57 protein-coding genes and 1 pseudogene (1 of these 58 running past the window's edge) are annotated in these 56,303 nt (G+C 74.7%); 11 read left to right on the top strand and 47 right to left on the bottom strand.

The window, feature by feature from the left end; all coding sequences use genetic code 11:
* From MJ876_RS19365 to rpsB, 12 genes are all read right to left on the bottom strand, one after another.
* A protein-coding gene (locus MJ876_RS19365; protein ID WP_240238919.1) for a class I SAM-dependent methyltransferase crosses the window boundary here: on the bottom strand, positions 1-310 show its 5' portion. 281 nt of this gene lie to the left of the window's left edge; 310 of the gene's 591 nt are visible here — the first part of the coding sequence; the start codon lies at positions 308-310; its stop codon lies off the left edge, out of view.
* A 23-nt stretch (positions 311-333) separates the two neighbouring features.
* Positions 334-1,512, bottom strand: coding sequence for a 23S rRNA (adenine(2503)-C(2))-methyltransferase RlmN (rlmN, locus tag MJ876_RS19360; protein WP_240238917.1), 1,179 nt, complete (start codon positions 1,510-1,512; stop codon positions 334-336).
* A 131-nt stretch (positions 1,513-1,643) separates the two neighbouring features.
* Positions 1,644-2,309 (bottom strand): hypothetical protein, encoded by a 666-nt coding sequence (locus MJ876_RS19355; RefSeq protein WP_240238915.1) that lies wholly within the window; start codon positions 2,307-2,309, stop codon positions 1,644-1,646.
* Between the two features lie 49 nt (positions 2,310-2,358).
* Positions 2,359-4,077 carry a glycerol-3-phosphate dehydrogenase/oxidase gene (locus MJ876_RS19350; protein WP_240238913.1) on the bottom strand — a complete coding sequence of 573 codons (1,719 nt, stop codon included), beginning with the start codon at positions 4,075-4,077 and terminating at the stop codon, positions 2,359-2,361.
* Between the two features lie 71 nt (positions 4,078-4,148).
* Positions 4,149-5,666, bottom strand: coding sequence for a glycerol kinase GlpK (gene glpK, locus MJ876_RS19345; RefSeq protein WP_240238910.1), 1,518 nt, complete (start codon positions 5,664-5,666; stop codon positions 4,149-4,151).
* A gap of 48 nt (positions 5,667-5,714) precedes the next feature.
* Positions 5,715-6,533 (bottom strand): MIP/aquaporin family protein, encoded by an 819-nt coding sequence (locus tag MJ876_RS19340; RefSeq protein WP_240238908.1) that lies wholly within the window; start codon positions 6,531-6,533, stop codon positions 5,715-5,717.
* A 137-nt stretch (positions 6,534-6,670) separates the two neighbouring features.
* Complete coding sequence (locus MJ876_RS19335) at positions 6,671-7,192, bottom strand: histidine phosphatase family protein (RefSeq protein ID WP_240238906.1); 522 nt, start codon at positions 7,190-7,192, stop codon at positions 6,671-6,673.
* An 8-nt stretch (positions 7,193-7,200) separates the two neighbouring features.
* Positions 7,201-8,079, bottom strand: coding sequence for a phosphatidate cytidylyltransferase (locus MJ876_RS19330; protein ID WP_240238904.1), 879 nt, complete (start codon positions 8,077-8,079; stop codon positions 7,201-7,203).
* A 25-nt stretch (positions 8,080-8,104) separates the two neighbouring features.
* Positions 8,105-8,659: a ribosome recycling factor gene (gene frr / locus MJ876_RS19325; RefSeq protein ID WP_240238946.1), complete on the bottom strand. Its 555-nt coding sequence runs from the start codon at positions 8,657-8,659 to the stop codon at positions 8,105-8,107.
* 57 nt (positions 8,660-8,716) lie between these two features.
* On the bottom strand, positions 8,717-9,433 hold the full coding sequence (gene pyrH, locus MJ876_RS19320; RefSeq protein ID WP_240238902.1) for a UMP kinase: 717 nt from the start codon (positions 9,431-9,433) through the stop codon (positions 8,717-8,719).
* A 100-nt stretch (positions 9,434-9,533) separates the two neighbouring features.
* Entirely contained in the window at positions 9,534-10,346 is an 813-nt protein-coding gene (gene tsf / locus MJ876_RS19315; protein WP_240238900.1) for a translation elongation factor Ts, read from the bottom strand.
* Between the two features lie 59 nt (positions 10,347-10,405).
* A complete protein-coding gene (gene rpsB, locus MJ876_RS19310; protein WP_240238898.1) occupies positions 10,406-11,377 on the bottom strand; it encodes a 30S ribosomal protein S2 in 972 nt (323 codons plus the stop codon).
* A 374-nt stretch (positions 11,378-11,751) separates the two neighbouring features.
* On the opposite strand from rpsB, the gene MJ876_RS19305 reads away from it, so the two are divergent.
* Positions 11,752-12,354 (top strand): murein hydrolase activator EnvC, encoded by a 603-nt coding sequence (locus tag MJ876_RS19305; protein ID WP_240238896.1) that lies wholly within the window; start codon positions 11,752-11,754, stop codon positions 12,352-12,354.
* Here MJ876_RS19305 and MJ876_RS19300 read toward each other — a convergent pair.
* The 11 genes and pseudogenes from MJ876_RS19300 to rpsP form a co-directional block, all read right to left on the bottom strand.
* Complete coding sequence (locus MJ876_RS19300; RefSeq protein WP_240238944.1) at positions 12,327-13,226, bottom strand: tyrosine recombinase XerC; 900 nt, start codon at positions 13,224-13,226, stop codon at positions 12,327-12,329. The two genes, MJ876_RS19305 and MJ876_RS19300, sit on opposite strands and share 28 nt — an antisense overlap.
* Positions 13,227-13,341: 115 nt before the next feature.
* Positions 13,342-14,499 carry a DNA-processing protein DprA gene (gene dprA, locus MJ876_RS19295; RefSeq protein WP_240238894.1) on the bottom strand — a complete coding sequence of 386 codons (1,158 nt, stop codon included), beginning with the start codon at positions 14,497-14,499 and terminating at the stop codon, positions 13,342-13,344.
* Positions 14,496-16,103 (bottom strand): YifB family Mg chelatase-like AAA ATPase, encoded by a 1,608-nt coding sequence (locus MJ876_RS19290; RefSeq protein ID WP_240238892.1) that lies wholly within the window; start codon positions 16,101-16,103, stop codon positions 14,496-14,498. The genes dprA and MJ876_RS19290 overlap by 4 nt, the downstream gene beginning before the upstream one ends.
* A 1-nt stretch (position 16,104) precedes the next feature.
* Entirely contained in the window at positions 16,105-16,482 is a 378-nt protein-coding gene (locus MJ876_RS19285) for a YraN family protein (RefSeq protein ID WP_240238890.1), read from the bottom strand.
* A 129-nt stretch (positions 16,483-16,611) separates the two neighbouring features.
* Positions 16,612-17,310 (bottom strand): ribonuclease HII, encoded by a 699-nt coding sequence (locus MJ876_RS19280; RefSeq protein ID WP_240238887.1) that lies wholly within the window; start codon positions 17,308-17,310, stop codon positions 16,612-16,614.
* A 43-nt stretch (positions 17,311-17,353) separates the two neighbouring features.
* Complete coding sequence (gene lepB, locus MJ876_RS19275; protein ID WP_240238885.1) at positions 17,354-18,184, bottom strand: signal peptidase I; 831 nt, start codon at positions 18,182-18,184, stop codon at positions 17,354-17,356.
* Between the two features lie 43 nt (positions 18,185-18,227).
* Positions 18,228-18,578, bottom strand: a complete 351-nt coding sequence (gene rplS / locus MJ876_RS19270) for a 50S ribosomal protein L19 (RefSeq protein WP_240238883.1) — start codon at positions 18,576-18,578, stop codon at positions 18,228-18,230.
* A gap of 237 nt (positions 18,579-18,815) precedes the next feature.
* Entirely contained in the window at positions 18,816-19,982 is a 1,167-nt protein-coding gene (gene trmD, locus MJ876_RS22390) for a tRNA (guanosine(37)-N1)-methyltransferase TrmD (protein ID WP_240238880.1), read from the bottom strand.
* Between the two features lie 7 nt (positions 19,983-19,989).
* Positions 19,990-20,571, bottom strand: a complete 582-nt coding sequence (rimM, locus tag MJ876_RS19260) for a ribosome maturation factor RimM (protein WP_240238878.1) — start codon at positions 20,569-20,571, stop codon at positions 19,990-19,992.
* A 34-nt stretch (positions 20,572-20,605) separates the two neighbouring features.
* Positions 20,606-20,848, bottom strand: coding sequence for an RNA-binding protein (locus tag MJ876_RS19255; protein ID WP_240238942.1), 243 nt, complete (start codon positions 20,846-20,848; stop codon positions 20,606-20,608).
* Positions 20,849-20,994: 146 nt separating this feature from the next.
* A pseudogene (rpsP, locus tag MJ876_RS19250) lies at positions 20,995-21,438 on the bottom strand (30S ribosomal protein S16); the annotation flags it as partial.
* Between the two features lie 199 nt (positions 21,439-21,637).
* On the opposite strand from rpsP, the gene MJ876_RS19245 reads away from it, so the two are divergent.
* Positions 21,638-22,252: a hypothetical protein gene (locus tag MJ876_RS19245; protein WP_240238874.1), complete on the top strand. Its 615-nt coding sequence runs from the start codon at positions 21,638-21,640 to the stop codon at positions 22,250-22,252.
* Positions 22,253-22,271: 19 nt separating this feature from the next.
* Here MJ876_RS19245 and MJ876_RS19240 read toward each other — a convergent pair whose 3' ends face one another.
* The 20 genes from MJ876_RS19240 to MJ876_RS19145 form a co-directional block, all read right to left on the bottom strand.
* Positions 22,272-23,315: an amidohydrolase family protein gene (locus MJ876_RS19240; RefSeq protein WP_240238872.1), complete on the bottom strand. Its 1,044-nt coding sequence runs from the start codon at positions 23,313-23,315 to the stop codon at positions 22,272-22,274.
* 481 nt (positions 23,316-23,796) lie between these two features.
* Positions 23,797-24,168: a hypothetical protein gene (locus tag MJ876_RS19235; protein ID WP_240238870.1), complete on the bottom strand. Its 372-nt coding sequence runs from the start codon at positions 24,166-24,168 to the stop codon at positions 23,797-23,799.
* Between the two features lie 20 nt (positions 24,169-24,188).
* On the bottom strand, positions 24,189-25,736 hold the full coding sequence (ffh, locus tag MJ876_RS19230) for a signal recognition particle protein (RefSeq protein ID WP_240238868.1): 1,548 nt from the start codon (positions 25,734-25,736) through the stop codon (positions 24,189-24,191).
* An 88-nt stretch (positions 25,737-25,824) separates the two neighbouring features.
* Positions 25,825-28,062: a [protein-PII] uridylyltransferase gene (locus MJ876_RS19225; RefSeq protein WP_240238866.1), complete on the bottom strand. Its 2,238-nt coding sequence runs from the start codon at positions 28,060-28,062 to the stop codon at positions 25,825-25,827.
* 153 nt (positions 28,063-28,215) lie between these two features.
* Positions 28,216-28,554, bottom strand: a complete 339-nt coding sequence (locus MJ876_RS19220) for a P-II family nitrogen regulator (RefSeq protein WP_240238863.1) — start codon at positions 28,552-28,554, stop codon at positions 28,216-28,218.
* Complete coding sequence (locus MJ876_RS19215; RefSeq protein WP_240238861.1) at positions 28,551-29,882, bottom strand: ammonium transporter; 1,332 nt, start codon at positions 29,880-29,882, stop codon at positions 28,551-28,553. The genes MJ876_RS19220 and MJ876_RS19215 overlap by 4 nt, the downstream gene beginning before the upstream one ends.
* A 196-nt stretch (positions 29,883-30,078) precedes the next feature.
* Positions 30,079-31,266, bottom strand: a complete 1,188-nt coding sequence (gene ftsY, locus MJ876_RS19210) for a signal recognition particle-docking protein FtsY (RefSeq protein WP_240238859.1) — start codon at positions 31,264-31,266, stop codon at positions 30,079-30,081.
* Between the two features lie 83 nt (positions 31,267-31,349).
* A complete protein-coding gene (locus MJ876_RS19205) occupies positions 31,350-31,547 on the bottom strand; it encodes a hypothetical protein (RefSeq protein ID WP_240238857.1) in 198 nt (65 codons plus the stop codon).
* A gap of 188 nt (positions 31,548-31,735) precedes the next feature.
* Positions 31,736-33,094: a TrpB-like pyridoxal phosphate-dependent enzyme gene (locus tag MJ876_RS19200; protein ID WP_240238855.1), complete on the bottom strand. Its 1,359-nt coding sequence runs from the start codon at positions 33,092-33,094 to the stop codon at positions 31,736-31,738.
* Positions 33,095-33,124: 30 nt separating this feature from the next.
* Entirely contained in the window at positions 33,125-33,751 is a 627-nt protein-coding gene (locus MJ876_RS19195; protein WP_240238854.1) for a LysE family translocator, read from the bottom strand.
* A 69-nt stretch (positions 33,752-33,820) separates the two neighbouring features.
* Positions 33,821-37,402: a chromosome segregation protein SMC gene (smc, locus tag MJ876_RS19190; protein ID WP_240238851.1), complete on the bottom strand. Its 3,582-nt coding sequence runs from the start codon at positions 37,400-37,402 to the stop codon at positions 33,821-33,823.
* A 165-nt stretch (positions 37,403-37,567) separates the two neighbouring features.
* Positions 37,568-37,762 carry a hypothetical protein gene (locus MJ876_RS19185; protein WP_240238849.1) on the bottom strand — a complete coding sequence of 65 codons (195 nt, stop codon included), beginning with the start codon at positions 37,760-37,762 and terminating at the stop codon, positions 37,568-37,570.
* Positions 37,763-37,903: 141 nt separating this feature from the next.
* A complete protein-coding gene (gene mutM / locus MJ876_RS19180) occupies positions 37,904-38,788 on the bottom strand; it encodes a bifunctional DNA-formamidopyrimidine glycosylase/DNA-(apurinic or apyrimidinic site) lyase (RefSeq protein ID WP_240238847.1) in 885 nt (294 codons plus the stop codon).
* A 14-nt stretch (positions 38,789-38,802) separates the two neighbouring features.
* Positions 38,803-39,549, bottom strand: a complete 747-nt coding sequence (rnc, locus tag MJ876_RS19175) for a ribonuclease III (RefSeq protein ID WP_374202487.1) — start codon at positions 39,547-39,549, stop codon at positions 38,803-38,805.
* A gap of 16 nt (positions 39,550-39,565) precedes the next feature.
* The gene (gene rpmF, locus MJ876_RS19170) at positions 39,566-39,751 is read right to left on the bottom strand and encodes a 50S ribosomal protein L32 (RefSeq protein ID WP_240238845.1); all 186 of its coding nucleotides are present in this window, start codon (positions 39,749-39,751) and stop codon (positions 39,566-39,568) included.
* Between the two features lie 191 nt (positions 39,752-39,942).
* A complete protein-coding gene (locus MJ876_RS19165) occupies positions 39,943-40,506 on the bottom strand; it encodes a DUF177 domain-containing protein (RefSeq protein ID WP_240238939.1) in 564 nt (187 codons plus the stop codon).
* A 153-nt stretch (positions 40,507-40,659) separates the two neighbouring features.
* Positions 40,660-41,136 (bottom strand): pantetheine-phosphate adenylyltransferase, encoded by a 477-nt coding sequence (gene coaD, locus MJ876_RS19160; protein WP_308192626.1) that lies wholly within the window; start codon positions 41,134-41,136, stop codon positions 40,660-40,662.
* Positions 41,133-41,732: a 16S rRNA (guanine(966)-N(2))-methyltransferase RsmD gene (gene rsmD, locus MJ876_RS19155; RefSeq protein ID WP_240238843.1), complete on the bottom strand. Its 600-nt coding sequence runs from the start codon at positions 41,730-41,732 to the stop codon at positions 41,133-41,135. The genes coaD and rsmD overlap by 4 nt, the downstream gene beginning before the upstream one ends.
* Complete coding sequence (locus MJ876_RS19150; protein ID WP_240238841.1) at positions 41,729-43,972, bottom strand: ATP-dependent DNA helicase RecG; 2,244 nt, start codon at positions 43,970-43,972, stop codon at positions 41,729-41,731. Before MJ876_RS19150 ends, rsmD begins: the two co-directional genes overlap by 4 nt.
* 15 nt (positions 43,973-43,987) lie before the next feature.
* Complete coding sequence (locus MJ876_RS19145; protein ID WP_240238840.1) at positions 43,988-45,688, bottom strand: DAK2 domain-containing protein; 1,701 nt, start codon at positions 45,686-45,688, stop codon at positions 43,988-43,990.
* A 126-nt stretch (positions 45,689-45,814) separates the two neighbouring features.
* Between MJ876_RS19145 and rpmB the strand changes: the two genes are divergently transcribed.
* On the top strand, positions 45,815-46,000 hold the full coding sequence (rpmB, locus tag MJ876_RS19140; protein ID WP_240238838.1) for a 50S ribosomal protein L28: 186 nt from the start codon (positions 45,815-45,817) through the stop codon (positions 45,998-46,000).
* A gap of 127 nt (positions 46,001-46,127) precedes the next feature.
* Here the strand turns inward: rpmB and MJ876_RS19135 are convergent, their stop codons facing one another.
* Positions 46,128-47,093, bottom strand: coding sequence for a LysR family transcriptional regulator (locus MJ876_RS19135; protein WP_240238837.1), 966 nt, complete (start codon positions 47,091-47,093; stop codon positions 46,128-46,130).
* Positions 47,094-47,165: 72 nt separating this feature from the next.
* Between MJ876_RS19135 and MJ876_RS19130 the strand changes: the two genes are divergently transcribed.
* A complete protein-coding gene (locus MJ876_RS19130; RefSeq protein WP_240238836.1) occupies positions 47,166-48,164 on the top strand; it encodes an EamA family transporter in 999 nt (332 codons plus the stop codon).
* Here MJ876_RS19130 and MJ876_RS19125 read toward each other — a convergent pair.
* Positions 48,087-49,079 (bottom strand): thiamine-phosphate kinase, encoded by a 993-nt coding sequence (locus MJ876_RS19125; protein ID WP_240238835.1) that lies wholly within the window; start codon positions 49,077-49,079, stop codon positions 48,087-48,089. The two genes, MJ876_RS19130 and MJ876_RS19125, sit on opposite strands and share 78 nt — an antisense overlap.
* A gap of 136 nt (positions 49,080-49,215) precedes the next feature.
* On the opposite strand from MJ876_RS19125, the gene MJ876_RS19120 reads away from it, so the two are divergent.
* Entirely contained in the window at positions 49,216-49,452 is a 237-nt protein-coding gene (locus MJ876_RS19120) for an Lrp/AsnC ligand binding domain-containing protein (protein ID WP_240238937.1), read from the top strand.
* Entirely contained in the window at positions 49,431-49,958 is a 528-nt protein-coding gene (locus MJ876_RS19115) for a DUF3515 domain-containing protein (protein ID WP_240238936.1), read from the top strand. The genes MJ876_RS19120 and MJ876_RS19115 overlap by 22 nt, the downstream gene beginning before the upstream one ends.
* A 25-nt stretch (positions 49,959-49,983) precedes the next feature.
* On the opposite strand, the gene MJ876_RS19110 is transcribed toward MJ876_RS19115, so the two are convergent.
* On the bottom strand, positions 49,984-50,814 hold the full coding sequence (locus MJ876_RS19110; protein ID WP_240238834.1) for an IclR family transcriptional regulator C-terminal domain-containing protein: 831 nt from the start codon (positions 50,812-50,814) through the stop codon (positions 49,984-49,986).
* Between the two features lie 43 nt (positions 50,815-50,857).
* Entirely contained in the window at positions 50,858-52,336 is a 1,479-nt protein-coding gene (locus MJ876_RS19105; protein WP_240238832.1) for an amidohydrolase family protein, read from the bottom strand.
* A 177-nt stretch (positions 52,337-52,513) separates the two neighbouring features.
* Here MJ876_RS19105 and MJ876_RS19100 point away from each other — a divergent pair, with 177 nt between their 5' ends.
* The 5 genes from MJ876_RS19100 to MJ876_RS19080 form a co-directional block, all read left to right on the top strand.
* Positions 52,514-53,689, top strand: coding sequence for a CaiB/BaiF CoA-transferase family protein (locus MJ876_RS19100; RefSeq protein ID WP_240238830.1), 1,176 nt, complete (start codon positions 52,514-52,516; stop codon positions 53,687-53,689).
* A complete protein-coding gene (locus MJ876_RS19095) occupies positions 53,686-54,528 on the top strand; it encodes a citryl-CoA lyase (RefSeq protein WP_240238829.1) in 843 nt (280 codons plus the stop codon). The genes MJ876_RS19100 and MJ876_RS19095 overlap by 4 nt, the downstream gene beginning before the upstream one ends.
* Complete coding sequence (locus MJ876_RS19090; RefSeq protein WP_240238828.1) at positions 54,528-55,406, top strand: hypothetical protein; 879 nt, start codon at positions 54,528-54,530, stop codon at positions 55,404-55,406. Before MJ876_RS19095 ends, MJ876_RS19090 begins: the two co-directional genes overlap by 1 nt.
* Complete coding sequence (locus tag MJ876_RS19085; protein WP_240238827.1) at positions 55,403-55,762, top strand: hypothetical protein; 360 nt, start codon at positions 55,403-55,405, stop codon at positions 55,760-55,762. Before MJ876_RS19090 ends, MJ876_RS19085 begins: the two co-directional genes overlap by 4 nt.
* A gap of 12 nt (positions 55,763-55,774) precedes the next feature.
* Positions 55,775-56,303: alcohol dehydrogenase catalytic domain-containing protein (locus tag MJ876_RS19080; protein ID WP_374202486.1), on the top strand; the 529-nt coding region annotated here is incomplete at its 3' end.

Below are 56,303 nucleotides of genomic sequence, written 5' to 3'. Positions count from 1 at the left end.
GGGACACGACCGACGCCGAGCCGTCGCCGAGCGGGAGCCGCCGGGCGTCGGCGCGGACGACGCGCCCGGGCAGCCGTCGTACGGCGTGGCGCAGCATGCCGGCGCTGGCGTCGGCGACGAGCACCTCGCGGCCGAGCGCACGGAGGGCGGCGCCGACGGTGCCGGTGCCGCCCGCGACGTCCACGAGCAGTCCCGGGCCGGGGGCGAGACGGTCGACCTCGGCGGCCACGGCGGCGGCACGGGCCTCGCCACCGCGCGTCTCGTCGTAGGTGTCGGCGGCGTCGTCGTACCGGCTCGGGAGGTCGTCCACCGGCCTCGCCGTCCCCGCCGGGGCTACTCGGCGGCGGCGAGCTGGCCGCAGGCGCCGTCGATCTCCCGGCCGCGGGTGTCGCGGACGGTGGTCGGGACGCCCTTCGCCTCGAGGCGGCGGACGAACTCGCGCTCGTCGGCGGGGTCGGACGCCGTCCACCTCGAGCCGGGCGTGGGGTTCAGCGGGATCAGGTTGACGTGGACCCAGCCGCGGTCGCCGCGCTCCAGCAGGACGTCGGCGAGCAGGTCCGCGCGCCACGCCTGGTCGTTGATGCCGCGCATCATGGCGTACTCGATCGAGACCCGCCGGCCGGTCGTCCGCGCGTAGTCGGCGGCGGCGTCGACGGTCTCCCCCACCGACCAGCGGGTGTTGACCGGGACGAGCTCGTTGCGCAGCTCGTCGTCCGGGGCGTGGAGGGACAGCGCGAGCGTGACCGGGATGCCCTCCTCGGTGAGCTGGCGGATCCGCGGGACGAGCCCGACGGTCGAGACCGTCACGTTGCGGGCGGACAGGCCGAGCCCCTCGGGGGCCGGGGAGACGAGGCGGCGGACGGCGCCGACGACGGCCTTGTAGTTGGCCAGCGGCTCCCCCATGCCCATGAAGACGACGTTCGAGAGCCGGCCGGGGCCGCCGGCGACGTCGCCGTTGCGCATCGCACGCGCCGCGGAGACCACCTGGTCGACGATCTCGGCGGTGGACATGTTCCGCTGCAGCCCGCCCTGGCCGGTGGCGCAGAAGGGGCAGGCCATGCCGCAGCCGGCCTGCGACGACACGCAGACCGTGGCGCGGTCGGGGTAGCGCATGAGCACCGACTCGACGAGCGCGTTGTCGAAGAGCCGCCAGAGCGTCTTCACGGTGGTGCCGCGGTCGGCCTCGAGGGTGCGGACCGGACTCATCAGGGTGGGCAGCAGCTCGGCGACGAGGTCGCCGCGCGTGGCCGCGGGCAGGTCGGTCATCTGCTCGGCGTCGGCGACGAGGCGCCCGAAGTAGTGGTGGCCCAGCTGCGCGGCGCGGAACCCCGGGAGGCCCGCGGCCTCCAGCGCGGCCTTGCGCTCGGGCCCGGCCAGGTCGGCCAGGTGCTGCGGGGGCTTCTTGCGGCCCCGGGGCTCGGCGAAGACCAGCGGCAGGGGCTTCGACCCGGCCTGCGGGGTGGTCGGCTCGCCCTGCGGGGCGGCGGAGGACTGGGGCACGGCGTCGGACATGGTGCCCCCATCGTCCCACCGACCCCGTCGAGTCGGCACATCTGCGCAGCCCACAGGACTCGAGTCGGCACGTCTGCGCACCAGGGGACGTCGAGTCGGCCCTCCAGGGCAGGGAGGAAGTGCCGACCCGGCTACAGCAGGAAGATCAGGACGGCGAGGACGACGGCGGCGACGCCCACCACGACGACCGCGGAGAGGCCGACGCCGAGGAGCATGTAGCGGCCGAACTTGCGGGTCTGCGGGATCGCGGTGAGGAAGAGCGGCACCAGGATCACGGCGACCAGCCAGACGAGGTCGACGCCCACCACGTCGGCGAGGGAGTCGGGGTTCGACAGCCACACGTACAGCACGGGCAGGACGAGGATGTAGGCCATCCCCGCGAAGAACCCGGCCAGCGGCACCGCGACCGGGTGGGCCTCGCCGGAGTCGTCCTCGTCGAGGTCCTCGTCGTCTGGGTCCTCGCCCTCACCCTCGGCATCGCCGTCGGTGCGGCGGCGGAGGGAGAGCCTCTCCTCGACCGGGTCGGCGCGGTAGCGCTCGGACTCGACCGCGCTCATCGTGCGCGTGCGGTCGTCCTCGCGCCGTGCGCCGAGGACGGGTTGGTCGTCCTCGGACCGGTCCTCCGCGGGCAGGCGGACGACGGGCCGCTCGACGGTCTCGCCACGGCCGAACGCGGTGTCCGGACCGGAGTCCTGACCGGTCGTCGCGGCGCCGGTGTCGTCGGTCTCCTCGGGGGCACGACGGGCCGCCCGCCAGCCCGGCGGACGGCGACGCTGCGGGGACACCGGCTCGTTCACGTCGCCCAGCATCCCACCTCCGCCGCCCGCAGGCCCGTCGGAGGCCCGGTCAGGACAGCGGCACCATGTCCGGGGCCCCCAGCCGGGCGGCGTCCGCGGTCTCGTCGTCGGGCATCTGCTGGCTCTGCCGCTCGGCGTCGACGCGGGCCCGGTAGTGCTCGATCTCGACCGCCTTCTGCTCGTCGCTCCAGTCGAGCACGCCGCCCATGAGGTCGGCGACCTCCTCGACGGCACCGACGCCGCGGTCGAAGGTCTCGATCGACAGCCGGGTGCGGCGGGTCAGGGCGTCGTCGACGTGGCGTGCGCCCTCGTGCGACGCGGCGTACACGATCTCGACGCGCAGGTGGTCCGGGGCGCCGGTCAGCGGCTCGGCGAGCGACGGGTCCTCGGCGACCATGTCGATCAGCTCGTGGACCAGGCTGCCGTACCGGTGCAGGAGCCCCTCGATGCGGGCCTCGTGGATCCCGGACCGCTCGGCGAGCAGCTGCCGCGAGTTCCACAGCGCGTGCCAGCCCTCGGCACCCAGCAGCGGGACGTCCTCGGTCACCGACTCCGGCACGCGACGGCCCGCGTGCGTCTCGAGCCCGTGGACCGCCTCGTCGACGGCGTCCTTCGCCATCACCCGGTACGTGGTGTACTTGCCGCCCGCGACGACCACCAGGCCGGGCGCGGGGTGCGAGACGGCGTGCTCGCGCGACAGCTTCGAGGTGGCGTCCGACTCCCCCGCCAGCAGCGGGCGCAGCCCGGCGTACACGCCCTCGACGTCCTCGCGGGTCAGCGGCCGCTCCAGCACCGCGTTCACGTGCTCGAGCAGGTAGTCGATGTCGGCCTCGCTGGCCGCCGGGTGCGCCTTGTCCAGCTCCCAGTCGGTGTCGGTGGTGCCGATGATCCAGTGCCGGCCCCAGGGGATCACGAACAGCACAGACTTCTCGGTCCGCAGGATCATGCCGACCTCGGAGCGGATCCGGTCCTTCGGGACGACGAGGTGCACGCCCTTCGAGGCGCGCACGTGGAACGGTCGCGCCTGCCCCGCCAGGCCCTGGGTGTCGTCGGTCCACACGCCGGTGGCGTTGAGCACCTGGCGGGCCCGGACGGTGACGCGGCGGTCGCTCTCCAGGTCGTGGACGACGGCGCCGGTGACCCGCTCGCCCTCCCGGAGCAGCTCGACGACGCGGGCGCGGTTCGCGACGTGCGCACCGTACGCCGCCGCCGTGCGGGCGATGAACATCGTGTGGCGGGCGTCGTCGACCTGGGCGTCGTAGTAGCGCAGCGCCCCGACCAGGGCATCCTTGCGCAGCGCCGGAGCCAGCTTGCGCGCCCCGCGGCGCGTGAGGTGCTTGTGCAGCGGGACGTCACCGGTGCCGGCGATGCGGCTCATCGCGTCGTACAGCGCGACGCCGGAGCCGACGTAGAACCGCTCCCAGCCCCGGTGCGTCAGCGGGTAGAGGAACGGGACGGGCTGCACGAGGTGCGGCGCGATCTTGTCGAGCATCAGCCCGCGCTCCTTGAGCGCCTCCGCCACGAGGGCGAAGTCGAGCATCTCGAGGTAGCGCAGGCCGCCGTGCATCAGCTTGCTGCTGCGGCTCGAGGTGCCGGACGCGAAGTCGCGCGCCTCGACGAGACCGACGGAGAGGCCGCGGGTCGCGGCGTCCAGCGCCGCGCCCGTGCCCACCACCCCTCCGCCGATCACCAGGATGTCGAGCTCGTCGGCCGCCATCGCGGCCAGGGAGTCCTCTCGTCGCTGCGGGGACAGGGGAACCGACCTCATCGTTCACGCCTCCTGGTGGTTGGTGCTGCGGAACAGCCGGTACCCGCGCCGTCGTGGCGGACGCTGTGACGTCAGTCCACGTCGACCCAGTCGAGGGTGCGCTGCACGGCCTTCTTCCACCCTGCGTAACCCTCCTCGCGCTGCGCGTCATCCCACTGCGGCGACCAGCGCTTCCCCTCGTTCCAGTTGGCGCGCAGCTCGTCGGTGTCGGACCAGAACCCGACGGCCAGGCCCGCGGCGTACGCCGCGCCGAGGCACGTGGTCTCGGCGAGCACCGGGCGGGACACCTCGACGCCGAGGACGTCGGCCTGGATCTGCATGCACAGCTCGTTGGCGGTGACGCCGCCGTCGACCTTGAGGACCTCCAGCTTCACGCCCGAGTCGGAGTGCATGGCGTCGGCGACGTCCTTCGACTGGTAGCAGATGGCCTCGAGGGTCGCCCGGGCCAGGTGCGCGTTGGTGTTGTAGCGCGACAGGCCGACGATCGCGCCGCGGGCGTCGGAGCGCCAGTAGGGCGCGAACAGGCCGGAGAACGCCGGGACGAAGTACACCCCGCCGTTGTCGTCGACCTGCTTGGCCAGGGACTCGGACTGCGCGGCGCCGGAGATGATGCCGAGCTGGTCGCGCAGCCACTGCACCGCCGACCCGGTGACCGCGATCGAGCCCTCGAGGGCGTAGACCGTGGGCTCGTCGCCGAACTTGTAGCAGACGGTGGTCAGCAGGCCGGCCTCCGAGCGGACGAGCTCGGTGCCGGTGTTGAGGAGCATGAAGTTGCCGGTGCCGTAGGTGTTCTTCGCCTCGCCGGGCTCGAAGCAGACCTGGCCCACGGTGGCGGCCTGCTGGTCGCCGAGGATGCCGGTGATCGGCACCTCGCCGCGGACCGGGCCGTTGGTGAGGGTGGTGCCGTAGCCCTCGGGGTCGGACGACGACCGGATCTCGGGCAGCATCGCGCGGGGGATGTCGAACAGCGCCAGCAGCTCGTCGTCCCACTCGCAGGTCTCGAGGTCCATCAGCATGGTCCGGCTGGCGTTGGTCACGTCGGTGACGTGGACGCCGCCGTTCGTGCCGCCGGTCATGTTCCACACGACCCACGAGTCGGTGGTGCCGAAGATGGCCTCGCCCCTCTCGGCGGCCTCGCGCACCCCGTCGACGTTCTCGAGGATCCACTGGATCTTGCCGCCGGCGAAGTACGTCGCGGGCGGGAGGCCGGCCTTGCGGCGGATGGTGTCGCCGTGCCCGTCGCGCTCCAGCTTGGAGGCGATGCGATCGGTGCGGGTGTCCTGCCAGACGATCGCGTTGTACCAGGCGCGGCCCGTCTTGGGGTTCCACACGACGGTGGTCTCGCGCTGGTTGGTGATGCCGATGGCGGCGAGGTCGGCGGCGGTCACGTTCGCCTTGTTCATCGCCTGCTGGATCACGGACGACGTCCGCTCCCAGATCTCGATGGGGTCGTGCTCCACCCAGCCCGCCCTCGGCAGGATCTGCTCGTGCTCGAGCTGGTGGCGCGCCACCTCCTCCCCCGCGTGGTTGAAGATCATGAACCGGGTGCTGGTCGTGCCCTGGTCGACGGCTCCGACGTAGTCAGCCATGGGGTGCCTCTCTCGTTCTCGGGTCTCGAGTGGTGCGGGTCCGGGGGATCAGACGTTCGGGCGGGCCTCGCCGACGGCGGGCTCCTCGACCTCGGGGTCGGTCAGGTGGATCTCGATGAGGAACTTGAACAGCGCACCGCCCACGAGGCCGCCGATGAGCGGCGCCACGATCGGCAGCCAGAAGTAGACGGGTCCCTCGGCCGGCACGAAGGCGTCGCCGTAGCCGGTCAGGAACGCCGCGATGCGGGGGCCGAGGTCGCGCGCCGGGTTGATCGCGTACCCCGCGTTCGCGCCGAACGCCATGCCGATGCCGACCACGAGCAGGCCGACGAACCAGGGCCCGATGTTGGCCAGCGGCGGGTTGTTCCACGCCGTGGTGAGGGCGAAGATCACGAACACGAGGATCGCCGTGCCGACGACCTGGTCGACGAAGGCGGTCGTGATGGAGACGGTGTTGCCGTCGGGCATCAGCCCGGGCGCGGTGAAGAACACGCCCTGGGTGGCCGCGGTCGTGTCGGGGTCGACGGCGCCGATGAAGTCGGCGTACACGGCGCGGACGATCAGCGCGGCGACAAAGGCGCCCGCGAGCTGCGCCAGGCAGTACGGACCGACCTTGGCCCAGCTGAAGCCCTTGAACGCGGCGAGCGCCACGGTCACCGCGGGGTTCAGGTGGGCCCCGGACAGCCGGGCGGCGGTGTAGACGCCGAGCGTCACGCCGATGCCCCACGCCCAGTTGATCGACTGGTAGTCGCCGCTCGCACCCTCCGCGAGGACGACCTGGGCGACCACCCCGCAGCCGAACAGGATGAGGACCATCGTCCCCGCGAACTCGGCGCTCAGCTCGCCGATCAGTCCACCCTTGCCCATGCGTGCTCCCTGGGTCCCGCGACACCTCGTTGTGTCGCGGCCCACACTCTGGCGCTCCCCCGCAGGGGGGTCAACCGGAGGCGGTGTGACGGGAGTGTCGCGAGGTGTCGCGTCCCGGGTGACGGGACGGGGTCGCCTCAGGCGTCGAGGGCGACGACGTCCGGCATGCGCCAGGCGCGCCAGCGGGGCAGCAGCGAGCCGTCGACGGGCAGGCTGCTCAGGTGCGCGACGAGCAGCGTCCAGGCCGTCGCGTGCCCCACCAGCACCAGGGGCGCGGTCGGGTGCTCGCCCCGCAACCGCTCGTACGCCGCGCCGATGCGCTCGGCGCACGCCCGCAGCGGCTCCCACCCGGGGACGGCGGCGGCGTCGGGGGCCTCGAAGGCGCGGGCGACCGTGCCGTCGAAGTCGTCGAGCCACCCGGCGTCGCGGTCGTGCTCGCGGAGGTCGTCGACGACGGCCACGGGGCCGCTCATCAGGGCCCGGGAGGTCTCGAGGGCCTTCATCTCCGGCGAGGTGCACCACACGGCGGCGGCGGGCACCCGCCCCGAGGTGCGCAGCGCCCGGACCTCGTCGACGCGCGAGTGGTCGAGGCGCCACCGGCGGGCGGGGACGGCGGGGTCGACGGCGGGGTGTCCGTGCCGGACGAGGTGCAGGGTCACGGAGCGGCTCAGAAGACCAGGTAGTGGAGCAGGAGCCAGGTCGGGGCCGCGGTGGCGAGCAGGGAGTCCAGGCGGTCCATGAGGCCCCCGTGGCCGGGGATGACCTGGCTCATGTCCTTGACCCCGAGGTCGCGCTTGATGACCGACTCGAGCAGGTCGCCCAGCGTCGCCATGACGCCGGCGATGGCGCCGAGCAGCATCCCGACCCACCAGTCGCCGTCCAGCAGGAAGGTGACCAGCAGCCAGCCCGCGAAGGTCGAGAACGCGACCGAGCCGGCGAGGCCCTCCCAGGACTTCTTCGGCGAGATGACCGGTGCCATCGGGTGCTTGCCGAACAGCACCCCCGCGACGTACCCGCCGGTGTCGGAGGCGACCGTCACCAGGATGAACACGATGATGGCCTGCACGCCGTGGTCGTCGAGCCCGGCGCCGTCCAGGCCGCCCTCCGCGAGCAGCAGCGCGACGAAGGAGCCCAGGAACGGGACGTAGACGAGGGTGAAGACCGCCGTCGAGGCGTTCGCGACGTAGCCCTCGATCCCCCGGCGCAGCAGCCAGAGCATGACCACCAGCGCGGTGACCGCGGTGACGGTGACGAGCACGTCCGCGCCGTACACGTAGGCGACGACGACCATGACGACCCCGCCGAGCATGAGCGGCTGCTCCGGCAGGTCGGCGCCCGTCTCGAGCAGTGCCCGCCGGAGCTCCCAGATCGCCACCACCACGGCGATCGCGACGATCACCATGAAGGCGGGCTTCCAGAACAGCAGCGACGCCGCGATGGCCCCGAGGAGCACGGCCGCGGAGGTCACGGCCGCGGGGAGGTTGCGGCCGGCACGGCCGTGGTCCTTGACGGGCGCCTGGGTGCCGGGGGTGCTCTGGTCGCTCATGGGGCGTGCGGCGGGCTGGAGGTCCTCAGACCTCGAGCAGCTCGGCCTCCTTGTTCTTCAGCATCTCGTCGATCTCGTCGGTGTGCTTCTTGGTGGTGCCGTCGAGACGCTTCTCGGCGCCGGTGACGTCGTCCTTGCCGACCTCGCCGTCCTTCTCGAGCTTCTCCAGGCCCTGCTTGGCGGTCCGGCGGATGTTGCGGACCGAGACGCGGCCCTCCTCCGCCTTCGCACGGGCGACCTTGATGTACTCCTTGCGGCGCTCTTCGGTCAGCTCCGGGAAGACGCAGCGCAGCACCTTGCCGTCGTTGGCCGGGTTGACGCCGAGGTCGGAGTCGCGGATGGCCTTCTCGACGTTCGCCATGGCGCCCATGTCGTAGGGCTGCACCAGGATGACGCGGGCCTCGGGGGCCGTGAAGGACGCGAGCTGCTGCAGCGGCGTCGGGGAGCCGTAGTAGTCGACCATGATCTTGCTGAACATGTTCGGGTGCGCGCGGCCGGCGCGGATGGCCGCGAACTCCTCGCGGGTCGACTCGACCGACTTCGTCATCTTGCCGTCGGCCTCGCGGAGGACGTCGTTGATCACCGGTGCTCCTTTGGGGGTTCTGTCGGGGTGGTGGACGCGGTCGGGTCGAGCGGGTCAGGACCCGGCGGTCACCAGCGTCCCGATCCTCTCACCCCGGACGACGCGGAGGATGTTTCCCTCGGGCTCCATGCCGAACACGACCATCGGCAGCCCGTTCTCGCCGCAGAGGGCGAAGGCGGTCTGGTCCATGATCCGCAGGCCGCGGGACATGGCCTCGTCGTACGTGACGTCGTCGAGCTTCACGGCGCTCGGGTCGAGGCGCGGGTCGGCGGTGTAGACGCCGTCGACGCCGCTCTTGGCGACCAGGACGACGTCGCACCGGCTCTCCAGCGCGCGCTGGACGGCGACGGTGTCGGTGGAGAAGAACGGCATGCCCATGCCCGCGCCGAAGATCACGACGCGGCCCTTCTCCATGTGGCGGATGGCGCGGCGGGGCACGTACGGCTCCGCGACCTGGCCCATCGTGATGGCGGTCTGCACGCGGGTCTCGACGCCCATCTTCTCGAGGAAGTCCTGCAGCGCCAGGCAGTTCATGACGATGCCGAGCATCCCCATGTAGTCGGCGCGGACGCGGTCCATCCCCCGCTGCTGCAGCTCGGCGCCGCGGAAGAAGTTGCCGCCGCCCGTGACGACGGCGACCTGGGTCCCCGCACGTTGCACGGCGGCGATCTCGCCGGCGATCTTCTGCACGACGTCGGGGTCGACGCCGACGCGACCGCCCCCGAACACCTCGCCGGACAGCTTGAGCAGGACACGCTGGTAGCCGCTCACGCGGGACTCCTGTCGTCGGGTCACACCGGACACAGCACGGCCGCCGGTCCCCGTGGGGAGCCGGCGGCCGCAGCCTTGCACATGCCGAGGGGGGCCTGTCTCAGGCGCCGACCTCGAAGCGCGCGAAGCGGGTCACGCTGGACCCGGCCTCGTCGAGCACCGTCTTGACGGACTTCTTGTTCTCCGTCACCGACGGCTGGTCGAGCAGCACGACGTCCTTGTAGAAGCCGTTGACCCGGCCCTCGGTGATCTTGGCGATCGCCTGCTCGGGCTTGCCCTCCTCGCGGGCGGTCGCCTCGGCGATGCTCCGCTCACGCTCGACGACGTCGCTGGGGACCTCGTCGCGGGTGAGGTACTGCGGACGCATGGCGGCGATCTGCATCGCGGCGCCGCGGGCGGCCTCGTCGGAGCCGTCGTACTCGACCAGGACGCCGACGGCCGGCGGCAGGTCGGCGGCGCGGCGGTGCAGGTAGGTCACGACGGGACCGTCGAAGCGGGCCACGCGGCCCAGCTCGATCTTCTCGCCGATCTTGACCGCGAGGCCCTCGACGATCTCGCCGACGGTCTGGCCGTCGAGCTCGACCTTCGCGAGCGACTCGGTGTCGGTGGCGCCGGCGGAGTCCGCGGCCTCGGCGAAGCGCTGGGCGGCGGAGACGAGCTCCTCGCCCTTCGCGACGAAGTCGGTCTCGCACTTGAGCTCGACCAGCGCGTTGCCCGCGCTGGCCACGAGGCCGGCGCCGGCCTCGCGCTCGGCGCCGCGCTTGGCGGCCTTGGCGGCGCCCTTGACGCGGAGCACCTCGATGGCCTTGTCGAAGTCGCCCTCAGCCTCGGTGAGCGCCTTCTTGCAGTCCATCATCCCGGCGCCGGTGGCGTCACGGAGCTTCTTGACGTCGGCAGCGGTGAAGTCAGCCATGGTCCTTCTTCCTCGGTCTCGCGAGGACCCCGGGATCGCCGGGGCCCGCTCGGTGGGTGTCAGTCGGCCTTCGCGGGCTCGGTGGCCTCGGCGGGGGCCTCGGTGGCCGCGTCGGTGGCCTCGGCGGCGGGCTCGGCCGGGACGCCGGCGGGCTCGGGCGCCGCGACCTCGGCGGACTCGGCGGAGGCACCGGTGCCCTCGGCGGCCGGGGTGTCGCCGGCCTCGCCCGAGGTGGCGGCGGTGGCGGCCTGCTCGGCGTCGCCACCCAGGAGCTCGCGCTCCCACTCGGCCAGGGGCTCCTCGGCGGTGGTGCCGGCGGACTCGCCGCCCTCACGGGCGCCGGAGCGGGCGATGAGGCCCTCGGCGACGGCGTCGGCGACCACGCGGGTCAGCAGGCCGACCGCGCGGATGGCGTCGTCGTTGCCGGGGATCGGGAAGTCGACCTCGTCGGGGTCGCAGTTGGTGTCGAGGATGCCGATGATCGGGATCCGCAGCTTGCGGGCCTCCTCGACGGCGAGGTGCTCCTTCTTGGTGTCGACGACCCACACGGCGGCCGGGGTGCGGCCCATCTCGCGGATCCCGCCGAGGGTGCGCTCGAGCTTGTCGCGCTCGCGCTTGAGCTGGAGCAGCTCCTTCTTGGTGCGGCCGGAGCCGGCGACGTCGTCGAAGTCCAGCTCGTCCAGCTCCTTGAGCCGGTTGATCCGCTGGTGGACGGTCTGGAAGTTGGTCAGCATGCCGCCGAGCCAGCGCTGGTTCACGTAGGGCATGCCCACGCGGGTGGCCTGCTCGGCGATGGCCTCCTGGGCCTGCTTCTTGGTGCCGACGAACATGATGCTGCCGCCCTTGGCCACCGTGTCCTTGATGAAGGCGAAGGACCGGTCGATGTAGGCCAGCGACTGCTGCAGGTCGATGATGTAGATGCCGTTGCGGTCCGTGAGGATGAACCGCTTCATCTTCGGGTTCCAGCGACGGGTCTGGTGACCGAAGTGGACGCCGCTCTCGAGGAGCTGGCGCATGGTGACGACTGCCATGGTGGTGCCTTCCCGGGCGGGGTGCCGGCCGCGCTCGTGCGCGGGAGGCTCCCCTCTCGTTCTCGGTTGTCGCCGCCGACGGTCGTCGGCGGCCCTGACGCTCGCGCGCGACCCCACCCGCCTCCCGGCACAGGGGCCGGGTCGCGGGACCGGAGGTCGTCGCCCACGGGAGACCGGGGCCCGGAGGCCCCGTCGCGGTCTGCGAGCGTGCGAAGTCAGCCCACGGGGGGCTGCTGGGGCCAGCGTAGTCCAGCGCCCCGGAGCGGCCTAATCACACGCCCCGACTACGTCCCCAGGCGCCGGGCGGCACCGCCCCTCCACAGCCTACGGCGGACCCGGTCCACGGACCGGGCCCGCAGGCGTGGACTGGGTGGGTGCGCCGACGACACCCGACCCTCCTGCCGACCGTCCTGCTGACCCTGGTGACCCCGCTGCTCCTCGGGGTGGGAGTGGGCGCCTCCCCGCCGGCCGCGGCCCGCGAGGTGCCGGTCGGCACCTGGCCGCTGCCGCCCGTGCCCGAGGTGGTGGCGTACTTCGACCCGCCCGACGGGCCGTACGGGCGGGGTCACCGCGGGGTGGACCTCGCCGGCTGGGTGGGTGCACCGGTCAGGGCGGCGCTGCCGGGCACCGTGACGTACGCCGGGCCGCTCGCCGGCCGCGGGGTGGTCGTCGTGGACCACGGGCCGACGCGGACGACGTACCAGCCGGTGGCCGCCTCGGCCGCCGTCGGCGACGTCGTGGGCCTGGGCGCGGTCCTCGGCCACCTCGCGGCCGGCGGCAGCCACTGCGCACCCCGCGCCTGCCTGCACTGGGGCTGGATCGAGGACGAGACCTACCTCGACCCGCTGCTGCTCGTGGGGGCCGGCCCCGTGCGGCTGCTCCCGCTTGACGGGCTCCCCGGCCCCACCCCGTGGCAGCCCTGGCACGCACCCACGACGTGGTGGGCGGCTCAGGCGCGCGGGTGGGCCTGGCGGTAGGCGCGACGCAGCCGGTCGGTGGTGACGTGCGTGTAGCGCTGGGTCGTCGCCAGCGAGGCGTGACCCAGCAGCTCCTGCACGCTGCGCAGGTCGGCGCCGCCCTCGAGCAGGTGCGTGGCCGCGGAGTGCCGCAGGCCGTGCGGCCCGATGTCCGGCGCGCCCGGCACGTCGGCGATGCGGCGGTGCACGAGGGAGCGGACGGCGCGCTGGTCGAGCCGCCCCCCGCGGGCGCCGAGGAGGAGGGCCGGGCCGGAGGCCGGGGTGGCGAGGGCGGGCCTGCCGGAGGCGAGCCAGGACGCGAGGGCCCGCGCGGCGGGCTGCCCGAAGGGCACCGTCCGCTCCTTGCGGCCCTTGCCGAGGACCCGGACGAGGCGGCGGTCGTCGTCCACGTCGTCGACGTCGAGCCCGCAGAGCTCGCCCACCCGGACCCCGGTCGCGTAGAGCAGCTCGAGGACGACGACGTCGCGCAGCGCCGCGGGCGAGCCGTCCCCCGCCAGCTCCACCGCGGCGCGGATCAGGTCCGCGGCCTCGTGGGCGCTGAGCACGGCGGGCAGCGTCTGGTGCGCCCGCGGTGACGCGAGCGCCGCCCCGGGGTCGGTCTCCGCCCGGCCCGTCCGCGCCAGCCAGGCGGTGAACACCCGGGCGGCGGTGGCCCGGCGGGCCAGGGTGGTCCTCGCCTTGCCGGTGGTCTGCTGCAGGGCCAGCCAGCTGCGGAGCGTCCGGAGGTCGAGCTCGCCGGGGGTGTCGCGGCCCAGGCGTCGTGCGTGCTCGAGCAGCCCGGCCACGTCCGCCAGGTAGGCACGGGCGGTGTGCTCGCTGACGTCGCGCTCGGCGACGAGATGACGCTCGTAGTCCGCGAGCACGGCGGACATCGCCTCCGACAGGGTCCCGTCGGGGGTCCCGTCGGCGGGCCCGTCGTCCGCGACCGTCTCGCTCACCCGTCGAGGCTACGGCCGCCGGACGCCCGGCCGGCGGTGCCGCGCCCGCTCAGTCCATCGCCAGCGGGCCCAGGCGCCACCCCGACGCGTCGCGCTCGACGTGGCCGATCTCCTCCAGGCGCCGCAGCGTGCCCTGCACCTCGACGACGCCGAGCCCCGCGGCGCGGGCGACGGAGTCCGCCCGGGCCCCCTGCCCGACCGGGACGCCGTCGAGGACCTGCCGCTGGCGCGTCGTCAGGCGGTCCCGCGGCCGGTCGGGGGCGCGGGGCACCTCGACGAGGTGCTCCCCCGCGGCGCCGAGGACCTCGAGCACGTCCGTCCCGCCGGTGACGAGCGTGGCGCCGCCGTCGCGGAGCAGCTGGTGCACGCCCGCGGAGGCGGCGCTCGTCACCGGGCCCGGGACCCCGAGCACGGGGCGCAGCAGCCGGCCCGCCCAGTTGGCGGTGTTGAGCGCCCCGCTGCGGATCGCGGCCTCGACGACGACGGTGCCGGCCGTGAGGGCCGCGATCAGCCGGTTGCGGGCCAGGAAGCGGATGCGCTGCGGGGCGCAGCCCGGCGGCGCCTCGGAGACGATCGCCCCCTCGGCCGCGAGGTGGGCGAGCAGGCGGTCGTGCCCCTGGGGGTAGACGCGGTCGGCCCCGCAGGCCAGGACGGCGACGGTGCGGCCGTCGGCGGCGAGGGCCCCGGTGTGGGCGCGGTAGTCGATCCCGTACGCCGCGCCCGAGACCACGACCCGGCCCGCCTCGGCCACGGTCGCGGCGAGGTCCGCGGCGACCGCGTTGCCGTACGACGTCGAGGTCCGGGCACCCACCACGGCCACGGCGCCCGACACCTCGTCGAGCCGGAGCGGTCCGCGGACCCACAGCCCGAGCGGCGGCCCACCGCGCTCCTGCACGGCCGCGACCCCGGCGAGGTCGTCGAGCCCGGAGGGCCACTCGGGGTCGCCCGGGATGACGAACCGCAGGCCGAGACGCTCGGCCCTCTCCAGCTCGACGGCGCCGTCCGTCGCCGTCAGCCGGGCGCCGTAGTCGGTGCGGACGCCGGCCAGGTCGCGCTCGTTGCTCAGCGCAGTGTGCATCGCGACCCCGCCGATCTCGGCGACCAGGCCCGTGCAGCGGGTGTCCCCGGGCTCGAACACCCGGCTCAGCTCGGCGCGGGCGAGGCGCTCGGCCTCCAGGTCGTCGCCGGCCCCGGCAGGCGCGCTCACCGGGCGCCCGCGGGGAGCTCGGGACCCGTGGTGAGCAGCGGCTCCCCCGTCCGCAGCCGCAGGGCGACGTCGAGCTCCCCCAGCCCCGGGACGACGTCGGCGCCGGAGCGGACGGCGGTGAGGTCGGCGACCGTCCAGGCGAGCCGGTGGACGCGCGCGCCGCCCCGGTTGGAGAGCCGGCCGCTGAACACCGCCTCACGCAGGGCGGCGGTCGCCTCGTCGGTGAGCGGGTAGTCGTGCGCGAGCCGGGTGCCGGGCGCCTGGCCGTTGAGACGCCAGGGCTCCCCGGCGTACCGGCGCGCCTGGCGGTCGCGGGCGGCGGCGACGCGGGCCCGGACCTCGGCGGAGGTCTCCGGCACGGCGAACGGGTCGAGCTCCCCGCGCCGCAGGGGCTCGACGTGGCGCGTGACGTCGATGCGGTCCGCGACGGGGCCGGTCACGCGCGAGCGGTAGGCCCGGCGCCGGACCTCGGTGCAGTCGCAGCGGTCCAGGGCGGGGCTGTGGTGGTACTTGCCGCAGGGGCACGGGTTCGAGGCCAGCACCACCATCCCGCCGGCCGGGAGCCGCACGGACTCCTCGGCGCGGGCGACGGTCACGTCCCCGCTCTCGAGGGGCTCGCGCAGCGCCTCGATGACGTCCGCCCGGAAGAGCGGGAACTCGTCGAGGAACAGGACGCCGGCGTGCGCGCGGCTGATCTCCCCGGGTCGCACCTGCCCGCTGCCGCCCCCGATCAGGCTGGCCTTGCTCGCGTCGTGGTGGGGCGCGGAGAACGGCGCCGCGGTGAGGCGGCCGTCGCCCGGCTCCAGGGCGCCCGCCAGGGAGTGGATCGCGGTCAGCTCCAGCGACTCCTCCGCCGTCAGCGGCGGCAGGATGGTGGGGATCCGCTCCGCGATGCTCGTCTTGCCCGCGCCCTTGGGCCCGGACAGCAGCAGGTGGTGGGCGCCGGCGGCGGCGACCTCGACGGCGTACCTCACGTCGGCGAGGCCGTGCAGGTCCGCCAGGTCCACCTCGTCGAGGCGCCGCTCCGCGCGCCACGACAGCAGCCGCGTGCCCGACATGGGCGCGACCGGAGGGGCCTCGGGCGGTTCCTCCCCGGTCAGGCAGGCCACGACCTGCCCCAGGGACCGCACCCCGATGACGGTCGTCCCGGGCACCATGGCGGCCTCGCCGGCCTGCGGCTCGGGCACGAAGACGCGGCGGAGCCCGCGCTCGGACGCGGCGAGCACCATCGGCAGGACGCCGGGCACGGAGCGCAGGCCGCCCTCCAGGGTCAGCTCGCCGACGAAGACGGTCCCGTCCAGGCACTCCGGCGGCACCGTGCCCGAGGCCGCCAGGATCGCCGTGGCGATCGCCAGGTCGAAGTGCGTGCCGCGCTTCGGCAGGTCCGCCGGGGACAGCAGGACCGTGATCCGCTTCGTCGCCGGCCACGACAACCGTGAGTTCAGCACCGCCATCCGGCACCGGTCCCGGGCCTCGGACAACGACGCGTCCGGTCGGCCCACCATGGTCAGCCCGACCTGGCCGGGCGAGACGTCCGCCTGGACGTCGATCAGGTGGCCCACCGCCCCGTGGAGCGAGACGGTGCGGGCCGTCGCAACGGGCACGTCAGCCGATCCCGCGCACGTGCTCGACGATCGCCGCGCCCTTGAGGGGCCGCAGCACGGCCACCAGGTCCACGCGGGTCTCGGGCGGGGTGCACCCCCGCTGCGTCGCCCACCGCGCGCCGAGCCGCTGCAGCCGGTCCAGCTTCTCCGCGTCCACCGCCTCGTGGGGGGTGCCGCCCTCCTCGCCGGTGCGGGTCTTCACCTCGCACACCACGAGGGCGTCGCCGTCCTTGCAGACCAGGTCGATCTCCCCGACCGGGTCGCCCGGCGAGCGCCAGTTCCGGTCGAGCAGCACCATGCCCTGCTCCACCAGGTGGCGCGCCGCCACGTCCTCGCCGTAGGCCCCCAGGGCCTGCTTGCTCGCTGCTGTCGTCGTCATGTCGACCTCCTCGCACGCCAGCCTGCGGCGCCTCGGGCCCGCGTGGGGGACGACGGCGGTCGGCCTGTGGAGGGAGGGGGTCGGCCGGCGCCGGTGGACGACAGGTGGCCTGGAGCGACCCGGGCCGGACTAGGCCGAGGCCGGCTCCTCGAGGTCGAGGACCGTCTCGTCGACCTCGAGCCCGGCGGCCCGTCGGACGTTCACGAAGCGCATGCGGTGCTCGCTGCACGGGCCGTGCTCGGTCAGCGCCGCGGAGTGGGTCGGGGTGATGTAGCCCTTGTGCACCGCGAAGCCGTACGCCGGGTGGTCGTCGTGCATCCGCGTCATCAGGCGGTCCCGGGTCACCTTCGCGATGACGGAGGCCGCGGCGACGCAGGCGGCGACGCGGTCGCCCTTCCAGACGGCGAGGGCCGGGGCGGGCAGGCCGTCGACGGGGAACCCGTCCGTCAGCACGTACGACGGCCGGACCGCGAGGCGGGCGACGGCTCGACGCAGCGCGGCGATGTTGGCCACGTGCATGCCGAGGCGGTCGCACTCGGCGGGCGGGACGACGACGACCGACCAGGCCAGTGCCCGGCGGACGACCTGCGCGTAGCACCGCTCCCGCGCGGCCTCGGTGAGCAGCTTCGAGTCGGCGAGGCCGGGGACGATCCCCGCCTTGGTCGGCGGCAGCACCGCCGCCGCGGCGACCAGGGGCCCGGCGCAGGCGCCGCGTCCGGCCTCGTCGGCGCCGGCCACGTGCTCGAGGCCGACCCGCCGCAGCGCACGCTCGTAGCCGTAGAGCCCGGCGTCCCGCCGGACCGTGGCTCCGACGACCCGGGCGGTCACGGGGCGCTCACCGGGTCGTCCACCGGAGGGCACACGCGGCGGCTCACTGCCCGGGCGGGACGTTCTCGAACGCGTCGGGGCGCTCGACCCAGCGGAAGTTGTCGAAGGGGTAGACCACGGTGAAGACCTTGCCGACGACCAGGTCCGTCCCGACGAACTCGCGCCCCGGGGTGCAGTCGGTCGCGTTCTGGGCGCACATGTGGACGGTGGAGTCCGCCGAGCGGTTCCGGTTGTCGCCCATGACGAAGATGTCGCCCTCGGGCACCGGGCCGGCGGTCCACCGGCAGCTGCCGGTCATCGGTCCGGCGCAACGCTCGCCGCTGGAGGTCCGCGTCGACCCGGGCTTCGTGTACGCCTTCTCGTCGATCGGCTCGCCGTTCACGATGAGCCGGCCGGTGCCCTCCTCGCAGCACTCGATGACGTCGCCCTCGACGCCGATCACCCGCTTCACCAGGTGGCCGCCGGTCGGGTAGAGCCCGATGCGGGTCAGCGCGGACGTCCAGAAGCCCTCGTCCGTGGCCGCGGGCTCGTCGAGCCAGCCGCCCGGGTCCTCGAAGACGACGACGTCCCCGCGCTGCGGCGCGGCGGAGCCCCAGTAGGAGACCTTCTGGACCAGGATCCGGTCGTTCTTGACCAGGCCCGGCTCCATCGACTCCGACGGGATGTAGAACGCCTGGAGGAAGAAGGTCTTGATGACCAGCGCCAGGACCAGCGCGAGGGCCAGCAGCAGACCCGTCTCCTGCCACAGGCGCAGGCCGCGTCGGCGGCGCCGCGACACCTCGGGAGCGTCGTCGAGGTCGCGGCCCGGCTCGTCGGCCGGGTCCCTCTCGACGGGCTCCTCGACGGGGTCCGCGCCACGGTCGTGGGTGGTCACCTGGTGAGACTAGCCAGCGACCCTGAGGTGCTCGCGGGCCCGCTCAGACCTCGCGCCGCTCCTTGATGCGGGCGGCCTTCCCGCGCAGGTTGCGCAGGTAGTAGAGCTTCGCGCGACGCACGTCGCCGCGGGTCACGACCTCGACCTGCTCAAAGATCGGGGAGTGCAGCGGGAAGGTGCGCTCCACGCCGACGCCGAAGGAGACCTTGCGGACCGTGAAGGTGCGGCCGATGCCGGACCCGTGGATGCGGATGACGATGCCCTGGAAGACCTGGACGCGGCTGCGGTTGCCCTCGACGACCTTCACGTGGACCTTGACGGTGTCACCCGCGCGGAAGTCGGGGACGTCGTCGCGACGCAGGGCGGAGTCGAGCGCGGTGATGGCGTTGGTCATGGGTGCTCCTCGCAGTGGCCACAGGTCGACCGCGGAATCGATGCTGGTACTGGTGGTGGTCCGGCCCTCGGTCGGCGGCGCCGCTCCCCCTGTGGCAGGAGCCCGACGCGGATCCCCGGCGCGCGAGCGCGGCGGGCGGTCCGTGTTTCGACCGGCGGGACCAGTCCAGAAGTGTGCCACAGGGGTCCGGGCGGGGGGAAAACGACCGGCGGCGCGGCACGGGGCCGGGGCCGGGGGTCAGCGACGCGGCTTGACCAGGACGGCGGGCCCGCTGGGGAAGTCGTCGAGCACCTCGACCAGGCGGTAGCCGGCCCGGCGGTAGCGACGCAGGTTGGCCTCGGAGCCCTTGCCGGTGACCAGCCGGTACGCCGTGGTGTCGGGGGGCGCCACCGCCTCGGCGTGCTCGAGCAGCACGCGGCCCAGTCCACGCCCGCGCAGGTCGGGGGCCACCATCAGCCGGCCGATCGACCAGGCGCCGTCGTCGTCCGGACGGCCGCGGACGGAGCCGACCAGCCGGCCGGCGAGCCGGACGACGTACGTCGTCCAGTCGCGCAGGCCCTGCTCGACGTCCGCCAGCTCCTCGTGGAGCGCCGGGATCGCCAGGTCGTCGTTGGCGACGGCCTCGGTGACCCAGCAGGCGCGCTGGAGGGTGAGCAGCTCGGGGGCGTCGGCCGCGACCGCCGGCACGACCTCCCACTCCTGGCCGCCGTGGGTGAGCACGGCCGAGGCGTGCAGCAGGTCGGGTCGGCGCTCCGCCGTACGTCGCGTGGCGGCGGCGCGGCGCCAGGCCGCGATCCTGCCGTGGTCCCCGGAGAGCAGCACGGGCGGCACGTCGAGCCCCCGCCAGGAGGGCGGCCTGGTGTAGACGGGGGCCTCGAGCAGGCCGGCCTCGTGCGACTCGTCGGTCAGCGAGTCGGGGTTGCCGACGACCCCGGGCAGCAGGCGGACGACGGCCTCGAGGACCGCCAGGGCGGCGACCTCGCCGCCGTTCAGGACGTAGTCGCCCAGCGAGACCTCGCGGACCTCGGTGCGGGTGCGCGCATGGTCCACGACCCGCTGGTCGATGCCCTCGTAGCGGCCGCAGGCGACGACCAGCCGCTCGCGGGTCGCGAGGTCGCGGGCGGTGGCCTGGGTGAAGGGCTCCCCCGCCGGCGTCGGCACCACCAGGGTGGCGCCGTCCAGGTCGAGGGCGTCGAGCGCCTCCCCCCAGGGCTCGGGGCGCATCACCATCCCCGGGCCGCCGCCGGCCGGGGTGTCGTCGACCGTGCGGTGGCGGTCGTGGGTCCAGTCGCGGAGGTCGTGGACGCGCAGGTCGAGGATCCCGGCGCGCTGCGCCCTGCCCGGCAGGGACAGGCCGAGGGCGTCCAGGTAGGCCGGGAAGACCGTGACGACGTCGACGCGCACCCTCGGCCTAGCCCTCGACCGCGGACTCGTCCGGGAAGGGGGTCACCAGCCCGGGCCGGTCGGCGACGACGACCCGCCCGGCGGCGAGGTCGACCTCGGGGACCAGCGCGCTCACGAAGGGGACCAGACCCCTCCGGCCGGACGGCGTCCGCACCTCGAGCAGGTCCTGGGCGCCGCCGTGGACCACGCGCACCAGCTCGCCGAGGACGGTGCCGTCGAGGTCGTGGACGGCGAGCCCGACCAGCTGGTGGTCGTAGAACTCCTCGGGGTCCTCGGGTGTCTCCCCGGGGGCGAGGGTGGTGTGGAGCAGGGTGCCGCGCAGGGCCTCCGCGGAGTCGCGGTCCTCGGCCCCGGCGAAGCGGAGCAGGAGGCGGCCCGAGTGCCACCGGGCATCGACGACCTCGAGGTCGGCCACCCGGGCGGCCGGGGCGGGGGTGTCGCGACCGGGCTCGCCGCGCAGGTGCGCACCGACCACGAAGCGGAGCTCCGGGGAGTCGGTGCGCACCTCGACGCTGACGTCGCCGCGCAGACCGTGCGGGCGTCCCACACGGCCGACGACGACCTCGACGGGCTCGACGGGCTCGCTCACCGCGAGCCGCCGTCGTACGGCGTCTGCACCCCGGTCAGCGGCGACGGTCGACGTCGACGAAGTCGACGCGCGCGCCACCGCGACCGGCGAGGGCGGAGACGACGGTGCGGAACGCGGTGGCCGTGCGGCCACCGCGTCCGATCACCTTGCCGAGGTCGTCGGGGTGCACCCGGACCTCGAGAACCGACCCGCGGCGCAGCTGCTTGTCGTCCACCCGCACCTGGTCGGGGTTGTCCACGACGCCGCGGACGAGGTGCTCGAGCGCCTCGGCCAGCATCGCGGGACTCGCCGGGGCGGTCACGACGAGGCGCCGTCCTTGTCCTCGGGCTCCTGCTGACGCTCGGCGTCGACGGCCTTGGTCTCCTCGACGGCGGCGTCGGTCTCGGCCACGGCCGGGGTCTCGTCGGCCGGGGTCTTCTCGGCGGCGCTCGGCGCGTCGGAGGACTCGTCCTTCGACTGCTTCTCGGTCTTCGGCGCCTTGTCGGCCTTGTCGGCCTTCGGGGTGGTCGCCTCGACGGTCTCCGAGCCGGCCTCCTTCAGCGCCTCGTTGAAGATGTCGAGCTTGCTGCGCTTCTCGGGGGCGTGCTTGAGACGGCCCTCGGTGCCCTTCATGCCCTTGAACTTCTGCCAGTCACCGGTGACGCGGAGCAGCGACTCCACCGTCTCGGTCGGCTGGGCGCCCACGCCGAGCCAGTACTGCGCCCTCTCGGACTCGACGGTGATCACCGACGGCTCGTCCTTGGGCTGGTAGGTGCCGATCTCCTCGATCACCCGTCCGTCGCGCTTCTTGCGCGAGTCGACGACGACGATGCGGTACTGCGGGACCCGGACCTTGCCCAGGCGCTTCAAGCGGATCTTGACGGCCACGTCTGTGGTGTCTCCTCGGAACTCGTGTGCGGGGTGAGGGCCTCGACCGCGGGTGGGGTCCGGGTCGGTGTCCTCGGCGGGAGCGGCGGCGTCGGCTGAGAGGGACCGAGGCGCGCGCACTCGACCCACGAGTCTGCCACGTCGGCACCCCGGGGTCCGAATCCGGTGTGGTCGGCGGCGTCCGGGGAAGACTGGGGCCATGAGCCAGCAGCCTCCTCCCCCGCCCGGACCGTACGGCGGCCCACCGCCCGGTGCTCCCGGCGGCCCGCCCCCGCGGCGTCGGCGGCGCCGGCCGCACGTGGCCTGGTTCGCCGTGCCGGTCACCCTCGGCGTGGTGGCCGTCGCGCTCGTCGTGACCGCCTTCGTCACCACCCTGGGCCCCCTCGCCGAGTCCGACGGCGTCGTCAGCGCCGACGGCTCCGCGCAGACCGTCGAGCTCTCCGACGACGGCACCCGGCTGCTGATGGCGCCCGAGGGCGAGCCGCCCCCCACCTGCGAGGCGACGGGCGCCGACGGGTCGCCGGTCGAGGTGCGCTCGCCGAACGCCAGCTACACCTTCGGCGACGGCACCGGGTCGTGGTCCGGGTTCGGGGTGGTCGACCCGGGCGGCGACACCCTGGAGCTGACCTGCGAGGCGTCGGCGTCCGACTCCACCGAGGTCCGCGTGGGTCCCTCCCCCAGCGGCGGCGCCTTCGCCGGCTTCGCCGTCCTGCTCGTCGCCGGGGTGGGGCTCGGCTTCGCCGCCTTCGCCTCCCTGGTGCTCCTGGTGATCCTGTTCGCCACCGGCGCGCCCCGGTCCGGGCCCGGCAGCTGACACCGCGTGGCGGGGTCGCTCAGACCACCCGGACGCCGCGCAGCACGACCGCCGACGGACGGCGCAGCACCGAGAGGTCCTCGAGCGGGTCCGACGGGTAGACGACGAGGTCCGCCGGCGCGCCCTCCTCGAGGCCGGGGTGGCCGAGCCACTCCCGGGCCCGCCAGCTGGCGGCGCCGAGCGCGTCGTACGGGCTCATCCCGATGCGGGTGAGCGCCTGGACCTCCCCGGCGAGGTTGCCGTGCCGGGAGATCCCGCCGCCGTCCGAGCCGGCGTAGATCGGGACCCCGGCCTCGTACGCCGCGCCCAGGGTCGCAGGCATGCGCTCGTAGAGGTCGCGCATCGTGGCCGCGTAGTCCGGGAACCGCTTCTCCCCCGCCGAGGCGTGCCCGGGGAACTCGTCGAGCTGCATCACCGTCGGCACCAGCGCGGTGCCGTGGGCGACCATCGCGTCGACGAGGTCCTCCGTCAGCCCGGTGCCGTGCTCGAGGCAGTCGATGCCCGCCTCGATGAGGCCGGGGAGGACGTCGTGGCCGAAGCAGTGCGCGGTCACCTTCGCCCCCTCGGCCTGGGCCGCCTCGATCGCGGCCGCGAACGCCTCGGCGGGGAAGGACGGCGTCAGGTCGCCGGCGTCCCGGTCGATCCAGTCGCCGACCAGCTTCACCCACCCGTCCCCGCGGCGCGCCTCCTGCGCGGCGTACGCCGCGAGCTCGTCCGGTTCCACCTCGTGGGCGTAGCCGCGGATGTACCGCTTGGTCGCCGACAGGTGGCGCCCGCAGCGGATGAGCCGCGGCAGGTCGTTGCGCTCCTGGACCCAGGACGTGTCGGCCGCGCTGCCGCAGTCGCGGACGAGCAGCGCCCCGCCGTCCCGGTCGTCGAGGGCCTGCTGCTCGGTCTCCGCGGACCCGACGGGCCCGTGGTCGTCGAGGCCGAGGTGGCAGTGGGCGTCCACGAGCCCCGGCACGACCCAACCCTCCGCCCACGTCTCGGCGCCGGCCTGCGGCTCGTAGGTGACCCGCCCGTCGACGACGTACACGTCGCGCGCCTCGCCGTCGGGCAGCACCGGACCCCGGACCCTCGCAGCAACACCCACACCGCGAACCTAGAGCCCGAGTCGGCCCGAACGCACGCCCCACGAGCGCCGAGTCGGCCCGAACGCACGCCCCACAAGCACCGAGTCGGCCCGAACGCACGCCCCACGAGCGCCGACTCGGCCCGAACGCACGCCCCACAGGCGCCGAGTCGGCCCGTCCCCGTGCTCTCGGGTGCCGAGTCGTCCCGGACGCGCCCCTCGCCGACGCTGCGCCCGGCCCCGCGGGCCCAGCGACCCCGGGTCCTGCCCTCGACGGGCGGACATGCGGCGGCTCTCGCTCTCTGCGCGGCGGTGTCGGGCGAGCGCTCGGGCCGACTCGACGCGCCAGAAACGTGCGTTCGGGCCGACTCGGCGTCCTGCCGGCGCGCGTTCGGGCCGACTCGGCGTCCTGCAGGCCTGCGTTCGGGCCGACTCGGCGTCCTGCAGGCGTGCGTTCGGGCCGACTGGGCGGTCAGAGCAGGTCGAGCAGCCAGGACGGGCCGACGTACTCGGCGCCCGCGGCGAGCACACGCCCCTGGAGGACGACGTCGGCGGTGACGACCGTGACCCTCGCGCCGGCCTCCACGGCCGCAGCGGCCTGGGCGACGATCTCGCGGTCCCCGTCCCTCGGGGCGTGGACGGTGCGGACGTGCGCGTCGCGACCCGCCCTCACGCCAGCCTTCGCCGCCCCCTCGAGCACGAGGACGACGCGCTCCTGCGGGACCGCCGCGACGAGCAGCGCCTCGTGGAGCCGCCGGGCCGCGCCGGGCCGGTCCTTCCACCACCCGTCGGGACGGGCGCCGACGACGTTGGCGCCGTCGACGACGAGCACCGTGGCCGGCACCCCCGACCCCGTCGAGCCGCTCAGCGCAGGTACTTCGACAGGTCGGAGGGCAGGTTCAGGTCCTTCGCGGCCTTCTCGTAGTCCACGGGCTGTCCGTCGGGGCTGCCGAACGGCGAGCCCTTCGCCGCGGGCGCGGGCTTGGGCTGCGCGGCCTTCGCCGGGTTGCCGGAGCGGCGCGCCTTGCCCTTGCGGGCCGCGGGCTTCTGCTTGCCCTTCCTGCCGCCGCCCATGCCCGGCATCCCGGGCATGCCGGGGATCCCGCCGCCCTTCGCCATCTGCTGCATCATCTTGCGGGCCTCGAAGAACCGGTCGACGAGCTGGTTGACGTCGCTGACCTGCTGGCCGCAGCCCTTCGCGATGCGGGCGCGCCGCGAGCCGTCGATGATCTTCGGGTTGGCCCGCTCGGCGGGCGTCATCGACTGGATGATCGCCTGGATGCGGTCGATGGACCGCTCGTCGAAGTCCGCCAGCTGCTCCCGCATCTGGCCCATCCCCGGCAGCATGCCGAGGATCGACGACAGCGAGCCCAGCTTGCGCACCTGCTGCATCTGCTCGAGGAAGTCGTCGAGCGTGAACTCGCCCTGGCCGCCGAGCAGCTTGCCGGCCGCCTTCTCCGCCTGCTCGGCGTCGAAGGCCTTCTCGGCCTGCTCGATCAGGGTCATGACGTCACCCATGTCGAGGATGCGCGAGGCCATGCGGTCGGGGTGGAAGACGTCGAAGTCGGTCATCTTCTCGCCGGAGGAGGCGAACATGACCGGCTTGCCGGTGACCGAGCGGATCGACAGCGCCGCACCACCGCGGGCGTCGCCGTCGAGCTTCGTGAGCACGACGCCGTCGAAGCCGACGCCGTCGAGGAACGCCTGCGCCGTGGAGACGGCGTCCTGGCCGATCATCGCGTCGACGACGAACAGCACCTCGTCCGGCTGGACGGCGTCGCGGATGTCCGCGGCCTGCTGCATCATCTCGGCGTCGACGCCGAGACGGCCGGCGGTGTCGACGATGACGACGTCGTGCAGGGAGCGCCTCGCGTGCTCGATCGACGCCTTCGCCACCGAGACCGGGTCGCCGACCCCGTTGCCGGGCTCGGGCGCGAACACGGGGACGCCGACCCGCTGGCCGTTGACCTGCAGCTGCTGGACCGCGTTGGGGCGCTGGAGGTCGCAGGCGACGAGGACCGGGGTCTTGTCCTGGTCCTTGAGGTACTTCGCCAGCTTGGCCGCCAGCGTCGTCTTGCCGGCACCCTGGAGGCCGGCGAGCATGATCACCGTCGGGCCCGACTTCGCGTAGCGCAGCCGCCGCGTCTCCCCACCGAGGATCGACACGAGCTCCTCGTTGACGATCTTGATGACCTGCTGCGCCGGGTTCAGCGCGCCGCTGACCTCCTCGCCGCGGGCGCGCTCCTTCACCGCGGCGGTGAACTCCTTGACCACCGGCAGCGCGACGTCCGCCTCCAGCAGCGCGATGCGGATCTCGCGCGCGGTGGCGTCGATGTCGGCCTCGGAGAGGCGTCCCTTGCCCCGCAGGTTCTTGAAGGTGTCGGCGAGGCGGTCGGAGAGGGTGGCGAACACGTGTGTGAGGTCCCTGGGTCGTAGACGGCGGGGCCCGCGGTGGCTACGGCGACGGTCCGTCGGAGCGCGCCACGGGCGGTGGCCCAGCCTATCCGGCGCCGGCGAGCGCGGAACGTACGGCGTGCGCGGCGTCCGCGGCCCGGTCGTCCGCCAGCGCCCCGGCCCACGCCTCCTGGAGGTAGAAGACGTCCACCGCCTGCGGGCCCAGGGTGTCCACGTGCGCCGAGCGGACGGCGATGTCGAGCCGCGCGAGCGTGGCGCAGACGTGGTGGACGACGGAGAGCCGGTCGCTGGCCCGGACCTCCAGCACGGTGGACGTCCGCGACGCCTCGTGGTGGACCTCGACGGTGGGCGGGAGCACGTCGGCGGAGGAGTCGAGGCGCAGCCGGCGCTCGACGTCCAGCCGGCCCTCGACGAGCGCGGCGAACCGGTCGCGCAGCACCGCGGGGTCAACCTCCTCGGTGACGTCCCAGGCCGAGACGCCCCACGAGTCCTGCGACCACGCCCGGGCGGCCCGCACCCGCACCCGCTGCAGCGCGAGGACGGCGGCCACGTCGGCGAGCAGCCCGACCCGGTCGCCGGAGACCGCCGTGACCCGGGCGCCGTCGGCGACGGGCTCGACGGTGAACGCCGCGCGGGACGGGTCCGCGCGCACGGCCTCCGGCACGGCCACCTGGGGGTCCGCGACGCGGGGCGCCGAGGTGCCCGCCTCCCGCGCGACCAGCACGGCGAGGACGCCGTCCGCGAGCCGGCGCACCAGGCTCGCGCGCCACGACGACCACGCCTGCGGTGACGCGGCCCGGGCGTCGGCCTCGGTGAGGGCGACCAGCAGGGAGAGGACCTCGGGGCTGCGCACACGGTCGGCCACGTGGGCGAGCGTGACCGGGTCGTCGGGGTCGCGGCTGGTGGCGGTCTCCGCGAGCAGCAGGTGGTGGCGCACCAGGGTGCCGACCACGTCGCACTCGTCGTCGTCGAACCCGAGGCGCCGCGCGATCCGGCGGGCGATCGGCTCCCCCTCGACGCTGTGGTCGCCGAAGCCGCCCTTGCCGATGTCGTGCAGCAGCGCGGCGACCGCGAGGACGTCGGGCCGTCCGACGCTGCGGATGAGGCCGGCCGCCTCCACGCAGGTCTCGACGGAGTGGCGGTCGACGGTGAAGCGGTGCACGGCGGAGGCGTGCGGGAACAGGCGGATGCGCTCCCACTCGGGGAGGATCGACGCCAGCGCCCCGGTCTCCTCCAGGGTCTCCCAGACGGGCAGCAGGCCGGGGCCGGCGGCGAGCATCCGCACCAGCAGGCGCCGGGCCTCGGCGGGCCAGACCTCCCCCAGCGGCGCACCCTCACGGGCCAGCCGGGCCGCGGTCGCGGGAGCGAGGGGGACGTCGCGCTCCGCGGCCTCGGCGCAGGCGCGCAGCAGGAGTGCGGGGTCGTCCTCGGGCCGGGCGCCGCGGTCCAGGACGACCTCGCCCGCGGCCAGGGCCACGCCCGGGGCCAGGGTCTCGAGGCGGGGGCGCCGCGGGCCGCGCCCGGGGCCGGTGAGGACGTCGTCCACGCGGCGCCAGGCGAGGCGCGAGAAGTGGGTGAGGCGGCGGCCGAGCTCCCGGACGTGCCGCTGGGCCGCCACGGCGTCGGGCAGGCCCAGACGCTCGGCCAGCGGCGCCCAGTGCTCGGGGGCGATCCTGTCCACCGCCCGGCCGGTCACGGCGTGCAGCTCGTCGCGGACGTCGAGCAGGCCCCGTCGTGCCGACTCGGAGTCCGCCTGCGAGGCGTCGACCAGCCAGCTCGCGACGAGCGCGCGGAGCACGGTGGCGTCCCGGATCCCGCCGTGCGACTCCTTGAGGTCGGGCACCGACGCGTGCGCGAGCTCACCGGCCCTGACGTGGCGGCCGTGGGTGAGCGTCTTCAGCTCGGGCAGGCGACGGCGGGCGTCGCGGCGCCAGTGCGCGAGCTGCTCGGTGCGCAGCCGCAGGCTGAGGTGGTGGTCGCCGGCCAGGTGGCGCACGTCGAGCTGGCCCAGCATCACCTTGAGGTCGTCGGCGGCCGCCGTGGTCATCTCGGACAGCGACCGCACCGAGTGGTCGACCCTGTTCCCGGAGTCCCACAGCGGGTACCACAGCCGCTCCAGCACGGGGGCGAGGTCGTCCGGCGCGAGGTGGTCGTCGTGCACCAGCACGACGTCCAGGTCGGAGCAGGGAGCGAGCTCACCGCGGCCGTAGCCCCCCACGGCCACCAGCGCTGCCCCGGACGACGGGCCCTCCGCCTCGGCGTACGCCGCGGCGCACAACGCGTCGGCGGCCTCGGTGCGGGCGGCCCTGTCGGCGGCGCTCATGGGGTGATGGTGCCTTCCTGGCGGGAGGGAGGGTCGGGGGTGTCGCGCCCGACGCACGACGGCCCCGCCTCGCGGAGGGCGAGGCGGGGCCGTGTGCCGGGGTCCGGGCCGGGTGCAGGCCGGTCCGGGCGCCTGTGGCCGGGCCGGTCGCGACTAGATGGCGGCGGTGTCGCGGTCCCCGGTGCGGACCCGGACGACGGTGTCCACCGAGGAGACCCAGACCTTGCCGTCGCCGATGCGACCGGTCTGCGCGGTGCGGACGATGATGCCGACGATGTCGTCGGCGTCGCCGTCCTCGACCACGATCTCGATGCGCAGCTTGGGCACGAGCGCGATGTCGTACTCCGCGCCGCGGTAGACCTCGGTGTGGCCCTTCTGGCGGCCGTAGCCGCTGACCTCGCTGACGGTCATGCCCGTCACGCCGAAGGTCTCGAGAGCCTCCCGGACCTCCTCCCACTTGTGCGGCTTGATGACCGCGGTCACGAGCTTCACGACTGGTTCTCCTTCGTGGTGGTGGGGAAGGCCTTCGCCGGGGCGTTGCCCGCCAGGCCCGACGAGACTCCCCCGCCGATGCCGGTGTGCAGGTCGTACGCCGACTCGCCGTGCTCGGCGAGGTCGATGCCGTTGACCTCGTCCTCGGGGTCGAGCCGCAGGCCGACGGTGAACTTGACCGCGAGGCCGATGACCAGGGTCAGGACGCCGACGTAGACGACGGCCACGAGGACGCCGAGCACCTGGTCGACCAGGGAGTCGACGCCGCCGCCGTAGAGCAGGCCGTCGACGCCGCCCGCGCCCTCGGCGGTGGAGAAGACGCCGATCAGGACGGTGCCGATGACGCCGCCGACCAGGTGGACGCCGACCACGTCGAGCGAGTCGTCGTACCCGAGGCGGAACTTCCAGCCCACGGCCCAGGCGCAGAGGGCACCGGCGATGGCGCCGATCGCGACGGCGCCGGAGAGGTTGACCGCGCCGGCGGCCGGGGTGATGGCGACGAGGCCGGCGACGATGCCGGACGCGGCGCCCAGCGAGGTGGCCTTGCCGTGCATCATCCGCTCGACCAGGAGCCAGCCGAGGATGGCGGCCATCGTGGCGAGGGTGGTGTTGCCGAAGGTGCGACCGGTCTCGGAGAGGAACTGCTCGACCATGACGCTCTCGTCGGCGAGCGACTCCTCGCTGAAGACGATCGAGCCGACGTTGAAGCCGTACCAGCCCATCCACAGCAGACCCGCGCCGAGCATGGTGAGGGTCAGGTTGTGCGGGCGCATCTTGTCCTTCGGCCAGTTCAGGCGCTTGCCGAGGAGCAGGACGAGCACGAGCGCCGCGACGCCGGCGTTGATGTGGACGGCGGTGCCGCCGGCGTAGTCCTGGGCGCCGATGCGGCCGCAGATCAGGGAGTCGTCGGTGCAGCTGAAGACCATGTGCGCCATCGGGAAGTAGACGAGCACGGCCCAGACGGGCACGAAGGCCACCCAGGCGGCGAACTTCATCCGGCCCTCGAGGGCGCCGGAGATGAGCGCGACGGTGATGACCGCGAAGGTCATCTGGAAGAACACGCCGATGTAGGAGTCGGTGGTGACGCCGTCGAGCCAGGGCAGCTCGAAGGGGTTGGCGAAGAACGTGCCGTCGCCGCCGAAGCCCATGGACCAGCCGATGGCGACGTACAGGATGCCGACGATGGCCGCTGCCGTGAACGACATCATCATCATGTTGAGCACGGACTTGGAACGTGACATCCCGCCGTAGAACAGGGCGAGTGCGGGCACGGTCATCATCAGCACGAATGCTGTGGCGACCAGCATGAAGGCGTAGTAGCCGTCCACGGGACCTCCGGGTGTGGGCTGAGCGGTGACAGGGGACGTCGGCCGCGCGACGTCTCTGTCGCGAGCCGGGTGTCCGACGTGCCTCCGACCCTCTGATCCGCAGGTTTCACCGGGGTCCGGTCGGTGTTTCAGTCAGGAAACACCTTCCCGGCTTGCGTTACGGCGACGTTACGTGGGCCTGTGCGACGCCCGGGCGTCAGCCCAGCAGGGCCTCGGTGAAGGCCTCGGCGTCGAAGGGGGCGAGGTCGTCCGGGCCCTCCCCGAGGCCGACGAGCTTGACCGGGACGCCGAGCTCGCGCTGCACGGCGACGACGATGCCGCCCTTCGCGGAGCCGTCCAGCTTCGTCAGGACGATGCCGGACACGTCGACGATGTCGGCGAACACGCGCGCCTGGACCATGCCGTTCTGGCCGGTGGTGGCGTCGAGCACGAGCAGCACCTCGGTGACGGGCGCCTGCTTCTCGATGACCCGCTTGACCTTGCCCAGCTCGTCCATGAGCCCGGCCTTGTTCTGCAGCCGCCCCGCGGTGTCGACGAGCACCGTGTCGACCCCGTCGGCCTTGCCCCGCTTGACCGCGTCGAAGGCGACGCTGGCGGGGTCGGTGCCCTCGGGCCCGCGCACCACCTCGACGCCGACCCGCTCGCCCCAGGTGGTGAGCTGCTCGGCCGCGGCGGCGCGGAAGGTGTCGGCGGCGCCCAGGACGACGGACATGTCCTCGGCCCGCAGGAGCCGGGCGACCTTGCCGACGGTGGTGGTCTTGCCCGTGCCGTTGACGCCGACGACCAGGACGACGCCGGGGTCGTCGCCCTCCCCGGTGACCGCCAGGCGGCGGTCCATCGACGGGTCGACGAGGCTGAGCAGCTCCTCCTTCAGGACGGCGCGGACGTCGGCGGAGCCACCCTCGACCCGCAGTCGCGTGCGGAGCCTCTCGACCAGCTGCTGGGTCGGAGCGACGCCGATGTCGGCGCCGAGGAGGGTGTCCTCGATGTCCTCCCAGGTGTCCTCGTCGAGCCGGTCGCGCGACAGGAGCGCGAGCAGGCCCTTGCCGAGGCCGCCCTGGGAGCGGGAGAGGCGCTGACGCAGACGGACGAGCCGGGACGCCGCCCCCTCGGGCCTCTCGACCTCCGGCGCGGGCGGCGCGGTGGGCGCCTCGACGTCGGGCTCGACGTCCGGCTCGACGACGTCGGTCGCGGGCTCGGTCGCGGTGGTCTCGTCGTCCGTCCGCTCGCGCGGCGGCGTGAGGACGTCGGTGCCGCCGCCGGGCGGCAGGTCCTCCTCGCCGCCCCGTCGACGACGGCTGCCGGAGAGGAGTGCGACCCCCGTGACGCCGGCGACCAGCAGGAGGCCGACGACCAGCAGCACCCAGTCAGCGATGTAGCCCATGGCCGACCATGAAACCAGACCCGTCCGGGGTGCTCGCGGGCGCGGCGCTCACCGCGCGGCACCGCCCGCCGATCGGTGCCGGGTCAGCGGCGGGAGTGCTCGCGCAGGCTGCGCTGCTCGTCCTCCGACAGCGGGCGCAGGCGCCCCGACCAGCGACGCACCGCGTCACCGAACCAGGGCGCGCCCGGGACCTCGGAACCCCGGTACGGGTACGCGACGAACACCACGACGGCGGTGGCGACGGCGAGGATGAGGAACATCGCGAAGACGATGAACAGCACGAGACAGGCCCTTCGAACCGAGTGTCTGAGGCCCCCCTGGCCCCCTGACTCACACCAGTGAAACACACCCCCGGTGAGGGCTGGCAATCGCGGCCGAGGGGGCCTCCCGGTCGTGCCGGGAGGCCTCCTCGGAGCCGCTCCGGGGCCGCTCCGGGGGCCCTCGGCGGGGCCCGTCCGGGCGCCGTCCGTCAGAGCACGGGGACCCCCGCCATGGCCTCCCGGATGGTGTCGTCGGTGAGCTCGAGGTCGGTCATCCGCCCGGCCAGGAAGTTCTCGTAGGCGCCCATGTCGAGGTGTCCGTGACCGCACAGGGCGGTGAGGATCGTCCGGGAGACGCCCTCCTCCTTGCACCGGTTGGCCTCCCGGATCGCGGCGGCGATCGCGTGGGTGGGCTCCGGCGCCGGGACGATGCCCTGCGTGCGGGCGAAGGCGAGGGCGGCGGTGAAGCACTCGACCTGCCCGATGGCCTCGGCCTCGGCCAGCCCGAGCTCGTAGACGTGGGACACCAGCGGCGCCATGCCGTGGTAGCGCAGCCCGCCGGCGTGGATGGGGTCGGGGACGAAGCCGTGGCCGAGGGTGTGCATCTTCATCAGCGGCGTCATGCCGACGGCGTCGCCGAAGTCGTAGCGGTACTCCCCCCGCGTCAGCGTCGGGCAGGACGCCGGCTCGACGCAGCGGATCGTCGGGTCCATCCGCCCCCCGAGCTTCTCCCGCAGGAACGGGAAGATCAGCCCGCCGAAGTTCGACCCGCCCCCGGTGCAGCCCACCAGCACGTCGGGGGTGTCCCCCGCCATCTCGAGCTGGCGCAGCGCCTCCTCGCCGATGACGGTCTGGTGGAGCAGCACGTGGTTGAGGACGGTGCCCAGCGCGTAGCGGGTGTCGTCGCGCCCGACGGCGGCCTCGACCGCCTCGGAGATGGCGATCCCCAGCGAGCCCGGGGAGTCCGGCGAGGAGGCGAGGATGCCCCGGCCGGCCTCGGTGAGGTCCGAGGGGCTCGGGTGCAGCGTGGCGCCGTAGATCTCCATCATCGTGCGCCGCGCGGGCTTCTGGTCGTAGCTGCTGCGGACCTGCCACACCTCGCAGTCCATGCCGTACTGCGCGGTCGCGAAGGCCAGGGACGTGCCCCACTGCCCCGCGCCGGTCTCGGTGGTGAGCCGCTGCACGCCCTCAGCGTGGTTGTACCAGGCCTGCGGGACGGCGGTGTTCGGCTTGTGGGAGCCGGCTGGGCTGACGCCCTCGTACTTGAAGTAGATCCTCGCCGGGGTGTCGAGCAGCTTCTCGAGCCGTCGCGCGCGCACCAGCGGCGAGGGCCGCCAGATGCGGTAGACGTCCAGGACGCCGCCCGGGATGTCGATCCACCGCTCGGTGGAGACCTCCTGCTCGATCAGGGCCATCGGGAACAGCGGGGCCAGGTCGTCGGGCCCGACGGGCTCGTGGGTGCCCGGGTGCAGCGGCGGCGGCGGGGGCTCGGGCAGGTCGGGGACGACGTTGTACCACTGCGTCGGGATCTGGGTCTCGTCGAGCAGGAACGTGGTGCGCTCGGCCATCGGCACTCCTTCGGGGGTCGGCTGTGGGGCTCAGCGGGTCTCGAGGGCCAGGCGGCCGGCGAGGACGGCGAACGAGGCGGCGAAGGCGGCGCGCAGGCGCTCGACCAGGCGCGGGCGGGCGAGCACCCGGGCCCGCAGGCCGGCCGCCAGGGCGCCGTACGCCGCGAACACGACGAGGGTCAGCGCGGCGAAGACCCCGCCGAGCAGCAGAATCCGACCGGCGGCCCCGGGGGTGCCGGCGGGCACGAACTGCGGCAGGAAGGCGAAGAAGAACAGCGTCAGCTTCGGGTTGAGCAGGTTGAGGGTCACGCCGGACACGAGCACCTGCCGGGTGCCTCCCGGACGACGGTCCGCGTCCACCTCGAGCGGTTCGCGGCGTCCGCGCCAGGTGGCCCAGGCCATCCAGAGGAGGTAGGCGACGCCCAGGTACTTGAGCACCGCGAACGCGACCCCGCTCGCGTGCAGCAGCGCCGCGAGGCCGGTGACCGCGGCGAGCAGGTGCGGCAGGACGCCGAGGGTGCAGGCCACCGCCGCGAGCAGGGCGGCGCGGGTGCCGCGGGCGAGGCCGGTGGCGACCGTGTAGAGCGAGCCGGTGCCGGGGGTGACGACGATGACGGTCGCGGTGAGCAGGAACGCGGTCCAGGAGGCGGCACTCACGACCCGGAGACTCCCACCTGGCACCCGCGCCGTCGAGGGGTCGTCCCGTCAGGCGGGCCCGGGTCGGGCCTAGGCCGGCTCCGCCTCGCGCAGCCGCTGGGAGATGACGGTCGACACGCCGTCGCCGCGCATCGTGACGCCGTACAGCGCGTCGCCGACCTCCATGGTCCGCTTCTGGTGGGTGATGACGAGCAGCTGGGAGGTCTCGCGCAGCTCCTCGTAGATCTCGAGCAGCCGGCCCAGGTTGGTGTCGTCGAGCGCGGCCTCGACCTCGTCGAGGATGTAGAAGGGGCTCGGGCGGGCCTTGAACAGGGCCACCAGGAAGGCGACCGCGACCAGGGACCGCTCGCCGCCGGACAGCAGCGAGAGCCGCTTGACCTTCTTGCCGGGCGGGCGCGCCTCGACGTCGACCCCGGTGGCGAGCATGTCGCCCGGGTCCGTCAGCAGCAGGCGCCCCTCGCCGCCGGGGAACAGCCGCGAGAACACGTGGTCGAACGCCGCGGAGACGTCCTTCCAGGCCTCCGTGAAGACCTCCTCCACCCGGCTGTCGACCTGCCGGACGATGTCGAGCAGGTCGTTCTTGGTCCGGCGGAGGTCGTCCACCTGCTCGGAGAGGAAGCGGTGGCGCTCCTCCATCGCGGAGAACTCCTCCAGCGCCAGCGGGTTCACCCGGCCGAGCTGGGCGAGCTCGCGCTCCGCGCGGCGCAGGCGGGCGGCCTGCTCCTCGCGCACGTAGGGCAGGGTCTGGACGGCGGCGGGCTCGTCGTCCTGGGCTTCCGGCTCCGGCTCCGCCTGCTCGACCGGGACGCCGACCCCGGGCCCGAACTCGGCGACCAGCGCGTCGGGGTCGAGGCCCGTCTCGGTCATCGCCCGCTCGGCCAGCTGCTCGAGCCGCATCCGCTGCTCGGCCCGGGCCATCTCGTCGCGGTGGGCCGAGCCGACCAGCTCGTCGTGCCGCGTCCCGAGCTCGCGCAGCTCGGCGCGGCACTCACGCAGCGCGGTCTCCCGGTCGGCGCGGCCGGCCTCGATCTCGGCGCGGGCCGCGGCGGCGACCTCGACGGAGGCGGCGAGGCGCTCGAGGACGAGGCCGGCGGTCCGTTCGACGGCGGCGGCGGTGCTGGCCTGGCGCTGCATGCGCTCGCGCCGCTCGACCGCGCGGGCCCGGGCCTCGCGCTCGGCGGCGGCGGCCCGGGTGAGCTCCTCGGCGCGGCCGTGGAGGGCGCGGCCGCGCTCCTCGGCGGTCCGCAGGGCGAGCCGTGCGTCGGTCTCGGCCTGGCGGGCGTCACGGGCGGCGGCGGCGAGCTCGTCGCGGCGACGGGTGTCGGGCTCGGTCCCGGTCTCCGGGGCGGCCTCCGCCTCCGTCAGCCGGGTCTCGAGCTCGGCGAGACCCTCCAGGTCGGCGGTGCGCGCCTGCTCGGCCGTCGTGATCGCCGCAGCCAGCCGCTCGGCCTCGCCGCGTGCCGCCCGGGCCGCGGAGCCGTACTGGCCCAGCTCCTCGGCGACGGCGGCGAGGGTCGCGTCGGACTCGTGCAGCCTCGCGAGGGCCACGTCGACGCGGCGCTGCGCCTCCTCCCGCTCGGCCTCGAGCCGGGAGGTCTCGAACGTGAGCCGCTGGGAGGCCGCGGTGGCCTCGGCGAGCTGCTCGGCGGCCTCCTCGACCGCCGCCGTGACCTCGAGCAGGCTGGGCTGGCTGGCGGAGCCGCCGGCGGCCCAGTGGCGACCCACCACGTCGCCCTCGCGGGTGACCGCGACGAGGGACGGCCGGTCCTCGACGAGCGAGCGGGCCGCGTCGAGGTCGTCCACGACGACGACGTCGCCGAGCAGCCCGCGCAGGGGCGCCTCGGTGCCGGCCGGGCCGGTGACCACGTCGACGGCGTACGTCGCCCCGGCCGGCAGGTCGGGCCGGCCCGCCGGGTCGCCCGGGGCGTCGGGGTCGGTGACGAGCAGGCCGGCGCGGCCGAGGTCCTCGGCCTTGAGGTGGCGGATGGCGCCCGAGGCGGCGCCGGTCCCGGCGACCACGACGGCGTCGGCGGCCGACCCGAGGGCGGCCGCGACGGCGGCCTCGAAGCCGGCCCGCACGGTGAGCAGGGCGGCGACCGAGCCGAGGACGCCGTCCAGCTGCTCGCTCGCCGCGAGGAGCGCACCTGCGCCGTCCTTGCGCGACAGGCCGAGCTCGAGGGCGTCCTTGCGGGCGGCGAGCGCGGTGCGGTCGCGGTCGGCCTGAGCGACCTCCCCCGCCAGCTTCGCCAGCCGGTCGGTCACGTCGTCGAGGGCGGACGACGCGGCCTCGTGCTCGGCGTCCAGGCCCTCCTCCCCCGCGTCCAGGCCGGCCACGCGGGTCTCCAGCGCCGTGAAGTCGCGCTGGGCGCGCTCCGCGCGGGCGACGGCCTCGGCGCGGGCGTCGGTGAGGCGGCCGACCTCCGCGTCGGCCGCGGCGGCCCGCGAGCGCAACGCGTTGACCCGGCCGGTGAGCCGGGCCAGGCCCTCGCGCCGGTCCGCGGCGGCCCGCTGCAGCCCGGCGAGCGCCCGCTCCTCGGAGGCGGCGGCGTCCTCGGCGGCCGCGCGGGCGGCGACCGCCTCCTCCAGCGCCGTACGGCGGGCCGCGACGTCGGCGGCGATCCGCTGCTCCGCCTCCCGGGCCGCCGCGGCCTCGGCCTCGGTCTCCTCGGGGTCGCGACCGGTGCTCGTGGGGGCGCCGGCGTCCGCCTGGGCGCTGCGGAGCCGCTCGGCGGCCAGCGACCGGGTGCCGCGGAGGCGCTCGGTCAGTCCCGTCAGCCCGAACCAGGTCTCCTGGGCGGCCGACAGCGCCGGGAGGTCCTCGCGCAGCGCCGCCTCCAGCGCGGCCTCGCGCTCCCGGGCGGCGGCCAGGCGGCGCTCGACCTCGGCCTGGCGCTCGCGCAGGGCGGTCTCGTCGGCGAGGTCCCGCGCCAGGACGTCCCGGGCGGTGACGACGTCGTCGGCGAGCAGGCGGGCGCGGGCGTCGCGCACCGCGGCCTGCACCGATCGCGCCCGGCGGGCGACCTCGGCCTGGCGTCCCAGCGGCTTGAGCTGGCGCCGGATCTCGGTGAGCAGGTCCGCGAGCCGGGTCAGGTTGCCCTCGCAGGCGTCGAGCTTGCGGAGCGCCTTCTCCTTGCGCTTGCGGTGCTTGAGGACGCCGGCGGCCTCCTCGATGAAGCCGCGGCGGTCCTCCGGGGTCGCGTGCAGGATGGAGTCGAGCTGGCCCTGCCCGACGATGACGTGCATCTCGCGGCCGATGCCGGAGTCGCTGAGCAGCTCCTGGACGTCGAGGAGCCGGCAGCCCTGGCCGTTGATGGCGTACTCCGAGCCGCCGTTGCGGAACATGGTGCGGCTGATCGTGACCTCGGCGTACTCGATCGGCAGGGCGCCGTCGGAGTTGTCGATGGTCAGCTGGACCTCGGCCCGGCCCAGCGGCGGGCGGCCGGAGGTGCCGGCGAAGACGACGTCCTCCATCTTGCCGCCGCGCAGGGACTTGACGCCCTGCTCGCCCATGACCCAGGCGAGGGCGTCGACGACGTTGGACTTGCCCGAGCCGTTGGGGCCGACCACGCAGGTGATGCCCGGCTCGAGCCGCAGCGTCGTGGACGACGCGAAGGACTTGAAGCCCTTCAGCGTCAGGCTCTTCAGGTACACGGGGCTCTCCTCGGACAGCGCACAGCGGGGGCGTCGCGTCTCGGGGAAGGGCTCGGCCGCCTCAGCCTAACCACGGGCGCCGACGGCGCCGTGGCACCCACGCCGGACGGCGGGGCGCTGGGCGGGTGCCCGGGGCCGTGAGGGCTCCCGGGGCGGGGAGCAGCCTCAGGCGGGCTGCATCACCGCGTCGCGCTCGCGGAGCACCGCGAGGTCGGCGACGAGGCGGTCGTTCTCCTCCGACAGGTGACGCACGAGGGCCTCGAGGTCGGCGACGCGGCCGCGCAGGCGGGCGTTCTCGACGTCGAGGCGGGCGCTCGCGGCGGTGTCGCGTCCGAGGTGTCCGAGCAACGCCTTGGCCATGGGTCCTCCGGGGAAGTACGTGGGTGTGCGTGGTGAGCGGTGCGCCCGGGGGGGGCGCGGCGGCGGGTCGGCGCCGGCGGTGCGGTGTCACGGCCCGTGATGTGGGCCGTCGACCAGCGTGACACCCCGCACCGGCCGGGGTCAACGTCGCGCGCGTCGCGCCCGGGGCGTGGGCTGGCACCGGGGGCAGAAGAACGACGAACGGTTGGTGAAGACGATGCGTCGCATGGGCGTGCCGCACCGCAGGCAGGGCAGGCCCTCGCGGCCGTAGGCGGACAGCGACCGTGCGAAGTAGCCCGACGAGCCGTTGACGTCGACGTACAGCGCGTCGAACGACGTCCCGCCCTGGGCGAGAGCCTCGGTCATGACCTCGCGGACGTGGCCGAGGAGCTCGCGGCACTGCCGGGCGGTGAGGCGGTCCCCGGGGCGGTCGCCGTGCAGCCGCGCCCGCCAGAGGGCCTCGTCGGCGTAGATGTTGCCGATGCCGGAGACGAGCGTCTGGTCGAGCAGGAGCCGCTTGACCCCGGCGGTGCGGCGCCGGACCCGCCGTGCCCAGGCGTCGTCGTCGAACGCCTCGTCCAGCGGGTCGAGCGCGATGTGGGCGATCTCGGGCGGGACGTCGTACCCGCCGTCGCTGAGCGCCAGCCCCCCGAACATCCGCTGGTCGACGAAGCGGAGCTCACGGCCCTCGGCGGCGCCCTCGAGCCGCATCCGCACGCGCAGGTGGCGCTCGTCCGGGGCGTCGGCGGGCTGCACGAGCATCTGGCCGCTCATGCCGAGGTGGGCCATCAGGGCGTCGTCGGTGGGGCGCCCGTCGGCGTCGTCGAGCGGGACCCAGAGGTACTTGCCGCGTCGTCGGGCCACCCCGAGGCGGCGCCCGGTGAGGGCGAGCGCGAACCCGGCCGGCCCGCGGGGGTCGCGGCGCACGGGGCGGGGGTGCAGGACGTCGACCGACACGACACGGGCGCCCGTGACCCAGCGCTCGAGGCCGGCACGGACGACCTCGACCTCGGGGAGCTCGGGCACGGTGGGGCGGTGACCTACTCGCCGGTGCGGCCGGCGTCGCCCGCCGGGGTCTGGGTGGGCGAGCGGTGCGCGACCAGCTCGCCGTACGCCGTCTCCGCGGCGGCCTGCTCGGCCTCCTTCTTGGAGCGGCCGACGCCGTTGCCGTAGAGACCCCCGGCGACGCGGACCCGGGCGGTGAAGGTCTTCGCGTGGTCGGGGCCCTCGTCGGTGATGACGTACTCGGGGACGCCGAGGTCGTCCTCGGCGGCGAGCTCCTGCAGGGAGGTCTTCCAGTCGAGGCCGGCGCCGAGCTCGGCGGCCGTGGCCATGAGCGGGTCGAACAGCCGGTGGACCACCTCGGCGGCCACCTCGAGGCCGCCGGAGAGGTGGATCGCGCCGATCACAGCCTCGATGGTGTCGGAGAGGATCGAGGCCTTCTCCCGGCCGCCGGTGCTCTCCTCGCCCCGGCCGAGCTTGACGTGCTCCCCCAGCCCGATACCGCGGGCGACACCCGCGAGGGCGCGGGCGTTGACGACGGCGGCCCGGAGCTTGGCGAGACGCCCCTCGGACAGGTCCGGGTGGGTCAGGTAGAGCGTCTCCGTCACGACCACGCCGAGCACGGAGTCCCCCAGGAACTCGAGGCGCTCGTTCGTGGGCAGCCCACCGTTCTCGTAGGCGTACGACCGGTGCGTGAGGGCGCGCTCCAGCAGCTCGACGTCCAGGACCGGATCGCCGAGGGCTGCGCGCAGCGCGGTGTAGTTCAGTGGCCCGGTGGTGCTGATCGGCAGAGCCGGCCGGTCAGAGGACCTGGCGGCGGGCGTTGCGCGCGCCGTACTGGCCGCAGGAGCCGCAGGCGCGGTGCGGCAGGTGCTTCTCGCCGCAGGCCGGGTTCGCGCAGGTGACCAGGGTCGGCGCGACGGCCTTCCACTGCGACCGGCGGTGCCGGGTGTTGCTGCGCGACATCTTGCGCTTCGGGACTGCCATGTCGTTCTCCTCGCCCGGGCCGGTCTCGGCCCTCTCCTGGTGCTGCTGTCCGTGCTGGGTGGTGCTGGGTGGTGCTGGGTGGTGCTGGCTGGTGCTGGCTAGTGCTGGTGGTGCGGGTCGTGCTGGTCTGGTGCGGCACCCAAGGATGCCGTGTCGTGCACCCCGAGCGCACGTCGGGGCGGCTTACGACGTCAGTCCCCGTCGGGACGGAGCGTCGTCAGCGCCTGCCACCGCGGGTCGATCGGCTCGTCGTGGTGGTGGTCCGGGTCGTCCGCGAGCCGGGCGCCGCACTCGACGCACAGCCCCGGGCAGTCCTCCCGGCACAGCGGCTGGAAGGGCAGCCCCAGCACCACGGCGTCGCGCAGGACCGGCTCGAGGTCGAGCAGGTCGCCCTCCATGCTGCGGGTGCCGTCGTCCGGGTCAGGCTCCCCGCGACGCGCGTCGTCGTCGTACACGAACAGCTCCTGGAACCGGGCGTCGACCTCGACCACGTCGGGGTCGGTGATCGGCTCCAGGCACCGCACGCACTCGCCGGCCAGGACGGTCCGGGCCGTCCCCGTGACGAGCACGCCCTCCATGACCGCCTCGAGCCGCAGGTCCAGGTCGACGGGCGACCCCTCGGGGACGGCGAGCACCTCGATGCCCAGGTCCGCCGGGGCCGGGACCGTCCTCGTCACCTCGCGCTGGGACCCGGGTCGGCGGCTCAGCTCGCGGGTGTCGAGCACGAGCGGCGCTCTCGGGTCCAGGCTGGGCAGGGTGATCACTCTCGGGTCGGTGCGCGGTCACGGGAACGACGTCCTCGTCCGCTGCGGCAGATCAGCGGTCAAGATTAGCGGGCGCCCGTGGGCGCGACCAAACCATCGCCGAGTCGGCCCGGACACACGCCCCACCGACGCCGGGTCGGCGGGTCAGAGGCGGGCGCGGAGGGCGTCGAGGACGACCGGCGGCACGAGGGCGGAGACGTCGCCGCCACCTCGCGCGACCTCCTTGACGAGGCTGGACGACACGAACGACCACCGCGGGTCGGTGGGGAGCAGGACGGTGTCGAGGCCGGTGAGGTGCGCGTTCATGTGCGCCATCGGCTCCTCGTAGTCGTAGTCCTTCGCCCCGCGCAACCCCTTCACGACGGCGGTGACGCCCTGCTCGGCGCACCAGGTGACGAGGAGGCCGGAGAAGCCCTCGACCCGGACGCCGTCGATCTCGCCGACGGTCCTGCGGAGGAGGTCGAGGCGCTCGTCGGGGGTGAAGAGCTGGCTCTTCGACGGGTTGGTGCCGACGGCGACGACGACCTCGTCGAACAGCGCGGCCGCCCGGCGGACGACGTCGACGTGGCCGAGCGTGACGGGGTCGAACGACCCGGGACAGACGACGCGGACCACGGTCACACTCCCTCGTCGCCCGGCTCGTCGGCAGGCTCGGGACCGGCGGCGCGAAGGTACCAGAGCGCGGTCTCGCCGTAGGTGCGTCCGCGCTCGACCTCGAGGCCGGCGGGCAGGGTGGGCTCGGGGCTGCGGGCGGAGCGCTCCACGACGAGGACGGCGTCGTCGGCGAGCCACCCGCCGTCGACCAGCGCGGCCAGCGCGGCGGTGAGCTCGGGCTCCCCCACCGGGTACGGCGGGTCCGCCAGGACGACGTCGTACGGCGCGGCGGGCTCGCGCCCGAGGGCGGTGGCCACCGAGGCGGTGACGACGTCGGCGACGTCGCAGCCCACGTCGGCGGCGTTGCGGCGCACCAGCCCGGCGGTGGCCCGGTCGCGCTCGACGAGGGTGAGCGCGGACGCGCCCCGCGACCACGCCTCGAGGCCGAGGGCGCCGGAGCCGGCGTACAGGTCGAGGACGCGGAGGCCCTCGAACCCCCCGAGCCGGGCCTCGAGGGCGGAGAACAGCGCCTCGCGGACGCGGTCGGACGTCGGCCGCGTCCGCTCCCCCGAGGGTGTGCGCAGGCGCCGTCCACCGGCGACGCCGCCGACGATCCGGGTCACGAGCGGTCCATGAACTCGGAGGCGGCGCTGGCCTCGAGCTCGAGGACGCCCGCGGCGAGCGCCGGGCGGGTGGCGAGGTCGGGATCCTCGTCGAGCAGGCCCACCGCCGCCTCCCGGGCGGCGACGATCGTCTTCTCGTCGCGGAGCACCCGCAGGCTCTGCAGACCCGACCGGAAGCCCGACTGCGACCGCCCGAGCACGTCGCCCTCCCGTCGCTGGGCGAGGTCGACCCGGCTGAGCTCGAAGCCGTCGGACGTCGCGGCGACGGCGTCGAGCCGCTCCCGGGCCGGGGTCTGCGCCTCGGCGTACGACACCAGCAGGCACAGACCGGGCAGGCCGCCGCGACCGACGCGGCCGCGCAGCTGGTGCAGCTGGGAGACGCCGAACCGGTCGGCGTCCAGCAGCACCATCGTGGTCGCGTTGGCGACGTCCACACCGACCTCGATGACCGTCGTCGAGACGAGGACGTCGATCTCCCCCGCGGCGAACGCTCGCATCGCGCGGTCCTTGTCCTCCGGCGTCATCCGCCCGTGCAGCGGCGCGACGCGGAGACCGGCGAGCGGGCCCTCGGCCAGCAGTGGCGCGACCTCCTCGACGGCGGCGAGCGTCCGCTGCGGCTTCTCCTCCACCGGCTCGTCGAGGTCGTCGTCCCAGCCGACCGCCGGGTCGGTCTCGCCCTCCTCCTGCTCACCGGCGCTGATGCGGGGGCAGACGACGTACGCCTGGTGGCCCTTCTCGACCTCCTCGCGCACGCGCTCCCAGGCCCGGTCGAGCCAGCGCGGCTGGTCGGCGAGCGGGACGACGTTGGTCTGGATGGGCGCCCGCCCGGCGGGGAGCTCCGACAGCACGGAGGTCTCGAGGTCGCCGAAGACGGTCATGGCGACGGTCCGCGGGATCGGCGTCGCGGTCATGACCAGCACGTGAGGCGGCGTCCCCGCCTTGTCCGTCAGCGCCGCACGCTGCTCGACGCCGAACCGGTGCTGCTCGTCCACGACGACGAGGCCGAGGTCGGCGAAGGAGACGTGGTCCTCCAGCAGGGCGTGCGTCCCGATGACGAGCCCGGCCTCGCCCGAGGCCATCCGCAGCAGGGGCTCGCGCCGCTGCGTCTTCGTCATGGAGCCGGTGAGCAGCTCGACGGCGGTCCCGTCGGGGTGCCCGCCGAGCATCCCGCCGCTCGCGAGGTCGCCCAGCATGGCCGTGATGGAGCGGTGGTGCTGCTGGGCCAGCACCTCGGTCGGCGCCAGCAGCGCGGCCTGGCCGCCGGAGTCGACGACCCGCAGCATCGCCCGCAGCGCGACCAGGGTCTTGCCGGAGCCCACCTCGCCCTGCAGCAGCCGGTTCATCGGGTGGTCGCGGGCCAGGTCGGCCTCGATGTCGGCCCCGACCTGCTGCTGGCCCTCGGTCAGGGTGAAGGGCAGCCGGGCGTCGAAGGCCGCCAGCAGCCCCCCGCCCCCGGTGCGGGCCCTGGCGCCGAGCGCCCGCACGGCGGCGCGGCGCCGGGCCAGCACGAGCTGGGTGACCAGGGCCTCGGAGAACTTGAAGCGTTGCTGGGCGCGGCCCAGCTGCGCCCAGTCGTGGGGCGCGTGGACCCACTGGAACGCCGTGGTGAGGTCGAGGACGTCGAACCGCTCCCGGTCGGCCCGGTCGAGGGGGTCCGGGACCTCGCCCACCATGTCGAGGGCGGTCCGGACCGCGGTCAGGATCGCGAACGAGTCGATCCTGCCCGTCACGCGGTACACCGGGAGGAGGCCGCTCAAGGACTCGGCGACCGCCGGGTCGACCTGGGCCGGCGAGCCCTCGAACATCACCTTGTGGGGGCTGCCGAGCTGCCAGGCGTTGCGGAACAGCTTGGTGCGGCCGGTGAACACCCCCCGCGAGCCCGGCGGCATCTCGGCCGCCAGCGCCTCCGCGTGGGCGGAGTTCTTCGCGAAGAACGTCGCCTCCAGGGTCGGCCCGCCCGCCGCCGTGGCCAGCCGCACGGTGGTGCGGAACGCCAGCCGGGGCCCGGCGCGGTGGCTGCGGACGTCGGTCGACAGCACGCGCGCGACCACCATCAGGTCCTGCCCCTCCGCGAGGGACCCGAGCTCGCTCTCGCCCTGCGTCTCGAGGTAGCGACGGGGCAGGTGCCACAGCAGGTCTCCGACGGTGCGCAGGCCGAGGTCCTCCTCGACCCGCTTGCGGGTCACCGTGGCGCGGCCGAAGACCGCCGCGACCGGGGAGTCGAGCGTGGTGTCGGGCACGGTGTTCCTCCTGTCCTACTCCACCGAGAGCAGCACCGGGTAGCGGTCCTGGCCCCCGTCGTACACCACGACGTCGACAGCGGGGTGGTGCTCCTCGACGTACGCCGCCAGGGCGGCCGTCGTGCCCGCGTCCTCCTGCCCCGCGACGAGGGTGACGAGGTCGCCGCCACCCGCCAGGAGGCGCTCGGCCACGTCACGGGCGACGGTCGCCAGGTCCGACCCGACGACGGCGAAGTCACCGGCGATCACGCCGAGCACGTCACCGGGCTCGCACGGGCCGGCCATGGTCATGCCCCGCCGGGCGGCCACCGTCACCGCGCCCTGCCTGACGTGGCGGGCGGTGGCGGTCATCTCGAGGACGTCGGCGGCGAGCGTCCGGGCCGGCTCGTGGACCGCGAGCGCCGCCAGGCCCTGGACCTGCGAGCGGGTCGGGATCACCGCCACCTGGACGTCGCCCCGCTCCCGCAGCGTGCTCGCGGCGAGCTCGGCGGTGGCGACGGTGTCGGCGTCGTTCGGCAGGACCACGACCTCGGCGACGTCCCCGGCGTCCATGGCCTCGAGCAGCATGCCGGCGGAGGGCCGCCGACCCGGCCCGCCCGGGACGACGACCGCCCCGGCCTCGGCGAACAGCCCCTCCAGGCCGGGGCCCGCGGCGACGGCGACGACGCGTCGTCCCGACCGCTCGACGCCGGGGGCGGGCGGCAGGGCGGTGATGGCGATCTCCGAGGGGGTCCCGGCGGCCAGGCCGGCCTCGACCGCGGCGCCGGCGTCGTCGACGTGCACGTGGACCTTCCACAGCCCGTCGCCGCCCACCACCACGAGGGAGTCGCCGAGGGCGCCGAGGCGCGCCCGCAGGGCCGGGACGGCGTCGTCGGGCGCCCGCAGCAGGTAGACGACCTCGTACGCCGACCTCGACGGCTCGGAGGGGGGCGTCCCCGGTGAGCGGGGCGCGGTGGACGCCGCGGGCACGGGGTGCCCGACGACCGGGATGCGGTGGGCGGCCAGCGGCGCCGGGACGGACACGGGCCGTCGGCCGGTGAGGACGTGCTCGGCGGCGTCCAGGACGACGACCAGGCCGCGCCCCCCGGCGTCCACCACCCCGGCCTCGGCGAGGACGGCGAGCTGCTCGGGGGTGTGGCTCAGAGCCTCACGCGCGGCGGCGGCCGCGTCGGCGACGACCCGGCGCACGCCACCGGTGGTGGCGGCCTCGGTCGCGGCCTCGGACGCCGCGCGGGCGACGGTGAGGATCGTGCCCTCGACCGGCTCCCCCACCGCGGCGTAGCTGGCCTCGACCGCCGCCGCCATCGCCCGGGCCAGGACGCTGCCCGGTCGCGCCGTCGCCACCCCGTCCTGCTCGGGCGCCGGCTCGGCGAGGACCCGGGCCACCGTGGCCGAGACGGCGCCGAGCATCTGGCTGAGGATCACGCCCGAGTTGCCCCGCGCACCCAGCAGCGCCCCGCGGGCCATGGTCGCCCAGACCTCGCCGAGCGCGGGCGCCTCGCGCACCGGGGCGTCGGGGTCGGCCCCGGGCAGGGCGCGCACGGCGTCGCGGGCCGCGGAGAGCGTCAGGTAGAGGTTCGTGCCCGTGTCGCCGTCCGGGACGGGGTAGACGTTGAGGGCGTCGATCTCCTCGCGGGCCGCGGCCAGGGCCTCGGTAGCCTCGTCGAGGAAGCGCACCAGGGCCGGGACCTCGCTGGTCTCCCCCGCGCTCACCACGCGCGACAGGCTAGAGGAGCCGGATTCGCTCCCGCGCGACCGCCTCGGCTACGCTGCTGCGGTTGCCTCCGGCGCCCTCGGGTGTCGCGTGCACAGAACTTCGTACCTCGATCCCAGGAGCTGACAGTGGCCGCCGTCTGTGACATCTGCGCCAAGTCCCCGGGCTTCGGTCACAACCGGCCGTGGTCCCGCAAGATCACCAAGCGTCGCTTCGACCCGAACATCCAGCGCGTCCGCGCCAAGGTGAACGGCACCCCGAAGCGTCTCAACGTGTGCACCAGCTGCATCAAGGCCGGCAAGGTCACCCGCTGACGCACTGAGCCGTCCGACAGCCCCCGACGCCCCGGCGTCGGGGGCTGTCGTGCGTCGGGGCCCGTTCGTCGGCGGCGGCCCCGCCGCCGGTCGCCGGCGCTCCGCCCACCCCCGGCGCTGGACCGCCTCAGCCCGGCGGGTCCCAGCCGGGGACCTCGGCGGCCTCGGCGGCGAGGGCGTCGAGGACGGTGGCGACGGCGACCCGGACGGCGCGGTCGGGTCGGGACAGCGCGGCGATGCGGCGGACCGGCCGCTCCGCGCGGCTGCGCTCGGGGCGGACCGGCCGCAGCACGAGCCGGGCGTCGCCGGCCCCGCCGACGGCGTGCTCGACCGCCTGGCGCGGCATCAGGGCGACCCCGTGCCCGGCGGCCACCAGCGCCTCCTGCACGCGCAGGTCGGTGTAGCGGTGGCCCACCCGGGGAAGCCGGTCGGCGGCCGCGAACCAGGCCACCAGGGCCCGGTCGAACGGCCAGCCGACCGGGACGCCCACCCACGTCTCGTCGGCGACGTCGGCCACCGTGACCTCCGACAGGCCCGCGAGGCGGTGCCCGGGCGGGGCGACGACGTCGAGCGGCTCCGACGCGAGGTCGCGGACCACGAGCCCCCGCGCCGGTCCGTCGGACCACCGCCCGTCGACCCACGCCCGGTGGCCCAGGACGACGTCGACGTGGTCGGTGCGGTCGGCGTACGCGTCGCCGACCATGTCGGCCTCGACCACGTCGAGCCCGAGCTCCGGGTGCACGGCCAGGCGCCGCAGCAGCCCGGGCAGCAGGGCCTGGCCCGCGGTCGGGTAGACGCTGAGCGTCACGGCGCCCGCCACGCGGTGGCGGTAGGCGTCCCAGGTCGCCTCCACCCGGGCCCGGGCCTCCTCGAGGTCGCGCGCGGCGAGCGCGAGCGCCTCCCCGGCGTCGGTGAGCTCGACGCCGCGCCCCACGCGGGTGAGCAGCGCCGTCCCCGCTTCGCGCTCGAGGACCTTGAGCTGCTGCGACACCGCCGTCGGGGTCAGGTGCAGCGCCTCCGCGACCGCGGTGACGCTGCGGCGCCGGGCCAGCTCGTGCAGCAGGGCGAGCCGCCGGGGCTCCAGGTCGACCATGAACCGACGCTACAACGTCGATGAACTGATGCTCGATGGATCTTCACGGTCGGTGCGGGGAGGATGGGCGTCGTGCCGATCACCTCGATGCCGACCCGCGACGTCCTGCTCGCGGCCTTCGTGGCCGTGACCTGGGGGGTCAACTTCATCGCCATCGACGCCTCCCTCGACCACTACCCGCCGATGTTCCTGGTCGCGCTGCGGTTCGCGGTGCTCGCCGTCCCCGCGGTCCTCCTGGTCCGCCGCCCGCAGGTGCCGCTGCGCTGGCTGCTCGGGTACGGCGCGGGGTTCGGGATCGCGCAGTTCGTGCTCCTCTACTGGGGCCTCGAGGCGGGGATGCCCGTCGGGCTGGCCTCCCTCGTGCTGCAGGCGTCGGCGCCGTTCACCGTGCTCCTGGCCGCCGGTCTGCTCGGCGAACGGCCCTCCCGGGTGGCCATGGTCGGCGTCGGGATCGCGGTGGCCGGCCTCGCCGTCATCGCCGCCTGGCGTGGGCTGACCGTCTCCGTCCTGCCGGTCGCGCTCGTGCTCGGCGGCGGCCTCGGGTGGGCGTTCGGCAACCTCTGCTCCCGCAAGGCGCAGCCGGAGTCGCCGTTCGCGCTGATGATGTGGATGACGGTGGTGCCGCCGCTGCCCATGGGCCTGCTCGCCCTGGCCGTCGAGGGGCCGGACCGGATCGGCCGCTCGCTGGCCACCGCGTTCACCCCCGAGGCGCTGCCCGCGAACCTGGGCCTGGCCTACACCGTCGTCGTGGCGACCGTGGTCGGCAGCGGGATCTGGACGGCGCTCCTGCGCCGTCACCCCTCCAGCGCGGTCGCGCCCTTCTCGATGCTCCTGCCCGTCACCGGTTTCACGGCCGCCTGGCTGGTGCTGGGCGAGGTGCCGGCGCTGGTGGAGGTCCTCGGCGGGCTCCTCGTCGTGACCGGCGTCCTGCTGCCCACGATCGTGCGGGCCGTGCGCGGCCGGCCGGCCCGTCCGGAGGTCGGGACCGGGGACTCAGAAGTGGGTCCAGCCCCCGGCGCCCTCGTGGACGACCCCGTCGACGGTGACCGCCGGAGCGTCGCCGGCCGCTAGCACCGACCCGATCACCCGGAAGGCCGCCGGGACCTCGGCGTCGGCGGGGAAGGTGGCGACCAGGGCGTGGTCGTCACCCCCGGTGAGCACGAGCTCGGTCGGGTCCGAGCCGGTGGCCGCGGCCACGGACCGCAGGGCGTCCGGGACCTCCAGCGCGTCGCGGCGCAGGTCGACCGAGACGCCCGAGGCCCGGGCGAGGTGGGCCAGGTCGCCGAGCAGCCCGTCGGAGACGTCGAGCATCGCGGTCGCGCCGGCGTCGGCCGCCGCCGGGCCCGCGTCGTACGGCGGCTGCGGGCGGCGGTGCGCCTCGACGAGCGCCCGCGGCGACCGGAAGCCCCGGCTGAGGACGGCGAGACCGCCCGCCGCCCAGCCCTGGCGGCCGGCGATCGCGACGACGTCGCCGGGCTCCGCCCCGGAGCGAAGGACCGGGTCGATCCGGCAGCGGCCGATCACCGTCACCGCGACGACGATCGCGTCGGCGCGGGTCAGGTCGCCGCCGACGACGGAGGCCCCGACGAGCGCGCACTCCTCGGCGAAGCCCCGGGCGAAGTCGAGCACCCACGCCACCGGCAGGTCGGGCGGCGCCGCGAGACCGACGGTCAGGCTGTGGGCGCGCCCGCCCATGGCGTTGATGTCGGAGAGGTTCTGCGCGGCCGCGCGGTGGCCGACGTCGGCGGCCTCGGACCACGCGCGCCGGAAGTGGCGGTCCTCCACCATGAGGTCCGTCGACACCAGCACCTGGTCGTCGTCGCACCACAGGACCGCCGCGTCGTCGCCGGGGCCGACGTCCACGTGCTCGCCCTGCTCGAAGATCGCCGTGAGGGCGTCGATGACCGAGAACTCCCCCAGGTCGGCGAGGGTCGCGTCCCGGGGGACGTCGCGGGCCGAGGAGGGGGACGGGTCTGCCGGGGCCATGGGTCCATCACAGCAGAGCGACCCGTTGCCCCCGACGCAGGCACGCGCGGTAGGTTGACCCGTGACACCGATCACCCGGGCGAGCCGTCCGGCGCGTCGGGCCCACCGGTTCTCGTGCGTTCGAAGGGGAGCTCACATGGTCGTCCAGGCGTACGTCCTGATCCAGACCGACGTCGGCAAGGCCGCCGAGGTCGCCGCCGAGGTCGCCAAGGTCAAGGGCGTCACCATGGCGGAGGACGTCACCGGTCCGTACGACGTCATCGTGCGCGCGGAGGCCCGCAACGTCGACGAGCTCGGCAAGCTGGTCGTCGCGAAGGTGCAGACCCTCGACGGCATCACCCGGACGCTGACCTGCCCCGTCGTCCACATCTGACCGAGCCCCTGTCCCGACCGGTCCGGGGCCTGCTCGCCGCGCTCCTGCTGCTGGGGGCCGCCACCGCCTGCACGCCCACGCTCGAGGTCGACACCCCCGAGGTCGACGGCGCCGACGCGCGCGTCTGCGACGCGCTGGCCGACGCCCTGCCCGACGAGCTGGCGAACGCCCGACGCCGCGAGGTCGTCTCCAGCGGGTCGGAGGCCGTCGCCTGGGGCGACCCGCCGATCGTGCTCTCCTGCGGGGTCGGCACCCCGCTCGGCTTCAGCCGCGTGGCCTCCGCCTGCCAGGACGTCGCCGGCGTCGACTGGTTCGTCCCCGACGAGCAGATGGAGGACCAGACCGCCGAGGCGGTCGCCACGACCATCGGCTTCGACCCGGCCCTCGAGCTGCGCATCCCGGCCGACTACCGGCCCCCGGTGCAGGTGCTGATCGAGATCGCGCCGGCGATCAAGGACACGGTGCCGAACCCCAACCCGTGCGTCGTGGCCGACCCGCGCGACTGACCCCGCTCGCCCCTCCCGAGCAGGCTCAGTCCGCGCCCGCGGCCCGGTCGACAGCGGGCGTCACCTCGACGTGGGGTCGCGACTGCCACAGGGCCCACTCGGCGCTGACGTCGCCGGCCGTGCGCAGCAGCAGCGGCAGGTGGTCGCCGAGCAGCCGGTCGGTGGGGGTCTCGGCGGCGTGGACCGTCACGTTCATCGCCGCCCGGACGACGCCCTCGCCGTCCCGCACGGGACAGGCCACGGACCGCACGCCGGGCGCGAGCTCCTCGTCGGCCAGCGCCCAGCCGCGGGCCCGGACCTCCACCAGCTCCTCGCGCAGCCGCTCCGGCGTCCGCCCGATGTACGGGGGCAGGCCCGCCCGGCTGGGCAGGTCCAGCACGCGCTCCAGCTCGTCGGGCGCGAGCGCGGCGAGCAGCACCTTGCCCTGCGAGGTCTGCGGGGCGGGGAACAGCGTGCCGATCTCGACGCGCAGCGCGATGATCTTCGGCACCGCGACGCGGGCGACGTACACGATGTCGCTGCCGTCGAGCTGCGCCATCGACGAGGACTCCCCCGTCCGCGCGACGAGCGCCTCGAGGTGCGGCCGGGCGATGTCCCACAGCCCCAGCGACGAGACGTACGCCGTCCCGAGCTCGAGCACCCGCGTCGTGAGGGCGAAGGTCGGCCCGTCGGTGCGGACGTAGCCGAGCTCGGTCAGGGTCAGCAGCAGCCGCCGCGCCGTCGGCCGCGCGAGGCCCGTGGCCTCCGCGACCTCGCTGAGCGACATCGGGCGGGACGCCGTACCCAGGCTGCGCACGACGTCGAGGCCGCGCGCCAGCGCCTCCACGAAGTCCGGTCCCGATCCCCGTCCCGCCACGTCACCCCTCCGTCGCTCCGCCGGCCGCTCGCCCCTCGGCCCCTCAGGAACCGGTCGGCTCCCCGAAGATGGTGCCCCGGGCGCCGTGCGTGGCGTGGGACTTGTACTGCGTGTACTGGTACGGGTTGTCGAGCACGGCGCCGTCGTCGTCCGGCATCGCCGGGTCCATCCCGCCGGCCCACACGTCGTCCCCCATGTCGGCGCGCAGGTGCTCGACGGTGGCCTCGACGTCGCGGCGCACCGCGGCGAGGTCGGCGCCGACGAGGCGGCCCTCCGACTTCACGACCCTGCCGCCGACGAGCACGGTGTGGACGTCGCCGCGCTGCGCCTGCAGGGCGATGTGGCCGTAGGGGTTCAGCAGCGGGAACGAGTACGCCGAGTGCTCGTTCTTCAGCAGCACCACGTCGGCGGTCTTGCCAGGCTCGATGCTGCCGAGGTCGTCTCGCCCCAGCGCCTTCGCACCACCCAGGGTCGCCCACTCCACGACCTGCTGGGCGCGCAGGTGCAGCTGGGTGACGGTGTCACCGACCGCGTGCGCCTCGAGGTGCTCGCGGGAGCGGTCGGCGCCGAGCGTCGTCCGCATGGCCGTGAACAGGTCGGCGCTCCACCAGACGCTGGTGTCGTGCGACAGCGAGACGTCGATGCCGTGGCGGCGGACCTGCCAGGTGGGCGGGTAGCCCTGGCCGGCGCTCTGCTCGGACTCCGTCGAGACCGAGATCGAGCCGCCGCTGGCGGCGATGCGGTGGTAGGAGTCCGTGGTCAGCGTCGCGGCGTGCACGTAGACCGTGTCGGGGCCCGCGAAGCCGTGGTCGTGCATGAGCCGGATGCCGTCGTCGTTGGTCGCGCCCCAGACGCCGGCGTGCGTGGTGACCGGGACGTCGAGGTCGCGGGCCACCTCGAAGGCCGCCCGCTCGGGGAACTCCGGGTCGCCGGTGACGTCGAAGGCGAGCTGGACGCCGAGGCGGCCGCGCTCGCGCGTGCGCCGGACGAAGTCCTGCACCTCCGCCTGCGTCGTCCACTCCCAGGGCGCGGCGGCGATGTTGCCGTAGGCCAGCACGAACCGGCCGGGCACGGCCTCGAGCGCCTGCGCGGCGGCCTCGGCGTGCTCCACGGTCTGCAGCCCGTGGGACCAGTCGACCGTCGTGGTGACGCCGGCCTCGAGGGCGTCCCAGGCCGACAGCGTGTTGCCCGCGTGGACGTCCTGGGGCCGGAAGCGGCGGCCGTGCTCGAGGTAGTACCAGACGAAGTACTGCGTCAGCGACCAGTCCGCGCCGTACCCGCGCATGGCGGTCTGCCACATGTGGCGGTGCGTGTCGATCATGCCGGGCATGACGACGCCCCCCGTCGCGTCGACCTCGGTCGTGCCCGCGGGCACCTGCAGGTCGGTGCCCACCTCGGCGATGCGGTCGCCGACCACGAGGACGTCGGCGCCGTGGAGCACCCGGCGCCCGGCGTCCATGGTCACGACGGTGCCGCCGCGCAGGACGACGGCTCCGGTGTCGGGGTGGACGGACTCGCTCATGACGTTCTCCGGTTCTGCGGACACCTGTCCGCTTGACGGTCGGCTCGGGAGTTGCCACTGTGGCCCTCGTCACCTGCGGCTGTCAACGACACCCCGAACGAGGGCTCTGGGAGCCGGTGACCTCCTCGTACACATGTCCGCGGAGCCGAGCTCGACCGTCCAGGAGGCGCCCCACCGATGACGACCCCGGAGCGCAGCGGCCCCCTCGCGGGCCTGCTGGTGGCGGACTTCTCGCGGATCCTGGCCGGGCCGTACGCCTCGATGCTGATGGCCGACCTGGGTGCGGAGGTCGTCAAGGTCGAGAGCCCAGGCGGCGACGACACCCGCTCGTGGGTGCCGCCCGTGCGCACCGACGCCACGGGGGCGACGGTCGGGACGTACTACCTCGGCATCAACCGCAACAAGCGGTCCATCGCCCTCGACCTCAAGGACCCCGCCGACGTCGCGGTGGCGCAGCGCCTCGCCGCGCGCGCCGACGTCATGCTCGAGAACTTCCGGCCCGGCGGGCTCGCGAAGTTCGGCCTCGACTACGACTCGGTGGCGGCCACCAACCCCGGGATCGTCTACGCCTCGATCAGCGGCTTCGGCAGCAGCGTGGAGGGAGCGAGGCTGCCGGGCTACGACCTGATCGTGCAGGCGATCTCGGGGTTGATGAGCCTGACCGGGTCGCCCGACGGCGCGCCGTACCGGGCGGGGATCTCGGTGTTCGACGTCATGGCCGGCATGCACGCCACGATCGGCGCGCTCGCGGCGCTGCAGAAGCGTCACGAGACCGGCCGCGGCCAGCACATCGAGGTCAACCTCATGGCCTCGGCGCTGTCCGGGATGGTCAACCAGACCTCGGCGTACGTCGCGGGCGGGACGGTGCCGCACCGGATGGGCAACAGCCACCCGAGCCTCTTCCCCTACGAGCCGCTCCCCTGCCGCGACAAGGACCTCATCGTCACCGCGGGCAACGACGGGCAGTTCCGCAAGCTGGTCGAGGTGCTCGGCGTCCCCGAGCTCGCGGACGACGAGCGGTTCGCCCGCAACGAGGCCCGCAACGCCCACCGCGACGCGCTGCGCCCGCTGCTCGTCGAGCGGCTCGCCACCCGCGACGCGGACGACTGGTTCACCGAGATCATCGCCGCGGGTGTGCCGTGCGGGCCCATCAACTCCGTGGACGACGGCGTCGCGTTCGCGACCTCCGTCGGCCTGGAGCCGGTGGTCGAGGTCGGTGAGGGCGAGGCGATGGTGCCGTCGATCCGCCACCCGATCCGGCTCTCCGAGACCCCACCCGACTACGTCCTGCCGCCTCCGGGGCTCGACCAGCACGGTGCCGAGATCCGGGCGTGGCTCGAGGAGGACGCATGACCGACTCCCCCGGCTCCCCCGACCTGCGCTTCCCCACCTCGCTGGGGACCTCCACCGCCGACGAGATCCGGCTGCTCGGCCACGACCTGACCGCCGAGCTGATGGGCGAGGTGGGGTTCGGCGAGCTGGCCTTCTGGCTGGTGGCGATGCGCCGTCCGAGCCCCGGTGAGGTGCGGGTGCTCGAGGCGGTGCTGGTCGCGCTCGCCGACCACGGCTTCACCCCGACCGCGATCGCGGCGCGCCTGACCTACCTGTCCGCCCCCGACTCGCTGCAGGGCGCGCTGGCCGCGGGCCTGCTCGGCGGGGGCTCACGGTTCCTCGGCGTCACCGAGGACTGCGGGCAGTGGCTGCACGCCGTCCTGGACGACGACCCGGCGCCCGAGGACGCCGACGACCTCGAGGCCTGGGACGCCCTCGCGCTCGCCGCCGTACGACGCACCAAGGACGCCGGCCGCTTCGTGCCGGGCATCGGCCACCCCGTCCACAAGCAGGGCGACCCCCGAACCCCGGTGCTGCTGCGCATCGCGGAGGAGGAGGGCCTGCGCGGACCGCACCTGCGGCTCTTCGAGGCGGTGGGCCGCACCCACGAGCAGGTGCTCGGCCGACGGCTGCCGCTGAACGGCGCCGGGGTGTGCGGGGCGGCCCTGGCCGACCTGGGGCTGCCCGTCGAGATGCTCCGCGGGTTCGCCCTGCTGGCCCGCGCCGCCGGGCTGCTCGGGCAGATCGCCGAGGAGCGGCGCCGTCCGATCGGCATGGACGCCTACCTGGCCGTCGACCGCAACGCGGTCTACGTCGACCCCGAGACCACCGGCTCCGACCCCGAGAGCGAGGCCCCCTGATGGCGACCGTCTGCGCGGTCATCGCGTCGACCCACCACCCGTTCTACTACCGGGCGAGCACCGCCGTCGGCGACGACCGGCCGCCGTTCGCGGACGCCTGGGTCGAGAAGATCGAGCGCTTCCGCGAGACGCTGACCGCCGCGCGGCCCGACGTCCTGGTGATGGTGGGCAGCGACCACTTCCACCAGCTGTGGCTGGACAACATGCCGCAGTTCCTCGTCGGCAAGGCGCCGACGTACGACGCGAACTGGTACAACGAGGAGCGCGAGTTCGGGCTCCCCCGCTTCCACCTGGCGGGCGAGGAGCAGCTCTCCGAGCACATCCTGCGGCAGGGCCTGGACTCCGGCTTCGACCTGGCGTTCAGCAACGAGCTGCGGATCGACCACTCGATCACGTGCCCGATCATCACGCTGCGGCCCGAGGCGGACCTGCCGATCGTGCCGATCTACACCAACATCTTCGCGCCGCCCCTCCCGCCGCCGTGGCGGTTCGTGGAGCTGGGCCGGCAGATCCGCGCGATGGTCGAGTCGTGGCCGTCGCAGCAGCGGGTCGCGATCATCGGCACCGGCCACCTCTCGCTCGAGCTGGGCGGGCCCCGCCAGTTCGGCCCGCACGGCCCCGACCCGGAGTTCGACCGCCGCGCCGTCGACTGGATCGCCCGCGGCGACGTCACCGGGTGCCTCGAGGAGGTCACCCTCGACAGCCTCCACCTCCCGGGCAACGCGACCCACGGGTTCATGGACTTCATGCTGATGATGGGTGCCGCCGGCGACGGCGTCCCCGCCGACCACGTCGACTCCCTCGACCTGTTCCACACGATGGAGGCCTACTTCACCTGGTTCCCGGGCGGGGACCCCCGGACGGGGGCGGTCCGATGAGCAAGTACCTGCTGAACAAGTTCCTCTTCACCGTCGACCGCGACCCCGAGCTCGTCGAGCGCTACCGCACGGACCCGGTCGGTCTCGTCGAGTGGTGGGAGGCCGAGATGGCGAACCGCATCCTCGGCTCGATCAGCGAGGAGCGGTCCACCTGGCTCGCGTTCACCGACGAGGAGCGTCGCGCGTTGAGGACGCACGACCACGTGGCGCTCTTCGGGATGGGCGCGCACCCCTTCCTGACGCTGACGCTGTTCATCGCGATGTTCGAGCGCGACCACGGGCCGCTGGAGTACCAGAAGGCGTACGGCGCCGCGCTCGCGCACCTGTCGCTGCCCTACCCCGACATCGCGACGTAGGCGGGCCGAGCAGTGCGTGCGCTCGTCGTCACCGAGCCCGGCCGCCCCCCGGTCGTGGCGGACCGGCCCGACCCCGTCGTCGCACCGGGCACCACGCTCGTGCGGGTCACGGCCGCCCCGGTCGTGCCGCTGGACCTGCTCTGCGCGTCGGGCACGTCGTACTTCGGGGCGCCGGCGACGCCGTACGCGCCGGGGGTGCAGGGGGTCGGCCGCGTCGAGGCGTCCGACGTCCACCCGGTCGGCGCGCGGGTGTTTGTGGCGACGACGGCGGGCATGGCGGCCGGCGACGGCGCGCTGGCCGAGCGGGTCGTCGTCCCCGACCCGGCGGTGACCGTGCTGGAGGACGTCGACGACCTGCCGGACGCCGCCGTCGCGGCGCTGGGGCTGTCGGCCGTCGCGGCGTGGGCGTGCCTCGTGCTGCGCGCCCGGGTGGCGCCGGGCGAGCACGTGCTCGTCCTCGGCGGCGGGGGCGCCGTCGGCCAGGCCGCTCTGGGGGCGGCCCGGCCGCTCGGCGCCGCACGCGTGGTCGCGGGGTGCCGCC

This window comes from Nocardioides sp. CFH 31398, assembly GCF_022436705.1.
Lineage (GTDB): Bacteria > Actinomycetota > Actinomycetes > Propionibacteriales > Nocardioidaceae > Nocardioides.
The sequence above is the reverse complement of the archived record's forward strand: the minus strand, read 5'-3'. Positions and strand labels throughout refer to the sequence as shown.

What these genes read in the sequence shown, in the direction of transcription:
- rplS (WP_240238883.1), bottom strand. Translation starts at nt 18,578, where the DNA reads ATGACCAACGCCATCACCGCGCTCGACTCCGCCCTGCGTCGCGACGAC.
- MJ876_RS19125 (WP_240238835.1), bottom strand. Translation starts at nt 49,079, where the DNA reads ATGGCCCCGGCAGACCCGTCCCCCTCCTCGGCCCGCGACGTCCCCCGG.
- MJ876_RS19330 (WP_240238904.1), bottom strand. Translation starts at nt 8,079, where the DNA reads ATGAGCGACCAGAGCACCCCCGGCACCCAGGCGCCCGTCAAGGACCAC.
- MJ876_RS19105 (WP_240238832.1), bottom strand. Translation starts at nt 52,336, where the DNA reads ATGAGCGAGTCCGTCCACCCCGACACCGGAGCCGTCGTCCTGCGCGGC.
- MJ876_RS19245 (WP_240238874.1), top strand. Translation starts at nt 21,638, where the DNA reads ATGAGCCAGCAGCCTCCTCCCCCGCCCGGACCGTACGGCGGCCCACCG.
- ftsY (WP_240238859.1), bottom strand. Translation starts at nt 31,266, where the DNA reads ATGGGCTACATCGCTGACTGGGTGCTGCTGGTCGTCGGCCTCCTGCTG.
- MJ876_RS19350 (WP_240238913.1), bottom strand. Translation starts at nt 4,077, where the DNA reads ATGAGGTCGGTTCCCCTGTCCCCGCAGCGACGAGAGGACTCCCTGGCC.
- rlmN (WP_240238917.1), bottom strand. Translation starts at nt 1,512, where the DNA reads ATGTCCGACGCCGTGCCCCAGTCCTCCGCCGCCCCGCAGGGCGAGCCG.
- MJ876_RS19090 (WP_240238828.1), top strand. Translation starts at nt 54,528, where the DNA reads ATGGCGACCGTCTGCGCGGTCATCGCGTCGACCCACCACCCGTTCTAC.
- tsf (WP_240238900.1), bottom strand. Translation starts at nt 10,346, where the DNA reads ATGGCTGACTTCACCGCTGCCGACGTCAAGAAGCTCCGTGACGCCACC.
- MJ876_RS19120 (WP_240238937.1), top strand. Translation starts at nt 49,216, where the DNA reads ATGGTCGTCCAGGCGTACGTCCTGATCCAGACCGACGTCGGCAAGGCC.
- MJ876_RS19185 (WP_240238849.1), bottom strand. Translation starts at nt 37,762, where the DNA reads ATGGCCAAGGCGTTGCTCGGACACCTCGGACGCGACACCGCCGCGAGC.
- MJ876_RS19225 (WP_240238866.1), bottom strand. Translation starts at nt 28,062, where the DNA reads ATGAGCGCCGCCGACAGGGCCGCCCGCACCGAGGCCGCCGACGCGTTG.
- MJ876_RS19135 (WP_240238837.1), bottom strand. Translation starts at nt 47,093, where the DNA reads ATGGTCGACCTGGAGCCCCGGCGGCTCGCCCTGCTGCACGAGCTGGCC.
- MJ876_RS19340 (WP_240238908.1), bottom strand. Translation starts at nt 6,533, where the DNA reads ATGGGCAAGGGTGGACTGATCGGCGAGCTGAGCGCCGAGTTCGCGGGG.
- MJ876_RS19085 (WP_240238827.1), top strand. Translation starts at nt 55,403, where the DNA reads ATGAGCAAGTACCTGCTGAACAAGTTCCTCTTCACCGTCGACCGCGAC.
- MJ876_RS19100 (WP_240238830.1), top strand. Translation starts at nt 52,514, where the DNA reads ATGACGACCCCGGAGCGCAGCGGCCCCCTCGCGGGCCTGCTGGTGGCG.
- MJ876_RS19285 (WP_240238890.1), bottom strand. Translation starts at nt 16,482, where the DNA reads ATGACGACGACAGCAGCGAGCAAGCAGGCCCTGGGGGCCTACGGCGAG.
- MJ876_RS19200 (WP_240238855.1), bottom strand. Translation starts at nt 33,094, where the DNA reads ATGGCCGAGCGCACCACGTTCCTGCTCGACGAGACCCAGATCCCGACG.
- MJ876_RS19255 (WP_240238942.1), bottom strand. Translation starts at nt 20,848, where the DNA reads ATGCTGGCCGAGGCGCTCGAGCACCTCGTCCGCGGCGTCGTGGACAAC.
- glpK (WP_240238910.1), bottom strand. Translation starts at nt 5,666, where the DNA reads ATGGCTGACTACGTCGGAGCCGTCGACCAGGGCACGACCAGCACCCGG.
- rpsB (WP_240238898.1), bottom strand. Translation starts at nt 11,377, where the DNA reads ATGGCAGTCGTCACCATGCGCCAGCTCCTCGAGAGCGGCGTCCACTTC.
- MJ876_RS19300 (WP_240238944.1), bottom strand. Translation starts at nt 13,226, where the DNA reads ATGTCCGCCGTGCTCGCGGACTACGAGCGTCATCTCGTCGCCGAGCGC.
- MJ876_RS19095 (WP_240238829.1), top strand. Translation starts at nt 53,686, where the DNA reads ATGACCGACTCCCCCGGCTCCCCCGACCTGCGCTTCCCCACCTCGCTG.
- rpmF (WP_240238845.1), bottom strand. Translation starts at nt 39,751, where the DNA reads ATGGCAGTCCCGAAGCGCAAGATGTCGCGCAGCAACACCCGGCACCGC.